Here is a 44,844-nt window from a genome sequence, read left to right on the forward strand (position 1 = left end):
ACACGGAACGCCATCCACCTTGGCGGAAATATCCTCGAGCAACGGCCCCAGGGTCTCCCAGGATTCTTTCGGACCACCCGGCATGATCGACGGACCACGCAGCGCGCCCTCCTCACCGCCGGAAATGCCAGCACCTACAAAGTGGCGGCCTTTCGCAGCAACTTCTTTCTCACGGCGAATCGTGTCGGTAAAAAGCGCGTTACCGCCATCGATAATGATGTCGCCCTCATCCATCGCTTCCACCAGCTGATCAATCACATCGTCAGTGCCAGCGCCGGCAGCCACCATGATGACGGCCTTACGCGGACGCTCCAGCGTAGCCACAAAATCCTCAATAGTCTCTGACGGAATGAAAGAGCCCTCATCGCCGTATTGCTCCATCACAGCATGCGTCTTTTCCGGCGAACGGTTGTAAATAGCCACAGTGTGGCCACGGGAAGCAAAGTTACGGGCAAGGTTAGAACCCATCACAGCCATACCCACGACACCGATCTGCGCAAGACCAGCGGTGGAGGTAGTAGAGGAGGAGGCCTGAGTCGATGCGTCAATGGAAGTCATAGGAAAGAGCATACAAAGGTCTTTGCTTCAGCAGGCCACAAGGAATGTTTTCGTTGCTACAGTTTGGGTGCATGGACTTTAAAAACCTCAGCAACCTCGAAGAATTCCGCACGCGTCAACTGACTGAGAAGGAACTGTCCTTTCTTAACAGCCAGATGACTAAATTCGATGATTTCATTGGGCTCCAGTACACAGACTTCGGTCCGGAGAAAATGGTGGCCACGATCGAGGTCAGTCCGCACCTTCATCAGCCAGCTGGTCTGGTCAATGGAGGCGTGTTCTGCTCCATCGGGGAAAGCATGGGTTCCTTTGCCGGCTACCTGGCAGCAGGCGCACCTGTAGTGGGAATGAACAACAACACAGACCTCATCCGCAGCGTTAAGTCTGGTGTCATCGAAGCAGAGGCAACGCCCGTTCACGTGGGTAGCCGCACTCAGATTTGGAAGATTGAGATGCGCCACGAAGGCAAGCTAGCCGCGGTGACAACACTACGCACCATGGTGATGCGCTAGAGCCAGTGGTTCTTACGGAACCACCAGTACATGGCCGCCATGCTGCCCAGCATGACGAGCAGAACAACGGGGTAAGCGTAGTGCCATCCCAGTTCCGGCATGTATTCAAAGTTCATGCCATAAATACCCGCAATCATCGTAGGCAGTGCCGCCATACCAACCACTGCAGAAATCGTGCGCATGTCAGTGTTCTGCTGCATAGACACCTTGGCCACAGAAGCATCCAAGAGGGAAGACAACCGTTCATCAAAACCTGACACGGTATCGGTGACAATCATCGCGTTGTCCTGAACGTCACGCAGATAAGAGCGCAGTTCCTTGCTCAAGATATCATTGTGCAAGGAGAGCCCTGAACGTAGTGCTGGACCAAACGGGTCGATGGCGTGGCGCATTTCTAAAATCTCACGCTTGTACATATAAATCTTGTCGATGTTAATTTGCCGGCGTGGTGTAAACACCTCATTTTCTAGCTCATCGACATCTTCGCTCAGATAGGTGGTCACCCGAGCGTAATTCTCCACAATGTGGTCAGTGACTTTCCAGGCAACAGCCGCCGGGCCGAGGGAAGAAATCTCCGGGTCCTCAACCAACTCGCGGGTCAGATTGGGCAGCTCCGCATCATGGCGAATGGTGATCACGAAATTGCTACCAATGAGTATCTGCACCTCACCGGTAGAAATGATCTCGCGGAGGTCCGTCACCTCAGAATCATCACGGTATTCCACCGTGCGCACGACAATGAACAGTTGGTCCCCGTAGCGTTCAACTTTGGGGCGCTGGTGAGCCGTCACCGCGTCCTCCACGATCAGTTCGTGGATGCCAAACTGTTCAGCTACCTGCTCCATCTGCTCCACGCTGGGCTCTTTGAGAGAAAGCCACACATAGGCATTATCCGCTCCTTGCACGCGCTGCATAGCAGTGGAAAATTGGTACGTACCCGGTTGGTTCACCCCATCAACGAAGACGCGGCAGAAATCCACAGACCGTTCTACGGGGACAGGTAGGGGCCGCCGGTCACGGTGAGCTGACGCCTTCCTGTTACGCGGCAACGGAATCTTGGGCGGCATAGCGGGACCCCCTTTTCCTCTTGGGTCGTGATGGGTGGTGGGCAAAAACTTTTGGGGCGCAAGCGATACTACGCCCGATAACCGAAAAATCTCCACCCCGCTTCATATGCGAAAGGGGAGTGGAGATCAGCTGGTTGCTAATTCGATGAGGTTTTAATTCTCACCCTTGGTGTCGCGGATCTCTGCGAACTCATCGGCATCATCCCCAACCTGCTTTTCCAACTTCAGCAGGCCGGTACGTGCGTGCATGTGCTGAAGCGTGGACACCAAGTTGTATCGCTTCGGTGACAGGGCGTTGAGTGTCCACGTAAACATGGACACAATGCGGTTGCGCTTGGACACTAGGAAGGATACGTGGACCAGCAGCCACATGATCCAGCCCATGAACCCGGCGATTTCAACCTTGCCCATCTTCACCACAGCATGGAAACGGGACACGATGGCCATGGAACCCTTGTCAAAGTACTCAAATGCCTTTCGCTGGTCTGGCGCTTGGTTCTCCTCCACGCCGGCTTTAATAGCCTTCGCTGCGTACTCGCCGGACTGGATAGCCACCTGTGCTAGACCCGGCAGGCGGTCGAGGTTCATCATGTCGCCGACAACAAAGACGTTGCGGTGCTCCCCGACAGAGAGGTCCTTGTTCACAGGGACCTTGCCAGCACGGTCGACTTCGAGACCAGCCTGCTCTGCAACCATCTTGCCCAGTGGGGAAGCGGCCACACCAGCGGACCAGATCTTGGTGTAAGACTCAATCGTGGTTTCTTCGTCGGTAGTCATGTCCTTGTAGGTCACCGACTTCTCATCAAGGTTGGTCACCAAGGAGTTCAGGTACACGGTGACACCCAGGCGTTCGAGCTCACGCTGAGCCTTCTTGCCCAGACGCTTACCAAACGGCGGAAGGACCTGCGGAGCGCCGTCAAGAAGCACGATCTTGGCACTCGCCGGGCGGAAGTTGGAGTATTCATTGCGGAAGCTGCGGTGAGCTAACTCCGCCACCTGGCCGGCAAGCTCGACACCAGTCGGACCAGCACCAACGATGACGAAGGTGAGTAGGCGCTCGCGCTCGGCTGGGTCCTCAGTGACTTCAGCACGCTCAAAGGCAGAAACCAGGCGGGCACGAATCTCCAGAGCATGGTCAATGGTCTTCAAACCAGGAGCGAACTCAGCAAAATGATCATTACCAAAGTAGGACTGTCCAGCGCCGGCAGCAACAATGAGGGAGTCGTACTCATAGACACGGGTGACATCGCCTTCGGTGAAAGTGACGGTCTTGTCGTCCAGGTTGATGTCAGTAACATCTCCTCGCACAACGTCGGTGTTCTTCTGCTTGCCAAGGATCTGGCGGGTGGAGGTTGCAATCTCACCACTGCCGAGGATGCCGGTGGCTACCTGGTATAGGAGGGGCGGGAAGAGGTGAAAGTTCGTGCGGCTAATCAGCGTCACATCCACATCGGCGCCGTCCAGTTCGCGTGCGGCAAACAGCCCACCGAAACCCGAGCCAATAATGACAACGTGGTGGCGGTTTCCGGCTGGACGGTACGGTTTGTTGGACATGTAAAAACTCCTTTAAGTTTTCTTTTTGAGCGCGTAGCTTTTTTCGAGCCTGTTTTAGCCTGGGTAAAGCCTATAGGCAGATCCGCCATGTGATCATACGCGCGTTTGTTTTGTGGGCACGCCGTGGCTCCGCATTTGGGGCATCCCAAAGGTCTATCCTGAACCACGTGCCCACTCATTCCGCTTATTCTGCTCATCTGGATTCCCTGGACGCCGAACGTTGGCCGTCCCTCGTGTATATCCCTTCAGCTGCAGGAATGCGCCTCCGCGCCCGACTAGCGGAGGCAAGGTTTGCTAAACACTGCACCCACGCAAACCTCGAAGTGTCACTGGGCAGAGACCATGACTTGGTGGTGGATCATGCACAACTTTTTGAACGTATTGCCGTGCGAGGTTGGGTGGGTCTCGCCGAGGGGTATATGGCAGGAGAGTGGCATACGGATACCCCCTCGGACCTAGTGAGGGTAATCCGAGGCCTGCTTGCCTCTGGGTATTCCCCGAAAACACCGCACATTAAGGACAATCCGCAACTTGTCGGAGGAGAGGTCCCACCGGAACTCGTCACACGATATGCGGGGGATGGCATGAGTGCTTTCGCCGGCCATTTCGCTACCGGCGTTCCCACGACGGAGCGCATGAGCCGAAAGTCTTTCGTGCCAGCGGCCGGGCGTGGCAAGGAGCCCACGAACTACTTCGTGGCCACAACACATTTCGCATCGCCACTGGAAACAATGAAGCATGACCTCGGTGATGCCCAGTCGCGGAGCGTGAGCATGCTTCTCGACGAAGCCGGGGTGCGCGCCGGCACTCAAGTCGCCGAAATCCCGTGTTCAGGTGGTGCTGTAACAATCGCTGCAGCTTCGCGCCGCGCAACTGTCGATGCGCTGGTGACCGACCCGGCGGTCGTCCGAACGCTGCGTGAGCGCCTGACGCTCGCTGGGGTAGCGGATTCCGTGCATATTAGCGTGGTGGAAGATCTGTCCCTCGCGTTGATGCATCGTGCGGGACGTTACGACGCAATCGTGTGTGTAGAGAATATAGAAACCTTGCCTAAGCCACACCAACGGGCACGCCTACAACTGATCGACGCATTGCTGGCAAAGAATGGCAGGGCAGTAATCCAAAGCGTGACCGCCACGGAGAAGTTCTCGAAGCCCGCCCGGGATGCCATCGAATCCTTACGCGCCTACATCTGGCCATCGCTGGACTACAGCGATTCTGACGAGCTGAGGAAGGTCGCGGATAAATACACCGGTTTGCGCGTGATTAGTGAGACGCATGCACCGGACCATCTAGCGTTGTCACTCAAGCATCAGCTGACCACGTTCCAAGGCCAACTGCGCGAAGCAGCGGCTGACGGCTTTGACGTGGTTTACCGGCGCCTGTGGGTCTGGCAGCTAGCTCTGCGCCAGGCAATGGCTGAATTAGGGATGCTCGACGTTGTTCAGTACACACTCACACACCGGAACAGGCGGGGAGTGCGCTAATAGCTCGCCTTAAGAATTAAGAAACCTTCCCCAAGCCCTACTTGACATAATGTACATTATCGGACAAAAGGGGAAGGAATGGCGTCTATCCTTGTTTAATCCTTCTTCACCAGGTTGAGGCGAATGTTGATCTCGCCCTCCTCGGCAATCTTGGCCGCGACGAAGTCTGGTGTCTCCACACCGTAATCAAGGCGATCAAACGGAATGTCCGCATGCACGATGACGTGGTCACCGGTGCGTAACACTGTGAAGTCCTGGGTCACTTCATTGGTGGTTCCGCGAATAGTCAGATCACCTGTCAGCGTTACCGTGCCCGTCGTGCCATCCTCCGGCAAGGCGGAAACGTCAGCCGGCTGCGTCAGGACGAAATGCGCTTCTGGATACTTCTCTGTGTGAAGGATCTTCCTGCGCACATTAACGTCACGGCGGTCACGGTCCGTGACGATATTAGTCATATCCACGGTCACCTCGCCAGCAGTCAAAGTGCCCGACTCAATGGTCATTTCACCGCTAACAGCCGTTGTGGAGCCTGATGTGGTGCGCGCATCACCCGGCAGCAATTCATCGAACGTGAAACCGGCCGAGGTGTAGTTCTTACCCTGGCGGCTGAGCACCTCCCACGTGCCGTCCATATCCGTCGTTGCCGGCTTAGCGCCAGCCGTGTCGATGGGCTCGGTCTTAATGCCAGGCGTGGCCATCAATGCCATCACCAAAGGAATGATGGCAAGCAACGCGAGGATGGTTACGGCAATGACGCCGCCAATGATAATCGGCTTGTTGTTGCGTTGTTTCTTTTCGCGTATAGCCTCGCCATCACGCTCAATATCGCTCATGCTCGCACCTTCCTTAACGGATCTGTTCTAGCTTCTTAGCCATGGTAACCAGCTCAGTGCATAACGACTCAATCTCCTCAGCATCCGCACCCTCCTTGGCTGCCGTGGCAATGTCTTCAGCTGCGCACCTCAGCTCAAAGAGACGGTCACGAATACTCTCCGCGCGTTGCGCACCAACCTCGTCGCTCTCAAACGCTTCCAGGGTGTTTCTCGTTCGCGCCGGAATCCCTCGGCGTGCCTCATAGGCACGCTGCTTACAGGAGTCGCCGCAATATTTTCTGCGACGACCACGGCCTAGTGTTTGTTCAAAGGGCCGACCGCACCATTCACAGTCGGAGAGCACTTCCCCACTACCGTTATCCATAGCACTCAATATCGTACCGTGACGAAATAAAGATCTCCGCATTGGCACGGAACAAACCGAGCCGAAACTGCGTTATTCAGATGAATCGTTATACTCGTAGATCGCACGGCCTTGAGTTTAGGCCGAGACTTTGAATGAAGGGATTGGTAAAGCATGGCTGACCGGGTACTCCGTGGTAGTCGCATGGGCGCAGTGAGCTACGAAACGGACCGTGACCACGACTTAGCTCCCCGCAGGATGGCCAAGTACCGCACCCCATCCGGTGAGATTTTCGAGATCCCCTTCGCTGACGATGCAGAGATTCCCGAGGAATGGCCATGCAAGAACGGCCAAACCGGTACCCTCATGGAGGGCGAAGGTGTGGAATCCAAGCCGGTGAAGCCACCGCGCACCCACTGGGACATGCTGTGTGAGCGCCGCACGCTCGACGAGCTCGACGAATTACTCGAGGAGCGTCTAGATCAGCTCCGCAAGCGTCGCCGCGCTGCAGCACGCCTGGCTAAGGAGCAGGCAGAGGGCTAAGTCGATCTGTCGGCAAGCCTGACGCTTCCGTCGATAAGCAAAAAGCAAACTACCCGGCCAGCTCGTTTGAGCCGACCGGGTATTCGCATGTGTCGAGACTTTTAGTGGCGGTTGTTCACCAGACGTCCGACTTCGTATTTGAGCAGCTTCGTGCCTTCCTCCGCCATATCCTTAGTCGTTGTGGCCATGCGGGAAAGCTTGCGCGGGATTTTGTTCGCACCCAGTTCGGATAGCTGGTACTTAGCAAGGCGACCGAATTCATGGGTGAGATTGCGCAGCTGCGTGGAACGGCGCTCAAAGCCCCACTTGGACACCTCAATGAGGGAGTCCTTGGCAAAACTGGCGTCCAACTTGGACTCACCCAGGGTGCGGTCCGTGAAAGTGATGGGCACTTCGCGGACATCAAAGCCTTCCTGGTCCGCCTTATCGGCGATTTGCACCTGGAAGATGTAGCCTTTGCGGGAAAGCTCATCGAAGTTAATGGACTCAAGAACTTCACGACGAAAGGCGCGGTAGCCAGCCGTCATATCCGCAACGTCAGTACCCAATGCGAGCGACACGTACATGTTGCCAGCCTTGGACAGCAAGTAGCGGTTACGAGGCCAGTTCACGGCTTCACCGCCCTCGATGTAGCGGGAACCGATGACAAGGTCCGCACCCGCATCAATAGCGGAAAGAAGGCGAGGGAATTCTTCCGGCGCGTGTGAACCATCCGCATCCATCTGACAGATGACCTGGTAATCGCGCTCCAAACCCCACTCAAAACCAGCAACGTAGGCTCCCAGCAGGCCAGTCTTCTCCTGGCGGTGCAGGACATGAACCTGCTTGTCAGCCGCTGCGATCTCATCGGCCTTGACGCCGGTGCCGTCGGGCGAATTATCGTCAACAACAAGGATCTCCACTTCCGGCGTTGCTTCACGCACACGTCCGATGATGAGCGGAAGGTTTTCCAACTCGTTGTAGGTGGGGATGATCACCAGCGTTGAGTCACTGGGTTTACCAGCCACGGTTTCTCCTTATTGTTGGGTACGGTGCAGCGCAAGCTGCTCATCGGTCAACTTTGAAGCATACCCCCGCCGAACCCGGAACAACGACGCGAGCATGATCACAAGCCCAAATCCTGCCAACAACCACTGAATAATCTGACCGTAACGCACCGCGATAGTGACAGAATCACGCAGAGGCAACTGCTCAATTAGATGCGCCGGCTCAAAAATCTCGGTGTGCTGGGACACCGAACCGTCCGGCTGCACGATCGCGGACACACCCGAGGTGGCAGCCACAACCACTGCTCGGTCCGTCTCAATTGCCCGCAGCCGGCTCATTGCCAATTGCTGATAGGTCATGTCTGTGAACCCGAAGGTGGCGTTGTTGGTCGGTGTGGTGAGGATCTGCGCGCCCGCCATCACAGCATCACGATAAGCCATGTCAAACGCAACTTCGTAGCAGGTGGCCACACCAACCACGTAGCCGCCCATGTTCACGGCACCATTTCCTGTACCGGGCTTAAGATCCCCGGCTTGATCTACGTACGGGGAAAAACGTCGGAAGAAATCCCGCATGGGCATCCACTCACCGAACGGCTGCAGATACTTCTTGTGATGCTTATCCCCTGCCCCATCTACTGGGTCGAATACTACCGCCGTATTACGGTCCCCAACGTTGTCCTTGGTCAGCGTGCCCACGAGCACCGGCGCTTGGACGTCTTCGACGGCCCCCATGATGAGATCCCGCGCTTGATCATCCCGGAATGGGTTCACATCCGAGGCGTTCTCCGGCCAGAACACTAGATCCGCGTGGCGGTTCTGTGAATGTAGTTCTGCAGCGAGCTCATGCGTACGTTGAACATGGTTGTCCAGCACTGCACGCCGCTGCGCGTTGAAATCCAGGCCCAAGCGCGGAACGTTGCCCTGAACTGCCGCAACTGTGACCTCGCCGGTCGTGTGGGAGTCCTTGTTCACATTCAATCCTGCGGCAGCCCCCGCCATCAGCGGGACAATGACCAGTGCACATGCGATCAATGCCTGTGATCGTGACTGCGATCGTCCGTGCTGCCCCTTACGGGGCAGCACGAGGACCCCGGTGGCAAGGGCACTGGCCACGAGAACTTCCGCGCAAGTGATCAGGGCCGGGCCACCGATCCACGACAGGTTAGCCAGTGGTCCATTGATTTGCCCCCACGCCAATCGCACCCATGAAAAGCCGCCAAAGGGGAAGGAAGACAACGCGTATTCCACCGCCACGTACACAAAGGGGAATGCGATGAACCCGTATTTCATGCGCCCAAGCAGTGTGCCGAATATACCGGTGACAATCGAGTACAGCGCGCAAAAAATCGACAATGCCACCCACGGCAACGCACCAACAAACTCGCCCACCCACGGCAAAAGTGGCAGGTACAAGCACAGTGCATAGACAAAGCCGCTCAACGCACCGAGTTTCACACTGGGCCCTGACGCCTTGCCCCAGGGCTGAAGTGCGGCCCACAACAAAGCGATTCCAGCAATACCCGCGAAGGAGTGCCCATGCGGTTCAAAGGAAAAATACGTAAGCCCCCCGGCGAGCCCCGCGAGAACAACACGCAAGCAAGCGATCACCATAGGACGGTCCATTAGCGCGTATCCCCCGCTTCCCCGAAGTCCTCGGGGCGAGCGTCCTGGGACCACTGCTCAATCTCGTCGTGGTCAATGAACGATCCATACGTGGGTGAATACCCGCTCATAGGCGAAGAGCTGTAGAACTTCACCCCGAAATCCTCAATCTTCTTCTGCCAGCTACGAGCGAGCAACGCACGAATCAGCTCACGGGTCGGGCGGAAAACAAGCAAGACACCGCACATTGACGAGATATAGCCTGGCACAACGGATAGCCCCAAACCGGCCGCAACGAGTGCCGTGCCGCCGGCAAATTGGCCCATGCTTGTGCTCCCCATCGACGCACGCTCGACCTCAGAACGCAGAGCCAGACTGGCTGCCACTGCACCGAACGCCATCAGGATGAACAGACCAGCGAGCGCCCAACCCACACCGACGAGCTTGCTCACTCCCCAGAATGCAAGCGCTTCTATCAGGACGTAGATAGCAAAATAGGGCATGCGGTGAACACTACCGCAGACTAACTCTTTTGGAGCTGGCCGATCAACCACGTCACATCATCGTGCATCCAGATGAAAAACGGGATGAGGTGCTTGCCCACGTCGAAACGCAACAGCGGGAACAACCGGCGTGTCAGCAAGTCAATCCCCCATTCGTCGGCAAGCTTTTTCGTGGAGGCATACGGGATGATGTCATCGTGAACACTTGCCCACAGGCGCGTGTGCACACGTGGCCGACGTGAACCCAATCGCATGTTGTCCAACGCTTTACGGGTAGCAGGCAACGAGTCGATCACCTCAGACAATGAGCGCTTATCGACGATCCAGCTCGACGTGTCCTGGCGTGCTGAATGTGGCATGGCCCCCAGTACGCAACGTTTCCGGGCCAGCTCTAGGAGTTCCTGCGCCGTGTCTGTCAGCAGTGGAGCAAGCTCCGCTTCGATCTTTGGGTCCGTGGCCATTAACCCATCGAGTGCGTAGGGCAGAACGAACGAGGCCGTCTCTGACTCAACGTGATCCAGGATCGCGTCAAAGTCAGACGGCGGGGCTCCACACACCGCAGCCTTCGGTTGAATTTCCCCGGCGTACTCCGGCTCCTCCACAGCAGCTGCGACCGTGCCGCCGCCTTGGGAGAAACCGAAGAGTCCCAGGGACTCACTCCCCACGCTGAGATGGTGTGCAGCCCGCACCGCGTCATAAAGCGCATGCGCCCCAGCGACGTGATTGCAGTACAGTTGTCTCCCTGATTCCGGATCACGTGGATAGTCCGTCACCACCACGTGGCACCCCGCAGCCACGAACATGTTGATCGCGGGCTGCTCGTAGGCCGAAATGATATCGAGTGGCAGCTTGATCGACGTGAATACCGACAGCGAGTGTGAGGGGTCACAGTGCGGTGCCGTGCCTTGCGTGCCTGGTGCATGTGCGATGACGGGGCGCGGACCACTGCCCTCCCTGGGATTATTCGAGCGAATCACCAGACCGGTAGCCAGCAGCGGACGGCCCTCCGCATCCGTCGTCGAGTATTCGATGCGCCATGCGGTACCCGAGTTCATAGACGAGTTGAGGCCCATCACGCGAACCTCATCAGCGCGGATGAGCTCGCCGTTGGTCTGACCCGCTAGCCACTGCGGGTTAATGTCGGGTGCTTCCGGGTTCCGCCGGGGAGTTAGAAAGTCCAACATAAGCGGTAAAAGCGTACGGATGTACAACCCGTGCGTCCCTGATTTTCGTGTCTGCCTGCATCCCACGGCAACAACTGCGGCAACAGCCCCCAGAGCGCCCGCGATTACAGTGCGGCGAATAACGCGGTTCTTCTTCGTCGACATCGTTGGCTCCTTTAACCTTGGGTTTAACGTGGCATGTGGCGCCAGATAGGCCGCGGCACACACCGCATGACCCACGCCAAGACCTGCAGTTGTCGCGGAATCCACACCGTACGGCTGCCTTCCTTCCGCACCGCGCCAACCACAGCATCAGCCACTTGATCCGGTGTCACGGACATGGGCGCGGGCTTCATGCCCTCGGTCATCGAGCCGATGACAAAGCCCGGCCGTGCCGTAATCAGCTTCAAGGGCCCACCATGCAACCGATCGGCCAACCCCTGGCAGAAAGCATCGAGCCCAGCTTTCGTCGAGCCGTACACGTAGTTCGCGCGCCGTGCCCGCCAGCCGGCGATGGAAGAGAAAGCGAAAATCTCGCCTGCCGCCATGACATCCGTAAGCACAGTGAGCATACTCACTTGTGCGACGTAATCAATGGTGGCGATCTCCGCCGCGTGCGTTTCATCGTGCTCAGCGCGTTCCTGATCGCCCAAGATTCCAAAGGCCACAATTGCCGTGGTGATGGGTCCGCCTGCGCCGGCTTCTTCCACAACACTGCGATGCGAGGCAAGGTCCGTCGCCTCAAACCTCAGGGACTTTACCTGCGTGGCTCCTGCGCCGAGCAGTCTCTTTTCCACTTCCCCGAAGCGATCCGGGTTTCTCCCCGCCAGCACGACCTTTCGTCCAGCACACATCCGGACGGCAATCTCGCCCCCGATGTCACTGGTGGCGCCGAGGAGGAGAACCGTTCCGTCGTGTGGGCTGGCGTGGTGTGTCATGCCTGCCGATTATATGGATCAGTGACTTTCACCGAGTAGGTTTTTCGGCGCCAGGTTCAATGGGCGGGCGCCATTTGCCTCAAGTACCACGATGTCCTCAATGCGCATGCCCCACTGGCCGTCGACGTAGATGCCCGGCTCGATGGAAAAGACCATTCCTTCTTGCAGGACCGTGTCGCTGCCACTGACAAGGAAAGGCGGCTCGTGGAGGGCCAATCCGATGCCGTGTCCAAGACGGTGCGAGAAATTAACGCCATAGCCCGCCTGGTTAATGCGTCCACGCGCCACTGCATCTAGTTCACCAGCGGTCATGCCGGGACGTGCCGTCGATAATGCTTCCAACTGCGCTGCCCGCAGCTCCTCATAGGCCGCGAGGACAGCACGGTCTGGCATGGACTCCACCGCGTAGGTACGCGTGCAATCGGAATGGTAGCCACTGGCCAGAGAACCACCGATGTCCACCACCACGGGCTCACCCGACTGCAGCACCCGATCAGAGAAGTCATGGTGCGGGTTGGCACCGTTGGGGCCGGAGCCGACGATGACAAAGTCGACAGTGGCGTGTTCCTTCAGAATGAGCTGTGCAATCTCGTCGGCCACGTCACGTTCGGTGCTCCCCGCGACGAGGAGGTCCGGCACGGCAGCATGAACCGCGTCGATAGCATGCGCAGCCTTTTCCAGCTCGGCGATTTCCTCTGGTTCTTTCACCGCGAAGACATCGCTCAGCACATCATTGGCAAGAACCGTCTCCCCTATCTCCCCCGCCATCTGCAAACGCAGTACATGATCAGCAGTGAGCGAAGAACCCAATGCCACCGGGCGATCCGCAAGCACATTAGCGATGCGATCGTATGGTTCGTTGCCATCGCGCCAGGTCTCCACCACGACACCGGGGATGTCACCTACCTCCGCCACAGCGGACGCATCAGTCGCCGGCGCGAAGAGTCGGGCATAGCCCACGGGTGGCACGACCAAAGCAGTAAGCCTCTCGTGGGAGGTGGACCACGAGCCGGTGAGATACGCGAGCTCCGCGCCGGCACCGATGATGGCACCGCTGAGACCTGAATCAGCAATGCGTTTCTGAAGGGTGCCTATCCGGCGGGCGTAGATATCAAGCATCATGCCCGCCATCGTAAAACGCTGACGCGTTGAAGGGCACGTTAGTTGCCAATAGCAACCACGCCACGACGAATCGCGTCGACTGCCTTGCGGGCATTCTGCTTGATCTCCTCGGAGTAGCCGGTGCGCACGATCTGCTCCAATAGATCGATGACTTGGCGGCACCATCGGACAAAATCACCCGGGGTGAGCTCCGCACCCGATTCCGCGGCTGCCGCCAGCGCGTAGCCCAAAGGCGCGCCCGCGCACCACTGGTGGATGGACAAGGCAAAGCTGGGGTCCGGAATATTGGTCAGTGGCAGACGGTGGCGCTGCTCATCACTGGTCAGCTCCCCGTGGATCCGGTTGGTCGCGTTCATGGCATCCGCCATGCGGTCGGTCGCAGCCTCCGGGTACCCACCGGTTGTCTTGCGGTTCTCAAACACGCACATGGAGGCCACGCCAGCGAGTTCCGCCGGGTCGAGCTCATCCCAGATCCCGCGTTTGAGGCACTGCGCGACCAGCAAGTCGGACACGTTGTGGATGCGCGCGAGGCGCTCGCCCTCCTCGGTGACGGTTGGCTCGCCATCGATGATCTCCACATAATCCATCTCAGTGAGCAGCCCAATGATGCGCTCAAAGGTCTTGCCCAAGGTATCGGTCTGCGCGTTCACATTCGTTTGGGTTGCAGCCAAAGCGCATTCTTCGCGCACGATCTCCTCACCAATCCGGGCCAACCGCTCACGTTCCGCTGGGGGCCAGGAGTGGACGGGGTGGCTACGGATTGCGTCTCGAAGCTCAATCATGCGTTTCGACGGCCGCACCCGCGCCTGCGCCTTCAGCTTCTTTGGCGCCTTGAAGCGACCGCGGTTGAGCTCTTGGACAACCTTGCGGGTGTGTTTGCGTGGCTTGTGCGCGATATCGCGTGGCACCTTGATCGAGCCGACGACAACCGGTGCGTTAGCAAAGGCCGCGGCATCAATACGGCCGGACCAGCCCCGTTCCGTGGTGATCCACGGCCGCGGATCGTCTTTCCGTCCAGCAGGCGCAACCACGGCGGCGAGCTCTGGACGGCGCTTCGACGGTAATGCGATGACATCACCAATCTGAAGGCGCCCGAGCACGCGTTGAACCTCCTTGTTGCGCTCTGTCAAGGAGTTCTTCTTGGAACGCTTCTCCTCCTCGGAAAGATCGCGCCGCAAGCGGGTGTACTCGACGAGCTCGGCTGCATAATCATCGCTTTCATCGAAACCGAGCTCTGCGATCTCCGCGTTGAGTGTGGTGCGGAGTGACTCGATCTTGTTCCTCTTCCGTTCGATGTTGCGGACTTCACCGACGACACTGCGGTCAGTCTGGAACTGCGCAAACGATTTCTCAATCAGTCGGATCGAGGCCTCAAAGCCATTCATCTGCAGCATGTTGATGGCCATGTTGTAGCCCGGCGTGAACAGTGAGATCAGCGGGTACGTGCGCGTCGATGCAAGGCCTGCCACCGCGCGCGGGTCCATCGCGGGCGACCACTGCACCACCGCGTTACCAATCGTGTCAATGCCACGACGGCCCGCACGACCGGTGAGCTGCGTGTACTGGCCGGGTGTCAGATCAACGTGTGCATCGCCGTTGAATTTGACCAGCTTCTCCAAGACCACGGTGCGCGCTGGCATGTTGATGCCCAGCGCCAAGGTCTCCGTGGCAAAGACAACACGCACGAGCCCCTGCACGAAAAGCTTTTCGACGATGTGTTTAAACGCCGGCAACAACCCCGCATGGTGCGCGGCGAAACCCCTTGACCACGCTGTGCGCAGCTGGCGGAAGTTGAGAACCTCAAGGTCCTCTTCCGGGATTCCCTCGACTCCTTCATCCGTAATTTGCTTGATCAGTTCTGCTTCCTCCGGAGTGGTCAGTTCCTTACGCGAGCGCAGGCATTGGAAAAGAGCGCCGTCACAACCCGCGCGGGAGAAGATGAACACGATGGCAGGCAGCATGTCCCGGCCTTTGAGGGACTCCACGACCTCCGGCCTCCCAACAGGGCGGACACGATCCTGTGGTCGCTGGTAACCACTGCGGCCACCACCACCGGAACGGGAACGGAAACCGCGCCCCTCACGGAAATCTTCACGGCCTTCATTGGCGGCACCGGATTCAAGGCGCTCAATCGTGCGCTCCAGATCCTTGTTCACCTGCCCGTCGGTGCCTGGTTCAAACAGCGGGAGGATCTTGCGTTGCACCATCATGAACTGATTGAGCGGCACGGGGCGCTTCTCCGAGACGATCACTGCCGTGTCCCCACGGACCTCACCCAACCATTCGCCGAATTCCTCCGAGTTGGACACCGTGGCAGACAAACCAATGATGCGAACGGATTCATCGAGGTTCAGGATGATCTCTTCCCACACCGCTCCCCTATCGCGGTCCGCCAGGTAGTGGATCTCATCCATCACCACGTGCGAAAGACGATCAAGCGCCGGCGATTCGGCATAGATCATGTTGCGCAAGACTTCCGTGGTCATGACCACGATCTCAGCATTGCCGTTGATGCTTGTATCGCCGGTGAGAAGACCCACTGCATCTTCGCCATGCTCATCGACGAGGTCGTGGTACTTCTGGTTGCTCAGCGCCTTAATCGGCGTGGTGTAAAAACACTTTGTCCCTCTTGAGAGGGCCAAAGAAACTGCGAATTCACCGACAACGGTTTTGCCCGAGCCCGTCGGGGCGCACACGAGCACCCCACGATCATCTTCTACTGCTTGGCAGGCCTCCACCTGAAAATCATCGAGGGGGAAGCTCTTGGTGGCACGAAACTCGTCAAGATGCGAAGAAAATGGGCCAGATTCCATGCCCTCCACCCTACGTGGTAGTGGCTAGAGAACGTCGTCGAAGTAGCCGGGGGTGTCCGTTGCGTTATTGATGTCCTGTGGTCGCGCAGGAGGTGGGACCGGTGTAGGTGCCTGCGGTGCCGAGGAAGCGCGAACCGGCCCCGACGGTCCGCCGACCGAGGTTGCTGAACCCACGGGTGTTGGCGCGGTGATAGGACCCGACGCTTCATCGTCCGCCAGATCGCCCCACTCGTTCTTCTTGGAACGACGCTTGTCATGGATGCGGCAGAACTGGAAGGCCATTTCCACCAGGAAGCACAGTGAGAGTGCCAGCACGATCATGGAGAACGGGTCCTGGCCTGGTGTCATGAACGCCGCGAAGATGAAGAGGATAACGATGATGATGCGGCGCTTGTCCTGTACCTGCTCGTACTGCAAAAGCCCAGCAAGGTTGAGCATGATGATGAGCAGGGGCACCTCGAAGCTCACGCCAAATATGACGATGAGCGCAAGAACAAACTTGTAGTACTCGCCACCAGAAAGCGCACCGACTTGGTACTCCCTACCAATGGACATGAGCACGTAGAGCCCCTGGTCAACAATGAAGTACGCAAGCACTGCACCCGCAACGAAAAGAGTCACTGCAAAGGTGACAAAAGACAGGGTCCAACGGCGCTCATTCTTCAACAGGCCCGGGGTGATGAAGCCCCAGATCTGCAGGAGCCACACTGGAGAGGAAACCACGAGTCCCGCGAGGAAGCCAACCTTCAGGCGCAGCATGAACATCTCAAACGGAGACGTGGCAATGAGACGACACGAACCATCCGATGTGAGGTCAGCGCGCAACTCCACCGGCAGCGAACAGTACGGCCGCCGAATGATTTCTCCCAGGGGCAAGATGTTGCCGGGCGCCCACTGGTACCAAATGAACCCGAGCACGGTGCCCACCACAACGGCGAACAAAGAGATCAGCACCCGGCGACGCAGCTCCTGCAAGTGCTCAACGAGGGACATAGATCCCTCGGGGTTATTCCGCCTCCGCCGCCACTTTTTCTGCGGGGACGCGGTGGATGAAGAAGTCACAGATTAATTGGCTGGGTTGTTCCGCTGGTTTTCCGGACGATCCCAGAAGCCTTGCTCTGCAGCAGACTGGGCAGCCGTGCTGCCGGAGTTCCCACTGGTGATCTCACGGGGCTGTGCCGGAGCCTGATTCTGGTTGGTTTGCACCTCGTCGTTCTGCATCTCCTTGACCTCAGACTTGAAGATGCGTGCGGAACGACCAACGGAGCGAGCCAAGTCCGGCAACTTCGCAGAGCCGAACAGGAGGAGAATGACAAAGATGATTAGGAGGATTTCCATGGGGCCGAGATTTGGCATCGGATTTCCTTTCACACAGTGGGGCGAACTATCCCGTCAAGCATAACGCTCAAGGCCAGCTTTTCCACGACCGGCGAGTTTCTCAGCGATATGCGTTGGCTCGGTGACCGCCACACGATCGGCCTGGCTAAGACAAAAGCGCACCAGCCAATCGTCGCTGCCGTACGGCATTGAGGCCACGACCCAACCACGATCACGCTCCTCGTGCAGCTCGATCTGCCAGAAATCTGCCAGCCAGGTTGCTTCCGGGTGGATACGAAGCGTAGCTACTTTCGCGTCACCGAAACCAAAAGGATCGGTGGCGTCGTATATGGGTGAGCCGGGGGTGGAGGAGGCGGGCACGGGATCATCGATAAGCACTGCTTCTTTAATACGATCGACACGGAAGGTTTTCGCAGTGCCCTCTTCGACCGCTGAAAGGTAGGTGTTGCCATCGCGGTGGAAGATTCCCACCGGAGCAACTTCGCGGAAGCGCGTTGTGTCTGATGTGGCCGAATAGTAGTTCAGACGCAACATCCGACGCTGAGCTAATGCTTCGGAGATCGTCCCCAGTGCGCCGGGGGTATCGGGGTGCTGCGCATCCGAGACACCAGCATCACTCATAACATCGCGGATCTTCTGTGCTGCCGAGGTCACCGCCGAGTGATCGATGAGCCCCGGCATTGTCTCCAGCGACTCAAGGGTCAGCAGCAACGCATTCGCCTCCGTGGGAGTCAGGCGTAAAGGTGCATTCATTCCCTGGTCATCGATGACCGTGACGCCAGTCCACTCCGGTGCCAGGTCGATCAGTTCCTCAGGGCGCTTGCCCACACCGGACAGCATGAGACGCTGAAAATCTTCCATCACGTCCGTGTGCGAGTATCCGAGGTCGCGGGCAATCTCCATCGGCGTCGCATTCGGGTGCTTGTGCAGGTACGGCAGGAGGTTGAGTGTACGAACGAGGTGAGTGATTTTCTCTGGACTGTCTTTCTTCATCACTACTCCTCCCCACCTTGGGCTGCTGCTCGCAGCAGCCCAATCACGCTCTCACGAACATCCACTGGCTCCTGCACCACCGCATGTGGGGCGTAACTGGCCACGGTGCGCACGAGCCAATCTCGTTCAACCGCTGTGAACACCAGGGCTCCATCAGCACGCAGATCACCGGCTGCCGCCAATTCGGCGCACGTGCCAGGGTCGATGCTCACCACTGCATCGACCACTGGGCCACGCAGCGATTCTTCAACCACTTGTTGCAGCGGCTTGTCCGCCGCAATGAACTCGTGGGCCTGAACCTTGCGGATGTTGGAGACCCGGACCGCACGGAAACTCCGCGGCGCTTGGCGCTCAACGTCATAGCCCACGACGTATGCGCGGTTGTTCAGTGCAACGATCCCCCATGGATCCATCGTCCGCGCTTGCACATCCGCCGTGGGTGAGGGCTTGTAATCGAAACGCATTCTGGTTTTGGCACGGGCACAGGCAGTGACCGCCGCCACAATGTCTGTATCCAGACGCGAAATATCGTTGTCGAGCGCGGCAATAGGCACCTCATCGAACGTGCGCGTGGCGCCCGCAGCAGCGATCTTCGTCCAACCGGAACGCGCGAAAGCGCCGAGGCTCCCCTGTTTACCAAGGTCGCCTGCCAAGCCCAGAACAAATGCTTCCTCGTCGGTGAAGGAAATAGGTGGGAGCTCGTACGCGTCCTTGTTCACCCACACCAGGCCGTTTTCCGCACGTGCGGGCACTCCAGCGCGCTTCAACGACACAACGTCACGTGCGATGAGGCGCTTGAAGGCCACGTCGGTTCGGTTCTCATACCCTTCAACATTGTTGCGTACCCACTCGTACTCGCGTGGGCGATGAGAACCCAGAAGCGCGAAAGTGAGATTGGTCAGCCGCTGAATGGCGGCATCCGCGTTCGGGTGCATAGTGTTGGAGGGTTTAGCCACGAATTCCCCCTAGTGGCGCGTCGAGTTCATCCGCATGCTCACGCATGTATTCCAGCAAATCATCCACGCGGGCATCCGTCACGGCGAATGGATCCTGCAGGTCCACTGTCTGCGGCACAGGACGATCAACCTTGAGGTGAACCCAGTCCACGGTGTGGTGGGCACCGAGCGCACGCGCCTCCTTGAGGAAGAGCGCGCGCAGATGCGCACGGGTTGTTTCCGGGGCGGTGTGCGCGGCGGCCGCGATCGCTTCATCGGTTGTCCACCGCTTGACCAAGCCTTTGCGCTCCAGCAAGTAGAACAGCCCGCGCTCACGGTTGATGTCGTGGTAGGCCAAATCAATCTGCGCCAGCTTCGGGTGTGACCAATCCCCACCCAAGCGCGTACGGTAGCGCTCCAGAAGGTTGCGCTTGATCACCCAATCAATCTCAGTGCTCACCGGATCAAAGTTTTGCTTTTCGACGGCCTCGAGCACCCGTCCCCACAGCTCAACCACGCGGCGAAGTTCCTCAACCGGAGTTCCTTCATCCGGGCGTTGCTCCAGCCAACGAGTTGCTGCCTCGTACACGCCTCGCTGAACCTCAAGGGCGGTGACTGTGGAACCGTCCTTGAGCACCAACGGTGTCTGGCCAGTGGGGTCGGCAGCGATCTCCTTGATGTGCTTGATTGGCTCAGCAACGTCGAAAGCAGGAATATCCCACTCCGCCTCCAGCATCTCGATGACTAATTGCGTTGAACCGACCTTGAGCGCGAAGGACGGCTCCGCCATGTTGGAGTCCCCCACGATGACGTGCATACGCCGGAACCGGCGGGAATCACCATGCGGCTCATCGCGGGTATTGATGATCGGGCGGGTGCGCGTCGTCGCAGACGACACGCCTTCCCACACCTGATCGGCGCGCTGGGAAAGAACAAACTGACCGTTCTTGATCATTCCCGCGCCGCACAACAGCTGGCGCGTGATCAGAAACGGCAGCAGGCGCTTGCCAAAGTGCTTCAGCGACAACCCACGGCTGATCAGGTAGTTCTCGTGCGTGCCATAAGAGTTGCCGGCGGAATCCACATTGTTTTTGAACATGTAGACATCCCCGCCGATGCCCTCATTGGCCAACGTTTTTTCCGCCTGGACAGCCAACTCGTTGAACAGCAGTTCCCCAGCCTTGTCGTGGTTGAGCAGCTGCGTCAGCGAGTCACATTCAGCGGTGGCGTACTCCGGGTGCGCACCAACGTCGAGGTACAACCGCGCAGCATTATCTGTAAAGACATTCGTGCTCTTGTACCGGGCCACGACAGGTTTGAACAGATAGCGCGCGATTTCCTCGGGCCCGAGGACCGCTGAGGCATCGCGCATAGCGGTGATCCCAAACTCGGTTTCCACCCCCATGATGCGGCGTGGGTAGACAACGGGATGATCAGCCACTACTGTCCGCCTTTTTGCACGTAAGAACGCACAAATTCCTCAGCGTTGTTGTCCAGCAGCGAATCAATCTCATCCAACAGGTCGTCGGTGCCGGCGGTGTTGACAGTGACCTGGCCGGCGTCCTGTGCGTCGCCGTCGTCCTCAGATCCTCCGGAATGCTTCGTTATGTGCTCTTGAGCCATGTCCTCTACCCTACTTCGCCTGTGTGCCAAGGGCGGCGACGATCTCATCCGCCGATCCCGCCGTGTCCAAAATTCCGGCCACGTCGTCCTTGGTGAACTTGTCCACCGCAGCAATGGAAATCGTCCGCGGTCCCTGTGTCGTATCAAATTGAATGGTCTGCCAGCTGGAAGACAGCACGTCCGCGCCGAACTTCGCCGCAACACGTCCGCGGAAGTACGCGCGTGAATCCTCCGGCGGGTTCGCTGCAGCACGCGCGATCTCCTCAGCGCTCACGAGTGTGCGCATCCGCCCCGCCCGCACGAGCGCATGATAAAGCGAGGTCTGCGGATCAATATCCGCATACTGCAAATCCACTGCCTTCAGCTTCGCATCGCCCAGGTCCACACCACGCTGGATGAACCCATTGATCAGCGCGTACTTCGCCGCCCAATCAAGCCGATCCGCGGTGCTCAGCGGGTCGCGCTCCAGATCATCAAGGATCTCGCCCCACAAAGCATGCACCTGCTTATCGACGTCCGTTACCGCCACCACACGATCCCGATACGCCCGTTGGATGGCGATGGCGGTGGCCTTGGAGCCGTCGATAAGCGTCAATTCGTGAGAGAACGTCAAGTCCCGAGAGACAGCCTTGAGTTCTGCGACCGGGTGCTTGAGACGCAGATCGCTGAAGTCAACGCCCTGCTCAATCGCGTCGAGCACGAGTTTCGTGGTGCCGAGCTTGAGCAGGTTCGCGTACTGCGACATATTCGCATCACCAACGATGACGTGGAGGCGCCCAAACTGCGTGGCGTCCGCGTGGGGTTCATCGCGGGTGTTGATGATGCCGCGGTTGAGCGTGGTCTCTAGTGAGACTTCCTGGAAGAAGTAGTCCGCGCGCTGGGAGATCTGGAAACCGTCCTGCTCCCCTGCCTCCCCCAGGCCCATGCGGCCAGCGCCGGTGAAAACCTGGCGTGTGACAAAGAACGGGATGAGGCCCTGCATGATCGCTTCAAACGGCGTGGAACGGGAGTGCTGGTAGTTCTCGTGCGAACCGTAGGACGCGCCTTTGCCGTCGACATTGTTCTTGTACAGCTTCACCGGCGGGCACGGATCATGGCCGTGGAGGACGGAGACGCCTTCCTCATGGAGCTCTTTTACACGCACCGCGGCCTGGCCCAGAACCAGGTCCCCCGCGGCGTCATAGACCATCGCGCTGAACGCATCAGGCACCTCCGGGCTGGAGTACTCCGGGTGCGCGTGATCCACGTAGAAGCGCGCCCCGTTCTCCGTGACCACATTGGCCACGCCCAACGCATCCGGCGCGACAACCGGGACTGTCTGGTAGCGCTTCAGGTCAAACCCACGCGAATCCTTCAACGGGTGCTCATCCTGGTAATCCCAGCGGGCACGCGCGGCGGTGTGCATCGCCGCGTACGCCACCACCAAGTGAGTAGAGCTAACAATCGGACTCAGCCCCGGCTGGGCGGGGGTGGTGATGCCGTACTCGGTCTCCGTACCCATGAAGCGCGTCATGGGTGTTCAGCTTAATGCCCTGAATCACTGCCTAGCGGTTCAGGGACTCAAGTGCAGTTGAACTGCCTCCGGCGACTATCGCTCCATTTCATCAAGCCCGAGCTGCACCAGTGCTTCTGGATCTCTCGTATCTGCCACGATGCCATCGGTAAGATCTGGTGTGTTCTTTCTGTCTACATACGCTGCCCGTAAGTTCCCTACCCACAATCTTGCGGGAAAACGACGATGACGAATGCGACGTAGACAATCCCCGCCAATGATGAGAATGTCGGTGATACCGGTTGCCCGTGAACGATTCGGTCTGTCAGTACGGTCTCTCTATTCCAATCGTTGAACCGCAAACACCGCTAGAAGGGAAACTTAAGGTCTTGCTAAGAGCGCCAAGATCCGATCGCTGATGCCGCCTTCTCAAGTTCGTCACCAAACCTTGCCCACAAAGCCGGTTGTTTCGCTCTGATCTGATCAAAACCCTCACGAACATCCTTGGCATCAACGCCCCAGCGTCGATCTTCAACAGGAATGGACGAAATTGCAGGTTCTAGGTTTTCAACCATTCGAGACGCCCAGTGGTCGTACACATCAGCAAAATTTCCAATTGCAAAAATTAACCATGCGATAGTTGCGGATACACGTTCAGACGAATCAGAATATGACCATCTCTCCACTGACTGTAAACCGCCCCGATGCATAAGGTAAACCAGAGCAAGAGGAATAGATCTAACGAATTCCGTCTTTATATCGTTTCTACTCTTGCTACTCACCCTCAGTGCTTCAAAGTCCCCTTTTTCAACAAGTTTTACTGCCAAAAATACTCCTGTAAGGACATTGAGTTTGAGGCCACCCGCCGTTTGAACATCAATACCCTCGGCTCGATAAATAAGTTCCGCTGCACACGGGGGGTAAATCAGTACGAGATCTGTAAAGAACAAATGCGTCGGTCTTTCTACGGCCGCTGCTTCCCCTGTTACTAGTTCAACGATTAAGGAAGTATCAATATTTAATTTCTCTCTAGACACAAGCCGCAAGAAATCCAAGAGCCCTCGATAAGCGAAAGTCTCTTTACGGACGCCGTACCGCCTACCCAATCCATTGCAGTAGTCGTCAACAGCATCCTGGTCTAACTCGTCCAATAATCCCAGGCCACGGCTGGAACCTGGTAGCGATATTTTTGGATTTGTTCGAATAATCGACTTCAAGAGCTTTTGATCACTCTCGGGAAACTCCCGGATCTCGTCCCATGCGACCCGCAGATACGCTTCATTAGTGGTATCTGCAAGCGCTAACATTAGAGAATCGCGCCGCTGACGCTCCACAATTCGTTCCTGACGAGACAGACTAATGGCTTGTTTATCCAGTAGCTCCATGTTTGTTTTAGATTGACGCGCTCCCATCCTCCATAGAACGAAGGGTATGACGGCCGCGAAAAGCATCGACAGAAAACTGACCAAAAACGATGGATCCGACCATCCCCAATTGTTGACGATATCGTCCTTCCACGAAAAGAAAGTTTTAGCAAACTCAGACATCTTCAATCTCGAGGTTTCGGACATTTTTTACCGTTCATTCCTAGTCTGGGGACTGTCCCCAACAAGGCACGCCATTCGACCCTGGCATATTGAGTAAATTATCCCGGTATAGCCCTAATCTCCCTGCTACCTAAAGGGAACAGAACTTGTGACAGCTCGTACTAATCGAGTTGTTTACCAGCCGCGCTCCGCAAGACGGTGCGGTGCCGGCAGGTCAGCCACGTTGATGCCCACCATGGCCTCACCGAGTCCACGGGAAACCTCCGCAACGGTGGCAATGTCTTGCCAGTTCTGCGTTGCCTTCACCACAGCAGCAGCGCGTGCCTCAGGGTTGCCGGATTTGAAGATGCCGGAGCCAACGAACACACCGTCCGCGCCGAGTTCCATCATCAGCGCTGCGTCAGCCGGGGTGGCCACGCCACCAGCTACAAAGAGCGGAACCGGCAACTTGCCATTCTCAGCCACGTAGGCAACGAGCTCATACGGCGCCTGCAGTTCCTTGGCGGCCACGTACAGCTCATCGCGGTTGGAGTTCCAGATGGACTGCAACTTGGCAATCTCGCCCTTGATGGTGCGCAGGTGCTTAGTTGCCTCGGACACGTCACCGGTACCCGCCTCACCCTTGGAGCGGATCATGGCTGCGCCCTCATTCACGCGACGAAGAGCTTCACCTAGGTTGGTTGCACCGCACACGAACGGCACGGTGAAGCCGCGCTTATCAATGTGGTTGACGTAGTCCGCCGGGCTGAGCACCTCAGACTCATCGACGTAGTGCACGCCAAGGTGCTCCAGGATCTTGGCCTCCACCGAGTGACCGATACGCGCCTTTGCCATGACCGGGATGTCCACGGCAGCCAGGATCCCCTCGATGAGGTCCGGATCGGACATGCGAGCAACGCCACCCTGGGCACGGATGTCAGCCGGGACACGCTCAAGCGCCATGACGGCAACCGCGCCAGCATCGGCGGCGATCTTTGCCTGTTCAGGGGTGACCACGTCCATGATCACGCCACCCTTGAAGGTATCGGTCAGTTCAGCTTTGGAGAGATTGGTAGTGAAAGTCATGGTGCCAGTCTCCCCCGCCGACTGGTAGATTCCTAGTGCCAGTTCTATTTAGATTCTTTGGACCAGTATGCTTATCGACGTCTCCCGCGCCCTCCCCATCCCCCTCCCCGCGCAAGTGGCCACGGCCATCCGGACGGCTATCACTAACGGGACTCTGCAGCCAGGGGACGAGGTGCCCTCGACACGGGAGTTGGCAAAACTGGCGGGGATTTCGCGCGGGAGTGTGGTCACGGCTTACGACCAGCTCATTAGCGAAGGCTATCTGCTCGCATCGCAGGGGTCCCCAACGCACGTGCACCCCGGTCTGCCAGCCGGGATCCCAGGTGCGGCGAAAGAACTGACTTTTCGACCAAAGATTGAACCGGCGCAAAAAACCATTTCGTTGAAGCCGTCATCGGGACATGCCGGTGGGGTCCGGCCCGCCGCATGGCGCCAAGCGTGGCGGGAGGCTGCTGCGGAACCAAACATCGTCATCGACCCCGTCGGACAGCCTGAACTGCGCCGTGCGATCGCCGAACATCTTCGCCTCGCCCGCGGCCTGACCGTGAGTGAGGACCAGATCGTCATCACCGGCGGTTCACGTGAGGGCCTGCTGCTCATCCTGCTCACCCTCGCGCAGCGTCACGGCCAGTTGCGGGTCGGAGTCGAGGACCCTGGCCACCCCGGCCTGCGCCGCGTTATCCCGACTGTGGGACACGAAGCGGTGCCGTGCACAGTCGACGAGTCCGGCGTGAACGTAGACCTTTTGCCCCAAAAATTGGATGCTGTACTGGTCACCCCCGCCTACCAACACCCCCTCGGAGCGTCGATGCCTGCCGGACGCCGCTCCGAACTCCTCGCGTGGGCAGCAGAGACCGGCACTGTCCTTATCGAGGATGACTTCAACGCGGAGCTGCGCTATCGGCTCGCACCACAGCCACCCCTGGCAGCGCTGAGCACGGCGGCAGATGTCTTCATCCTCGGAACCTTCTCCACATTACTCAGCCGTAACCTTTCAGCCGGCTACGTTGTCACTCCCCCGTCCTTCGCCGAAGCTGTGCGCGAAACGCGGAAGGTCCTGGGCATGCCGGTGTCTGCTGTGACTCAATTAGCGGTCGCGCACCTGCTGCAGAACGGACACGTCCGCCGAAACACGAAGGCCGTGCGGAACAGGCTGAGCAAACGGCGAGCGATCATCCAAGCTGACCTGGTTCCGGTACTCGAGGCCCGCGGCGCACATGTGAAGGAAATGGCGGAATCCAACGGGGTCGACCTGGCATTGACGTTCGTCTCCCCTGCCCACCGCGACGCGTTCGTCGCAGACCTCCGGACGGCAGGGATCGAATGCGGGCGCTTGGAGTCCCTGTGGTCTGGGCAGGAACAGCGGCCCGAGGGCATCATCATGAGTTTCGCGCATTTGTCCGACCAGGATTTCGATGCTGCTCTTCAAACACTCTGCATTTCCCCCTCCAGCAGCAGCTAGTCACATCCCACTATTGGGGTACATTGAGCATCATGAGCTCGCCGACACAACAGAAAGAGCTGGGTAGGCTCATCGCGCTCAGGGACGTGGAGATCCTACGAGATAACCCTGAACCAGAAGCCGACCTTATAGTCGACTGGGTGAGACGAAACGTGGTGCTGGAGGACTGACATCCGGTCCCGGGCGGTCCTGAGCTGTCAAAGCACTTCTGCCGCCACAACGCGTTTGCCGGTGCGGCCAGTAATACGCGCCCACTCGTCCGGGTTGGACACGTTGGGCATGTCCTCGCTTTCGTCCTGCTCGGCGCGCACAGCGGCACGGAGGTGCTCGGCCGTCACACCAGATCCCTGCCCGGCAATCTCATCCTTGATGGCCAGCTTCTTCGCGCGGTCCACCACGTTCGCAATCATGGCGCCGGAGACGAAGTCGGAGTAGTGGAGGGTTTCCTGGGAGCCGTCGATAAGCGAGAGCTTCACGAATGGCCGCGGTGCGTAAAGCGTATCGACGGCCACCTGGATGAGCTCGTCCACCTCCCCATCGTGCGGGACCTCCTGAGTGAGGTAGCGCGCGAAGATGTCCTTCGCTTCTGATCGATCAGGCCTATCCACGCGGATCTTGATGTCTAGGCGGCCCGGGCGAAGGATGGCCGGATCGATAAGTTCCTCGCGGTTGGTGGCGCCGATGACGATGACGTTGGCGATGTCCTCCACGCCGTCAATTTCCGTGAGGAGCTGGGGTACAACGGTTGTTTCCATATCCGAGGAAACACCGGAGCCGCGGGTGCGGAAGATGGATTCCATCTCATCGAAAAAGATGATTACCGGGCGACCTTCGGATGCGAGTTCCCTGGCACGTTCGAAGATGAGGCGGATGCGGCGCTCTGTTTCGCCGACGTACTTGTTCAACAGCTCAGGGCCCTTGACGTTGAGAAAGTGCGCCTTGCCACCATCCCCGATGCGGGAGGACAACGAGTTTGCTACCGCCTTGGCAATAAGCGTCTTGCCACACCCCGGCGGGCCATACAGCAGCACGCCTTTCGGCGGCTTGAGGTCATAGGCCTTGTACAGATCCGGGTGCGCAAATGGTAACTCCACGGAATCACGGATCGTCTCAATCTGAGAGTGCAAGCCACCGATGTCGTCGTAAGTAACATCGGGGACTTCCTCGAGCGAGAGCTGGTTGACTTCCGTTTTTGGGATGCGCTCAAATGCGTAGCCGGACTTGTAGTCGAGCAGCACCGTGTCACCGGCGCGGGCAGTTTTCTGCAGCTTTTCCGTCAGGTGCACCACCTGCTCCGCGCCCTGCATGTCGGAGACAATCGCACGGTCAAAGCCGATCTTCTCCGACACAGTAGCCAGCTGCCCCACGCGAGTGAAACCGCAGGCTTCCACCACAACGGAGCCTTCACCCAAGCGGACGAGGCCACCGATGAGCAACGATCCTGGCTCCACGTTCGGGGACACCTTCAAACGCATCCGGCGCCCGGAGGTGAACACCTCTGCTTCCTGGCCACGACGTGCCGGGCCCAAGTAAATCCCGTACGTCGATGCCGGTTCGCCAAGTGCCTCCACCTGTGCTGCTAGATCCTTGAGCTTGTCACGCGATGTCTTAAGCAGCTCAGCCAGCTGCTTATTGCGCGCGCCCAAGGCTTGGTTCTGAATCTTCAGTTCCCGGAGGTCAGCTACAGGATCGGTCATGCTGTTTAGCTTATCGCCTTGGTTTAACGGCGAGCCTTGCGTTGTGGCCGGGGCGGAGTGACACCATCGGCCAAACGGCGGGTCCACACCAAAAAGGCGGTATGCGCATTCATGCGGTGCTCCGGGCGGGTGGCCAGGCCCTCAACCTTCCACTCGCGCAGCAGGGTTTCCCAGGAGCGCGGCTCGGTGAAGCATTGAGCAGCGCGGATACCCTCCACGATGTTCATCAGCTGCGGCACGGTGGCCACGTACGTCATGAACACGCCACCGGGGATGAGCACGTTTTTCACGGTCTCAATGAAGTGCCAGGGCTCCACCATGTCCAGGATCACGCGGTCAACGGGGCCACCAAGATCTTCCTTGGTGACCTCCCCAAAGTCCCCCAAACGCGGGGTCCACCACTCCGGCTTCCCACCGAAGTATTCCTCCACGTTGTCACGCGCAAACTGCAGGTGGTCATCGCGGATCTCGTAGGAAAAAACATGGCCTTGCGGTCCCACGGCACGCAGGAGCGACATGGTCAGCGCACCCGACCCAGCGCCTGCTTCCAGCACGCGAGCGCCCATGAAAATATCGCCCTCAACGAGGATCTGGCCCGCATCCTTCGGATAAATCACCGCGGCACCACGTGGCATGGACAACACGTGATCCACGAGCAGGTGACGGAAGCACAGATAGTCCGACCCCATGGAGGACCGCACGACTGAGCCTTCATCGGCCCCAATGATGTCGTCATGGGCAATCGCACCCTTGTGGGTGTGGTAGTTCGCGCCCGGCACGAGCTCAATGGTGAAGTGACGGCGCTTCGCGTCAGTCAGCTGCACTTTATCGCCGGGGCGGAAGGGGCCGGAGTACATGGTTCTCCTTGTATTCGGGTTTAATCCAGGGGTCTTTATGCGCCAACAAAGTATGCCGTAAGAGCATCAGCGAACCATAGTTGGTCTTGCACACCGGCGAGTTCACGCGCAGAGTGCATGGACAACAGTGGAATGCCCACGTCCACGGTAGGAATGCCCAAGCGTGTGGAAGCAATCGGCCCGATCGTAGATCCGCACGGAACAGAGTTATGCCCCACGAAAGTTTGCACAGGCACGTCCGCAGCACGCGCAGCACGAATCCACGCAGCTTCTGTCACCGCATCGGAGGCATATCGATGGTTCGCGTTGATCTTCAGCACCGGTCCACGGTTCATCAGCGGGCGGTGCGTCGGATCATGTTTGCCCGGATAGTTTGGGTGCATCGCGTGCGCCGCGTCCGCGGAGATCATCGTGGACTGCCGGAAGACGTCAAGAGGCTGGCCCGTACTCTCCGCGAGCGTGGTGAGCACGCGTTCAAGCAGCGGCCCGCCCGCACCTGTGACGGAGGCCGAGCCGACCTCCTCATGATTAAAGGAAGCCAGCACGAGCACATGCTCCGGCTTCTCTTTCACAGCACGCACAAGCGCGCTTATCGACGCCCACAGGCTCGACACATTGTCCAACCTCCCAGCCGCCAGCATGTCCCCAACGACCTCAGGCTTCTGTGCATCAGCACTAATGAGCTCGTGGGCCACGATTTCATCCACCGCTACCCCAGCGGACCCCGCCACGATGTCCATGATCGGTGAATCCACCATCATGATCGGCTGGGTATGCACTTGGCGGTCGATCTCCGGCGCATCACCACGGTAAAGGTGAATGGCCAGGTTCGGTACACGCGCGACCGGGCCAGTATCGGCCAAGCGCGTGGAACCATCCAGCAACGCGACACGGCCAGCGAAGCGCAACTCCCGGTCGAACCAGGAGGACAAGATCGGACCACCATAGACTTCTACCGCCACTTGGCGGGCACCTTCGCGCTCCACGTCCGGCTGGGGTTTGAGCATCAATCCTGGCGAGTCGGTGTGGGAGCCGACGATGCGGAAGCCCGGCTTGGGGTTCTCGGGGATCCACCAGGCGATGACGGCTCCGCCGTCGATAAGCATATGCCCTCCTGGTGAGGTAGCAGTGTCTTCGGTGAAGCCTGCGGCGACAAGCGCATCGCGTGTATTCGCGGCGGCGTGGAAGGCGCTGGGGCTGGCGGTGATGAACTCGGTGAAAGCGCTGATCTGGTGAGCAACTGGCATACCCACCACTCTAGGATGAAGGGCAATATGACTCCACGACCGCTCGCATTATCTCCGTCCCGCGCCAATGACTATCAGCAGTGTCCCCTGAAATATCGCCTCCGCGCCATTGATCGGCTTCCGGAGCCCAAGACGGAGGCGCAGGTCAAGGGCAACCTCGTTCACGCTGTGCTCGAGGAAATGCACGCGTGGCCCCGTGAACAGCGCACGTACCCAGCGGCGGTGAAGCAGATCAAGCCTTCGTGGGCTGCGATGTTGGAGAAGGACTCCACTCAGGCGGAACCGATCGAGGATGAGCACCAGCTTTTCGTGGATGCGCGCACGCTTCTACGCGGCTACTTTGAGATGGAAAACCCGCTCGGATTCGATTCGCATGAGCAGGAAATGTACGTGGACACCGTACTGCCCAACGGCGTGCCGGTACGTGGGTTCATTGACCGCGTGGATATCGCACCGACGGGTGAGGTGCGCGTAGTGGACTACAAAACCGGTAAGAAACCCTCCCCGCGTTTCTCCGCTGAGGCACAGTTCCAAATGCGGTTCTACGCGCTGGTGTATTGGCGCTTGTTTGGCACGATCCCCCACCAACTCCGTCTGATGTACCTCAAGGTGATGGACTCCATGTTCCTGGCACCCTCCCGCGAAGAGCTCGAGTACTTCGAGCGCGATCTAGGTGACCTGTGGGCCAAGATCGAAGCCGACGGCACATCCGGCAACTTCCGCCCGAAGAAATCCAAACTCTGCGACTGGTGTGCCTTCCAGTCACTGTGCCCCGAGTTCGGTGGCACCCCGCCGAGCTACCCAGGCTGGCCGGGTAGCACCGCGGATGCCGTCGCGAATGATCGCGATGAGGTTTAGAACAGCCCGCTGATCTTGCCGTCGCCGTCTACGTCAATGTTGTTAGCGGCGGGCACCTTGGGCAGACCCGGCATGGTCATCACATCGCCGGTGAGCGCCACAACGAAACCGGCACCCGTGCGCGGGATGAGCTTGCGCACATGCAGGGTGTGCCCGGTCGGCGCACCCAGCTGAGCCGGATCATCGGAGAAGCTGTACTGCGTCTTGGAAATGCACACCGGCAAGGTATCCCAACCGTTGTCTTTCAGAGTTTTCAGGTTGCGCTGGGCGTTGACGGAGTACTGCACCGCATCCGCGCGGTAAATCTCTTTCGCGATGGTCTCAATCGCATTCTCAATACCATCTGCTGGGTCGTAGAGCTGCGTCGAGGTGTTTTCGGTGAGGTTGTCAAGCATCACATCAGCAAGATCCAGTGCCCCCTCACCGCCCTTTGCCCACACATCAGCTACCGCCAGAGCCACGCCGAAGTCGGAGGCCCATTCGCGCATCGCTTCCATTTCGGCCTCGGTGTCCGACGTGAAGCGGTTGAGGGCCACGACGGGTGTGACACCGAATTTACGAATATTTTGAACGTGACGTTCCAGGTTAACCACACCGGAGCGCAGTGCATCGAGGTTTTCCTGCTCGAGATCCTGGCGTGCGACACCACCGTTGTACTTCAGGGATCGGATCGTGGCCACGACGACGGCACCAGCCACATCGAGGTCCCCGTAGCGAGCCTTGATGTCAAAGAATTTCTCCGCACCAAGATCCGAACCGAAGCCGGCCTCAGTCAGAACAATGTCGGCGCAACAACGAGCGGTTTGGGTGGACACAAGTGTGCTACAGCCGTGCGCAATGTTGGCAAAAGGTCCACCGTGGATGAATGCTGGTGTGCCGCCGAGAGTCTGAACCAAGTTAGGATTCATCGCATCTTTGAGAAGCGCCGTCATAGCGCCCTCAGCCTTGAGTTCCCCGGCGGTCACCGGCTTAAGGTCATAGGTGAAGCCGATGGTGATGCGCGCCAGACGCTCCTTCAAGTCTTCCAGGTCGGTGGCCAAACCAAGGATGGCCATGATCTCACTGGCAGCGGTAATGGTAAATCCGGTTTCTGCTGGCAGGCCACTGCCTGGGCCACCAAGGCCGGTAATCACGTTTCGTAGCGAGCGGTCATTGACGTCAAGGCAGCGCTGCCAAGTGATCCGGCGTTCATCAATACGCAACTCATTGCCCTGCTGGATGTGGTTATCGATGATCGCGGCCAGCGTGTTGTTCGCGCTGGTAATCGCGTGGAAATCACCAGTGAAGTGAAGGTTGATGTTCTCCATCGGCACCACTTGCGAGTAACCGCCACCGGCGGCACCGCCTTTAATCCCCATGACGGGGCCGAGAGAAGGCTCACGCAAAGCTACAGCGACCTTGTGCCCGCGCGATGCTAAAGCATCGGTCAGTCCGATGAGCACAGTGGACTTGCCCTCCCCTGCTGGGGTTGGGGAAACACCAGTGACAAGCACCAGCTTGCCTTGGGGCTGCCCCTGAATCTGGTGCAGATCCACCTTGGCCATGGAAGCGCCGTAAGGAATCAGAGCATCTTCGGGGACCCCCGCTTTTGCAGCAATATCTGCGATCGGCTCAAGTGTGTGGGCTTGTGCAATTTCAACGTCAGTCATCGGTTGGCTCATATGCCCCAGCCTAGGCGAAAGCTAGAGGACGACCGCACCGATCCCATAACCCAACAGCACTGAGACAAAAATGCAGAACACGCCCGGGACAATAAACGGGTGATCAAACACGTAGTGGCCGATTCGAGTTGAACCGGTATCGTCCATCTCCACCGCCGCGAGCAGGGTGGGATAGGTGGGCAGCACGAATAGTGCAGATGCGGCGGGAAACGCCGCAACGGCGGTGAGAGGGCTTACCCCAATAGCAAGAGCCGCCGGCATGAGAGCCTTAGTGGTAGCCGCCTGCGAATACAGCAAGGACGCTGCGAAGAACAGCACTACGGCAAGCAACCACGGCTGGGACTGTAGGACATTCCCAGAGATACTCTGGATATCGTCAATGTAGTGATTAATGAAGGTCGTGCCCAACCATGCGACACCGAGCACGCACACCGCAGCAGACATACCAGAACGGAACACCTGCGTGCCCAGGATTTCTGTTGCCGAATTTTTGGTGACTATCACAATGATCATGGCCGCAGCCAGCATGATCGCCATGATCGCTTCATTACGTGGCACCGTCGGTTCAGCGATAAGCCCCACTTGATCAGAAATCAGAGTTGCGTAGAACATCACAATCACGATTGCCAACAGGAAGATTGCAACCGACGTCTTCGCTGCGCGCGTGGGAACATACCCGGTTTCTGTAGCCGGTGGCTTGACCAGTCCGTCCTCTAGCCGCTTTTGGTACACGGGATCATCTACGAGTTCTTTGCCTAAACGATTAGCAATCCAGGCGGTTGGGAAAATAGCCAGGAATGTCGCCGGAAGCATCACAGCTAGCAGCTGCAGATACCCGACACCGAGGGGTTCCAATATAGAGGCCATGAATACGACGGCGGCGGAGATGGGTGATGCCACAATAGCCATTTGCGAAGCGATGACCGCTACTGACAGCGGACGTGACGGCCGGACTTTCCCTTCTTTTGCCACCTCAACAATGACCGGAAGCGTAGAAAAAGCGGTGTGGCCCGTGCCAGCCAGTACCGTCATCAGCCAGGTGACTATTGGGGCGTACAAGGTCACCCGTTTCGGATCGCGGCGCAGAAACTTCTCGGCCAGATAAACGAGGTAATCCATACCGCCAGCGCGTTGCATCGCGGAGATCGCGGCAATGACGCACATGATGATGCCAATGACATCGAAGGGAATATCTTCGGCTGTCACCGACATTCCTGTCGCACCGAGCAGCAGCACCCCCAAACCGCCTGCGAAACCAATCGCGATGGATCCATACCGTGCACCAAGAACAATGGCACCGAACAAGATGATGAGCTGAAGTACGAGCAACATGGGGATCACACTTTCCAAGACAGTCCTCTTACCAGTATGGAACGCAAAAATCCGCCTGGCTATAAAACGAGGCGGATTTTTGCCGATTGTGTCCGGCTTAACAAACGCGGAACATTCCGTTAGTTCTTCAGAGCTAGTCGAGATACAGCTTTCCGCGGTATTCCGGGTGCATGAGGTTCTGCTTGCTTAGAACCTCATTGAGAGTCTCCTCATCCAACAAGCCCTTCTCCAACACGATCTCGCGAACACCACGACCGGTTGCGGCAGCTTCCTTGCCCACCACGTCACCGTTGTGGTGACCAATGAATGGGTTGAGGTAGGTGATAATGCCGATGGAGTTGTCCACGTAAGCCTGACACACATCCTCGTTCGCAGTGATTCCCACAACACACTTCTCACGCAGAGTGTGTGCGGCATTGCCCAGTAGATCGATGGACTCGAACAAGGACTGTGCAATGACAGGCTCCATGACGTTGAGCTGCAACTGGCCAGCCTCCGCTGCCATGCTCACAGTGAGGTCATTGCCGAAGACCTTGAAGCACACCTGGTTGACCACTTCCGGGATCACCGGATTGACCTTGGCCGGCATAATGGAAGATCCAGCCTGGCGCTCCGGCAGGTTAATCTCATTGAGGCCAGCGCGTGGGCCGGAGGACAGCAGACGGAGGTCGTTGCAAATCTTGGACAGTTTCATCGCCGCGCGCTTGATCGCGGAATGCGCCATCACGTAGCCGCCGGTATCAGAGGTCGCCTCAATCAGATCCGGTGACGTAGAGATAGGCAAGCCAGTGACCTCACGCATAGCGGCTACGACCTGGTCACGGTAGCCACTCGGCGTGTTCACACCAGTACCAATAGCGGTGGCGCCAAGGTTGATCTCCAACAGGTTCTCCGCAGCGCTCTTCAGGGTGCGCTGCTCCTCCGCCAGGTTAGAGCCAAACGCGGTGAACTCAGCACCTAGCGTCATCGGCACCGCATCCTGGAGCTGGGTGCGGCCCATCTTCAGAATGTCCGCAAACTCGTCGCCCTTCTCACGGAAAGCCTGCTGCAGCTTGTCAAATTCCTCAATAAGCCCCTGCAGTGCGTGGTACAGGCCGAGGCGGAAGCCAGTTGGATACGCATCATTAGTGGACTGGGACATATTCACATCATCATTGGGGTTAATGATGTCGTAGCGCCCCTTTTCGTGGCCCAGTGTCTCCAACGCGAGGTTGGCCACAACCTCGTTGGTGTTCATGTTCACCGATGTACCAGCACCGCCCTGGAAGGCGTCGATGGGAAACTGATCCATGCACCGACCATCATTCAAAATGAGGTCACATGCTGCGATGATCGCGTCAGCCTTATCCTTCGGCAGAGTGTGCAGCCGGCGGTTCGCCGTCGCAGCGGCTTTCTTCACCATGACCATGCCACGCACAAAGTCCGGGAAATCCTGCACCTTTGTGGAGGAAATTTGGAAATTGTCTACGGCGCGCATCGTATGCACGCCGTAGTACTTGTCATTGGGGACTTCAATCGTCCCGAGGAGATCTTCTTCAGTTCTGTAGCCCATAGGACCAAGTATTCCACATTCTAGATACGCGCGATACGCAGTTCAGAGGCAAGAATCGCTTCCGCGCCCGTTGCCGCAAGCCGATCCATGAGCAGGTTCGCTTCTTTCCGCGGAACCATTGCACGTACAGCAACCCAGTTCTCTCGCTGCAGCGGTGACACGGTCGGACCAGTCAATCCAGGGGTGACTGCGACTGCTGATTCGAGGTTCTCGCGCGAAATGTTGTAGTCAAGCATGAGGAAGTTGTGCGCAGTGAGAATGCCCCGGATGCGGGAAAGCACAACATCATCGTTCGCGGTGAGCTCACGGCCTTTCCGCTTGACGACGACAGCCTCACTTTTCACAATCGGCTCCCCAAACGGGACCAACCCCTGCTGACGTAGCGTTGCACCGGTGGACACGACATCCGCAATCGCATCAGCAACTCCAAGTTTGATGGCAATTTCCACCGCGCCATCCAGGCGGATCACCTCTGCTTCAATTCCACGCTCCGCGAGATAGTCAGCTGCCAGGTGAGGATAGGAGGTAGCAAGGCGCTTGCCGTGCAGGTCCTCTACCGTCCATGTTTGGTCAGCGGGCGCCGCGAAACGGAAGGTCGAGCCACCAAACCCGAGGCTGAGTACTTCTTCCACATCCGCGCGGGAGTCCATCGCCAGATCACGGCCGGTGATGCCGAGGTCAAGATGACCGCCAGCAACGTAGATGGCAATGTCTTTCGGACGCAGGAAGAAAAATTCGACGTCATTAGCTTCGTCGACAATATTCAGCGCCTTGGAAATCCCGCGCCCTTTGTAGCCGGCTTCCTTGAGAATCTCAGTGGCGGCTTCTGACAGGGACCCCTTGTTGGGAACAGCAATCTTGATCATGGTGGCGGTATTTTCTTCTAGAGGTACTTATAAATGTCGTCGGGAGTGAGGCCACGAGAGACCATCATCACCTGCGTCCAATACATGAGCTGGCTCATTTCCTCAGCGAGCTCCTCATCAGACTGGTACTCGGAGGCAATCCAAACCTCGCCAGCCTCCTCGATGATCTTCTTTCCAATAGCATGCGGGCCCTTATCCAGAGCCTCTACGGTGCCGGAGCCGGCGGGGCGTTCGACGGCTTTGGTGGATAGTTCCGCGAAGAGTTCATCGAAGTTTTTCACGCAGATCACTCTAATCTATTGCGAGGTTGCAGCGCTGAACCGGCCATACACCCACTTCGCATCAGCACCCACAAATTCTTGTGGATCCATGGGCATGACCCCGTCGGGCACTTTTTCTGCCAGCCCCAGGACCACGCATCCTGCAGCCGCGGCAGCGGTCATCCCCGCCCAGGAATCCTCAAAGACAAGGCAGTCGCTGGGGTCCTGCCCCACCGCTTGAGCCGCTGCTAAATACATGTCAGGGGCCGGTTTCGGGTTGGGCACCTCATCACCAGTCACAGAACCACAGAAAAACTCGCGCCCCACCGCGTCAATACAGCGGTCCGCCAATTCACGTTCGGTGTTGGTGGTGACCATCATAGGGGTGCCGTCGGCAAGCAATGATGCGAGCAGCTCACGCACTCCCGGATTCGGCTGAAGGTCGGCTGACAACAACTCCCCCATGCGCGCATACATCCATGTGCGGTAATGCTCATAGTCGCCTGGCTGCAGCTCCACGCCCGCCCACTTGGCGCACACGCGCAATGTGTTGGCGAAGCTGCCACCAACGGTCCGCTCACGCTGTTCAGCATTAAGCCGGCGCCCTAATTTCTCCGAAAGCTCGTACGTGGCAATGCCCCACAGAGGCTCCGTATCCACCATCGTGCCGTCCATGTCCCAAAAGACGGCGGCAGGCCGCGCGCTAGTCAAGCTCAGGCAGGGAATTCAAGGCGTCCTCAGCAGCGCCCGTTGCCGCCGCCGCACGATAAGCGAAATCCTGCAGGTCGGCCTTTTCTTCTGGTTCGAGCACCGCGTCAGCGTGCTGCGAGTTGAACTCTTGGAGGTTGGCGAAAAACGGCTCCACAACCGCGTTCAGCTTCTCCGCACCTGGGTCAGCGCCAACCAGGTCGAGGGCGTCGAGATACATCTCCAAAACTCGCTTGAGATCAGGCAGTACTGCCGGATCAAACGGCTCATCCCACAACTCCTTGTCGTCCTCATTGAGGTAAGAGCCGGTAGCAAAGGTGGTCAGGTCATCGATGAACTCGTTGACATCGTCCTGAAACTGTTCGCGGATGGTCATACCAGCTATTGTTGCCCAGATTTAGTACAGCTGCACGCCAAGCAAGCCATGGACCGCGTCCGCGATCAATCCCTCGTAGTCACCGGGTGCGCCGTCGATGATCTCAAGGGCTAGCGGCGTGTTCAGATCATCAGCCAAAGCAGCACGCAGCTTATCGACGACCCCCAGAGCCTCCTCTTCACTCACTTCTACCGAGAGCGCCTCCCGCCATGTGGCGAGACGTTGCGCAGCGACATCAAGAGCCTCATAGGAGAAATCACGATCCTGGCGGTAGTGCCCCGCAAACACAGCAAGACGAATCGCACCTGCCTCATGCCCGGCTTCGGTGAGCTTGTGCACGAAAACGAGATTGCCCAGGGACTTGGACATTTTCACCCCATCGAGGGCAATCATGCCGGTGTGCACGTAATGCTCTGCCATGCGGTCCACCCCGTATGCCGATTCCGCATGGGCAGCGGAGAACTCATGGTGTGGGAATGCCAGGTCTGATCCACCGCCCTGGATGGCAAAGCTATGGCCTAAACGGTTCGTTGCAATGGCCGAGCATTCGATGTGCCAGCCAGGGCGCCCTGCACCAAAGGGTGCCTCCCACGATGGTTCACCCGGACGGTGGCCACGCCACAATAAAGCATCCAGCGGGTCTCGCTTGCCTTCACGCTCCGGATCACCACCACGTTCCGCAAAGAACTCCTCCATCGTGTCGCGATCCAGGTTGGATTCGTAGCCGAACTGCTCTGTTGCAGTGATCGGGGCATAGATATCGCCGTGATTGAGCTGGTAGGCCTTGCCATCATCGAGAAGCATCTGCACCATCTCAATGACTTCACCGACGGATTCCATGGCACCGATGTAATCACGTGGCGGGATGACAGACAGAATCTCCATATCGCTGCGAAACAGATCAATCTGACTGGTGCCCAGCTCACGCCAATCCACACCGTCACGCTCCGCGCGCTCGAACAGCGGATCATCCACATCCGTGATGTTTTGCGCATAGATCACCTTGTGGCCATTAGCCAGTAGCTGGCGGTACACCAGGTCAAAGGCTAGGTACGTAGCCGCATGGCCCAGGTGCGTCGAATCATACGGAGTTATGCCGCAGACATACATGCCCACTTCCCCATCGTGCACTTCGACTGCCTTTACCCGCTGGTCAGCAGTATCAAAGAGGGACAAAGGGACCGGACTACCAGCAACGGTAGGCACAACGGGGTAAGGCCAAGAACGCATGGGGGCCAGCCTACAAGCTGAATCGCAGGTGCGTGTCCAGTGGGGGCGTTAGAGTCACCGGCATGAACAACTCGTACGCCATCACTGCGTTGAGCACCGCAATCGCTCTCACCGCATCCTCCATTCCCGCCATAGCAGCAGAGGACACAAAAACCGCTGAATCGTGCCCAGTGGTACACATCGTCATAGCCTCCGGAGCGCACGAATCTACCACGGCAGACTCACCGCAAGACATCCGCGGTTTTGCACATGGTGTTAATTTCGCTGCTGAACTACAAGACGCATACTCGGGAACAGTGAGCGCATGGCAGTTGCCCTACTCATCCTCCGTGACCGTCATGGGATCCGCACTGGACAATCGCGCCCTCACGGAACGTGACAAGGGCTATCTACCCTACGGTGCGTCCCGCGCGGAAGGAGTCCGTCTGACCTCCAAACACATGGCAGAGTTCGTGGCACAATGCCCCGAGGCCCAATTCATTCTCGCCGGGTATTCACAGGGAGCATCTGTCATCGGTGACACTGTCGCAGCCATCGGCCGTGGCACAGTCCAAGGTGTAAGCGTGGATAGCATCCTCGGCACTTACCTCCTTGCGGATCCAGGACGCTCGCGGTTCACTAATGAAGAGGTACTGCTTCAGGACGGCACACGGGGGCTCCGCAGCGCCACCGGTGAAATTCTCGTTCCCGTCGATCAAGGCACGCCACCGGCTACCTACGATGGACTCACTGGTCCTCGCTCGGATGGTGCTTTTAGTCCGTTCGGTGACCGGGTCATGTCCTTTTGCCATCCACTTGATCCGGCATGCGCAACTGCCACGAATCGTCTCCCGCAACGTCTGGGCCAAACGCTCAATCAATGGGAAGACACACCAGACCACACCATCGCAGCCAAGGACGCTTTGCTGACCCCAAAGGTGCTCAGTGCCCTATTCCTGGTCAGTCTTCCACTGCTTATTCTCACTTCGTTGGGGTTCTACTCCCCTATTCCAGGTCTCATCGACTCGGTTTCGGGCATCACTGGTCTCAATGCGACCCAAAGCGCAGCGTTACGTGCACTGGCCAGTGAAGTCACTGTGGTCGGCCGTGAGGCCAAGACCTACGACCGGGAGCAATCCTCGAATACCGGACCAGCTATCACGCCTCCCGTTCCCGAAGTAGACAAACTCTCCACCGACGGAGGGAGCTCCCAGGCTTCCCGTTTAAGCAGTGTCGCCGTCTCGCAAGGACTCAAAGGAAGCTATCATCTGCGCTATTTCACGAAAAACACCGGCAACGCCGACGGTTCCACCAAGGATGGTGCGGGGCCATTCACCGTGGGCGGGAAAATCGTGGATAAGTGGATCCACGATGACATGGAGTTGCGGATCGTCGGCGCATTGGCTGCTAAAGAACAGCCCCTCCTGACGCATCCATGACCCCGGTGGCCAGCAGAATCATCACGATAATGCCCAGCGGGATGCGGTACGCAGCAAACCATGCGAAGGAATGGTGGGATACGAACTTGAGCAGCCACGCGATCGACGCATAGCCAAGCGCAAAGGCGATGATGGAGCCCACGAGGAGCTGACTTCCTGATGCCGCCTGACCGGCTTGAGGTGCGAAGGCATCCGGCAACGAGAACAACCCCGAAGCCAACACCGCTGGGATAGCAAGCAAGAAGCTAAAACGCGTAGCCACCTCACGGTCCAACCCACGGAACAGGCCGCCTGAGATCGTGCCACCCGAACGTGAGACGCCAGGAATGAGCGCAAGACATTGCCACAAGCCCATGACAATGGCATCCTTCATGGTCAGCTCGTCATACCCCCGTGTCTTCTTGCCCACGCGCTCCGCGAAAATAAAAACAAAAGAAAACAGGATGAGCACCGCTGCGGTGATCCACAGATTACGGAAGTTCTCGCGGATCAAGTCCTTGAGCAGCAGACCGGCGACCGCGACAGGAATCGTTCCCACGATGACCATCCAGCCCATCCGGTAATCAAAGCCTCGCTTCTCCGGGTTCAACACGCCAGCGAACCAACCGGTGAGAATCTGCCAAATTTCCTTGGCGAAAAACACCAGAACGGCAAGCTCCGTACCCAACTGGATCACCGCAGTGAAACTCGCGCCCGCATCTTGCCCCCAGAACAATTCGGAGACAATACGCAGGTGGCCGGAGGAGGACACGGGCAGAAACTCCGTGAGCCCCTGCACGATTGACAAAACAACCACCTGGGTCCAAGACATGGCTTCAGGGGCGACTACTACTGGTGCACTGAGATCCATCACGGTGGACACCCTACAACCGCGCATCGCCATCGCTGGCACGGCGCGGCGTGACCAGGTGAGGTTGATAGGCTTAAGCGTGTGAAAGCTCTCCGTCTTGTACCCCTTGCCGCTACATGTCTGCTTCTTGCTGGGTGCTCCCCCGCAGTCCAAAACAAAACCGAAGACGTGCTGTACATGGGTAACGCCGAACCGGCTGAATCTCCTGCCGCATCTGACCCCGATGGGGAAATCATTCCGTCGCCCGCTATCACAGATATTGACACTACAGGGGGCATTTTGGGCGTGCGTCTTGCAGACGCACTGCAGGTCGGTGACCTCGCAGCTTTCCGCGATCAGAACACTCACACAATCGACGTCGATGCGTCTAGCGGTGATGTTTCCGCGAATGCCGGTTTTTTCGCCATCGTCCACCCGAATGACAACGAGGTGGAGCTTATCAGCGCAGCGACGGGCAAATCCGTCGAACACATTCCCGTCGGCGACGACATCACGGTGGCTGCCCCGTTGACGGGGAACAACGTCATCACCGGCTCTGACTCCATCGAACGCGTGTGGGTGTACTCCAAAGACGGTGCAGAGCAAGACACGTTCAAGGTGGCACGCCCCTCCGATTACATCCTTGCCCAATCGCTTGATAGTGAAGACCGGGTCGTGCGCGTGAACCGTTTCGACACGACGATTCAGGATCTGCATATGGATGAGGGAAGCCAGGGAGGCACCCTGCGCGTAGGTTTCGGCGTGGGCAAGGTTGCGTTCGGTGAAGATGGAGTAGTCCTTGCCGCTGATGCCACCGGCGACAGGTTGTTCATATACACCACCGATGAGGTCATACGTCTGCATCAGATGGTTCCCACCGACGGCCGCCCCTGGGCAGTTGCTTGGGATAGCCAGCGGAATCTCGCGTGGGTGACATCCACCGCCAATAACACTGTCGTTGGCTACGACATCTCTCAGGGTGTGCCCCTGGAAAAGATGCGTTTCAAGACCGTGACGGCCCCCCAAAGCCTTGTCGCGCTTGACGGCGGCACTCTGGTCATCGGCTCCGCAACCGGTGATGGCCTCCAAATAATCAACCCTGGTAACGAGGCGAAGGAGTAACCGCCATGCGCCCTTATGACATCCTGCTCAGAGCAATGTTCCTCATCCCCCCAGAGCGCATCCACGGAATTTTGAGCACCGCTTTCAACGGTGTGAGCCGCTCCCGTACGGCCAGTAAGGCACTGAGTCGCGTCCTACCCCACCGCGATCCTGTCCTTGAGCAAGAAGTCTTTGGCGTGCAGTTCCCGGCACCACTGGGTTTAGCAGCAGGCTTTGATAAAAACGCCACGGCCGTCAACGCTTGGTCGGCACTTGGCTTTGGCTACGCCGAAATGGGCACTGTAACTCCGAAGGCTCAGCCAGGAAACCCAGCTCCGCGACTCTTCCGCCTGCCTGCGGACAAAGCGATCCTCAACCGCATGGGTTTCAATAACCAGGGTGCCCTGGCTGTCGCCCGCAACTTGGAGCGACGTCGCCCCGGCAACGTTGTGGGTATCAACATTGGCAAGAACAAGACCGCTACCGATGCTGTGGCGGATTACCGTTCGGGTGCTAGCCTGCTTGGTCCTCTCGCGGACTACGTAGTGGTCAATGTTTCCTCACCGAACACCCCGGGTCTGCGCGACTTGCAGGCAATTGAGCAGCTCCGTCCAATCCTCTCCGCGGTCAAAGAGGCCACAGACACCCCTGTCCTGGTCAAGATCGCCCCCGACTTGAGCGATGAAGATATCGATGCCGTGGCGGACCTGGCCATTGAGCTAGAACTTGACGGCATCGTGGCTACGAACACAACTATCAGCCGTGAAGGCCTGAAAACGAATCCCGTTGAGGTTGAAGCTATGGGCGCTGGTGGTATCTCTGGCGACCCTGTCCAGGCGCGTTCACTGGAAGTGCTCAAACGACTTCACTCGCGTGTGGGCAAACAGATTGTCCTCATCAGCGTGGGAGGTATTTCCACCCCGCAACAGGCATGGGAGCGCATCGCAAATGGTGCCAGCCTCTTGCAGGGCTACACACCATTTATTTACGGCGGCGTTGGGTGGATTAACGGCATTCACCGCGGACTTGCCCAACAGGTACATGCGCACGGTCTGACGAACATCAGCGAAGCCGTAGGCAGCGGCCTGGAGTGGAAATACTAACCACTAACTCCCTATGCCGGGCTATATCCCGGCATAGCTTATTGGGCGATGGAACGACGCAACACGAGAGCGCACAACACCGCGGCACCTGCCCACAAGACCAACCAATACGTCTGAGTGACAAACAGTGCTGTGTCCGGAATGAACAGCGACACGATTATCAGTAACGTCGCTAGCAGCTGCGCCGCAAAGCGAGTGCGGGTGCCTTTACCATCGGGGGAGATAACCACAAACGCGCCGAAGAGGAGCGCGGCGATACAGATCAACACCGTTGCCGGCGTGAATGTGAAAAGGGCATTACCAGCAACGAATGCGATAACAGCCAAAATCACCAAAACCACAGCGAGGGCAATAAATGCCCCGCCAGCGCGCATCTGAATCGGAACCATTGTACAGATACTACCTGGCGGGGCATGGCAGCGCGGGATAGTTCGGGATGGTTAGGGAAGTTAAGGGCACCGATGGCCTAGTTTTCGTCTGTGATGTCTAGGGACTTTTTGGACACGGAGTCCAGGAGGTTTTTGGACGGGATGTCTAGTGGCTTTTTGGACGGTTACGGCGGTGGAATAGCCGGATGGCTATTCCATTGCATAAGCGCAGAAAGATCGCAGAGAGGGTGTCAGGAATTTTGTGTGTGAGGCTCTGACGTAGAAGGAGTTTCACCGATAATGACTACGGTGTCACCGAAGAAAGCCCATGACCCATCGAGGGTCAACGAGATCAGCGCAAAGCTGATGGAAAATCCTGAGCTCGCCAGCTTGATCGGCGAGTTGTCGACCTCGGCCGATGATGCCAGCGAGCTGGTCAAAGGCCTGTTGCAGGCATCGATCAACGCTGGTCTCCAGGCAGAAATGGATGCCCATTTGGGCTATAGCCATTCCGACCGCAAGACCAAAGCCCAGGTTGAACCCGCGCAGGGCGGCAATCACCGCAATGGTTCGTACACCAAGACCGTCAATTCTGGCTACGGCGCGGTGGACGTGACCGTGCCCAGGGATCGTGCCGGCACGTTTACTCCCCGGATGGTGCCCAAAGGTGCACGCCGGCTGACAGAGCTTGATGACATGATCATCTCGCTGTACGCCGGCGGGATGACCGTGCGCGATATTCAGCACCATCTTGGGTCCACCCTGGGGGTGGATATGAGCCCGGATACGATCAGCACGATTACCGATGCGGTCTTAGAAGAGGTCATGATCTGGCAGAACCGCCAGCTTGACGAGTTCTACCCAGTGATCTTCCTTGATGCGCTCCGGGTGAAAATCCG

The 44,844-nt window shown here is 58.1% G+C and carries 44 protein-coding genes (1 of these 44 cut by a window edge); 10 read left to right on the forward strand and 34 right to left on the reverse strand.

Translation table 11 applies throughout. The annotated features are described in order from the left end of the window. Window positions 1-558: the beginning of an NADP-dependent phosphogluconate dehydrogenase gene (gene gndA / locus F4V54_RS02325; protein WP_150386105.1), read on the reverse strand. 942 nt of this gene lie to the left of the window's left edge; the window shows 558 of its 1,500 coding nt (coding positions 1-558); it begins with the start codon at window positions 556-558; the stop codon falls past the left edge of the window. A 71-nt stretch (window positions 559-629) separates the two neighbouring features. On the opposite strand from gndA, the gene F4V54_RS02330 reads away from it, so the two are divergent. Further along, on the forward strand, window positions 630-1,070 hold the full coding sequence (locus F4V54_RS02330; protein ID WP_150386106.1) for a PaaI family thioesterase: 441 nt from the start codon (window positions 630-632) through the stop codon (window positions 1,068-1,070). On the opposite strand, the gene F4V54_RS02335 is transcribed toward F4V54_RS02330, so the two are convergent. Together F4V54_RS02335 and F4V54_RS02340 are read right to left on the reverse strand one after the other, a co-directional pair. Beyond that, a complete protein-coding gene (locus F4V54_RS02335; protein WP_150386107.1) occupies window positions 1,067-2,137 on the reverse strand; it encodes a magnesium and cobalt transport protein CorA in 1,071 nt (356 codons plus the stop codon). The two genes, F4V54_RS02330 and F4V54_RS02335, sit on opposite strands and share 4 nt — an antisense overlap. A gap of 153 nt (window positions 2,138-2,290) precedes the next feature. Further along, window positions 2,291-3,691, reverse strand: a complete 1,401-nt coding sequence (locus F4V54_RS02340) for an NAD(P)/FAD-dependent oxidoreductase (protein WP_150386108.1) — start codon at window positions 3,689-3,691, stop codon at window positions 2,291-2,293. Window positions 3,692-3,858: 167 nt separating this feature from the next. Between F4V54_RS02340 and F4V54_RS02345 the strand changes: the two genes are divergently transcribed. Next, a complete protein-coding gene (locus F4V54_RS02345) occupies window positions 3,859-5,178 on the forward strand; it encodes an SAM-dependent methyltransferase (protein WP_249041204.1) in 1,320 nt (439 codons plus the stop codon). A gap of 95 nt (window positions 5,179-5,273) precedes the next feature. On the opposite strand, the gene F4V54_RS02350 is transcribed toward F4V54_RS02345, so the two are convergent. Then, on the reverse strand, window positions 5,274-6,011 hold the full coding sequence (locus tag F4V54_RS02350; RefSeq protein WP_150386109.1) for a YceI family protein: 738 nt from the start codon (window positions 6,009-6,011) through the stop codon (window positions 5,274-5,276). 13 nt (window positions 6,012-6,024) lie between these two features. Beyond that, window positions 6,025-6,375, reverse strand: a complete 351-nt coding sequence (locus F4V54_RS02355; RefSeq protein ID WP_150386110.1) for a hypothetical protein — start codon at window positions 6,373-6,375, stop codon at window positions 6,025-6,027. A gap of 153 nt (window positions 6,376-6,528) precedes the next feature. Here F4V54_RS02355 and F4V54_RS02360 point away from each other — a divergent pair, with 153 nt between their 5' ends. Continuing rightward, complete coding sequence (locus tag F4V54_RS02360; protein ID WP_034663239.1) at window positions 6,529-6,897, forward strand: RNA polymerase-binding protein RbpA; 369 nt, start codon at window positions 6,529-6,531, stop codon at window positions 6,895-6,897. A 101-nt stretch (window positions 6,898-6,998) separates the two neighbouring features. Here the strand turns inward: F4V54_RS02360 and F4V54_RS02365 are convergent, their stop codons facing one another. From F4V54_RS02365 to pdxS, 16 genes are all read right to left on the reverse strand, one after another. Beyond that, entirely contained in the window at window positions 6,999-7,904 is a 906-nt protein-coding gene (locus F4V54_RS02365; protein ID WP_150386111.1) for a polyprenol monophosphomannose synthase, read from the reverse strand. A 9-nt stretch (window positions 7,905-7,913) separates the two neighbouring features. Beyond that, window positions 7,914-9,509: an apolipoprotein N-acyltransferase gene (lnt, locus tag F4V54_RS02370; RefSeq protein ID WP_249041205.1), complete on the reverse strand. Its 1,596-nt coding sequence runs from the start codon at window positions 9,507-9,509 to the stop codon at window positions 7,914-7,916. Next, the gene (locus F4V54_RS02375; RefSeq protein ID WP_034663266.1) at window positions 9,509-9,991 is read right to left on the reverse strand and encodes an FxsA family protein; all 483 of its coding nucleotides are present in this window, start codon (window positions 9,989-9,991) and stop codon (window positions 9,509-9,511) included. The genes lnt and F4V54_RS02375 overlap by 1 nt, the downstream gene beginning before the upstream one ends. Window positions 9,992-10,011: 20 nt before the next feature. Further along, a complete protein-coding gene (locus F4V54_RS02380; protein ID WP_150386112.1) occupies window positions 10,012-11,319 on the reverse strand; it encodes a lipase family protein in 1,308 nt (435 codons plus the stop codon). A gap of 23 nt (window positions 11,320-11,342) precedes the next feature. Continuing rightward, a complete protein-coding gene (locus tag F4V54_RS02385) occupies window positions 11,343-12,092 on the reverse strand; it encodes an SDR family oxidoreductase (protein WP_150386113.1) in 750 nt (249 codons plus the stop codon). Window positions 12,093-12,110: 18 nt separating this feature from the next. Then, entirely contained in the window at window positions 12,111-13,214 is a 1,104-nt protein-coding gene (locus F4V54_RS02390) for a M24 family metallopeptidase (protein WP_346265110.1), read from the reverse strand. 38 nt (window positions 13,215-13,252) lie between these two features. Continuing rightward, entirely contained in the window at window positions 13,253-16,027 is a 2,775-nt protein-coding gene (locus F4V54_RS02395) for a DEAD/DEAH box helicase (protein ID WP_150386115.1), read from the reverse strand. A 24-nt stretch (window positions 16,028-16,051) separates the two neighbouring features. Beyond that, the gene (tatC, locus tag F4V54_RS02400) at window positions 16,052-17,020 is read right to left on the reverse strand and encodes a twin-arginine translocase subunit TatC (protein ID WP_102723325.1); all 969 of its coding nucleotides are present in this window, start codon (window positions 17,018-17,020) and stop codon (window positions 16,052-16,054) included. 72 nt (window positions 17,021-17,092) lie between these two features. Continuing rightward, window positions 17,093-17,383, reverse strand: a complete 291-nt coding sequence (tatA, locus tag F4V54_RS02405) for a Sec-independent protein translocase subunit TatA (protein ID WP_102723324.1) — start codon at window positions 17,381-17,383, stop codon at window positions 17,093-17,095. Window positions 17,384-17,419: 36 nt separating this feature from the next. Continuing rightward, window positions 17,420-18,358, reverse strand: a complete 939-nt coding sequence (locus F4V54_RS02410) for a helix-turn-helix transcriptional regulator (protein WP_150386116.1) — start codon at window positions 18,356-18,358, stop codon at window positions 17,420-17,422. Window positions 18,359-18,360: 2 nt separating this feature from the next. Beyond that, window positions 18,361-19,314, reverse strand: a complete 954-nt coding sequence (locus F4V54_RS02415; RefSeq protein WP_346265111.1) for a helix-turn-helix transcriptional regulator — start codon at window positions 19,312-19,314, stop codon at window positions 18,361-18,363. Then, window positions 19,307-20,698, reverse strand: coding sequence for a Pup--protein ligase (gene pafA / locus F4V54_RS02420; protein ID WP_150386135.1), 1,392 nt, complete (start codon window positions 20,696-20,698; stop codon window positions 19,307-19,309). Before pafA ends, F4V54_RS02415 begins: the two co-directional genes overlap by 8 nt. Window positions 20,699-20,733: 35 nt before the next feature. After that, on the reverse strand, window positions 20,734-20,916 hold the full coding sequence (locus F4V54_RS02425) for a ubiquitin-like protein Pup (protein ID WP_034663289.1): 183 nt from the start codon (window positions 20,914-20,916) through the stop codon (window positions 20,734-20,736). 10 nt (window positions 20,917-20,926) lie between these two features. Continuing rightward, on the reverse strand, window positions 20,927-22,429 hold the full coding sequence (gene dop / locus F4V54_RS02430) for a depupylase/deamidase Dop (protein ID WP_150386117.1): 1,503 nt from the start codon (window positions 22,427-22,429) through the stop codon (window positions 20,927-20,929). A gap of 371 nt (window positions 22,430-22,800) precedes the next feature. Further along, a complete protein-coding gene (locus F4V54_RS02435) occupies window positions 22,801-23,955 on the reverse strand; it encodes a hypothetical protein (protein WP_150386118.1) in 1,155 nt (384 codons plus the stop codon). 174 nt (window positions 23,956-24,129) lie between these two features. Continuing rightward, a complete protein-coding gene (gene pdxS / locus F4V54_RS02440; RefSeq protein WP_034663433.1) occupies window positions 24,130-25,020 on the reverse strand; it encodes a pyridoxal 5'-phosphate synthase lyase subunit PdxS in 891 nt (296 codons plus the stop codon). Between the two features lie 67 nt (window positions 25,021-25,087). Here pdxS and pdxR point away from each other — a divergent pair, with 67 nt between their 5' ends. Next, window positions 25,088-26,482, forward strand: a complete 1,395-nt coding sequence (gene pdxR, locus F4V54_RS02445) for a MocR-like pyridoxine biosynthesis transcription factor PdxR (RefSeq protein WP_150386119.1) — start codon at window positions 25,088-25,090, stop codon at window positions 26,480-26,482. A 32-nt stretch (window positions 26,483-26,514) separates the two neighbouring features. Then, window positions 26,515-26,652 carry a hypothetical protein gene (locus F4V54_RS11405; protein ID WP_156959231.1) on the forward strand — a complete coding sequence of 46 codons (138 nt, stop codon included), beginning with the start codon at window positions 26,515-26,517 and terminating at the stop codon, window positions 26,650-26,652. Window positions 26,653-26,679: 27 nt separating this feature from the next. Here the strand turns inward: F4V54_RS11405 and arc are convergent, their stop codons facing one another. Genes arc through F4V54_RS02460 form a run of 3 tightly spaced genes read right to left on the reverse strand, consistent with a single transcriptional unit; the run spans window position 26,680 to window position 30,283 of the window. After that, window positions 26,680-28,179, reverse strand: coding sequence for a proteasome ATPase (arc, locus tag F4V54_RS02450; protein WP_150386120.1), 1,500 nt, complete (start codon window positions 28,177-28,179; stop codon window positions 26,680-26,682). A gap of 23 nt (window positions 28,180-28,202) precedes the next feature. Beyond that, window positions 28,203-29,036 carry a tRNA (adenine-N1)-methyltransferase gene (locus F4V54_RS02455; protein ID WP_034663300.1) on the reverse strand — a complete coding sequence of 278 codons (834 nt, stop codon included), beginning with the start codon at window positions 29,034-29,036 and terminating at the stop codon, window positions 28,203-28,205. A 35-nt stretch (window positions 29,037-29,071) separates the two neighbouring features. Further along, the gene (locus F4V54_RS02460) at window positions 29,072-30,283 is read right to left on the reverse strand and encodes a M18 family aminopeptidase (protein ID WP_150386121.1); all 1,212 of its coding nucleotides are present in this window, start codon (window positions 30,281-30,283) and stop codon (window positions 29,072-29,074) included. 15 nt (window positions 30,284-30,298) lie between these two features. Between F4V54_RS02460 and F4V54_RS02465 the strand changes: the two genes are divergently transcribed. Beyond that, complete coding sequence (locus F4V54_RS02465) at window positions 30,299-31,141, forward strand: RecB family exonuclease (RefSeq protein WP_150386122.1); 843 nt, start codon at window positions 30,299-30,301, stop codon at window positions 31,139-31,141. Here F4V54_RS02465 and F4V54_RS02470 read toward each other — a convergent pair. The 8 genes from F4V54_RS02470 to mshC form a co-directional block, all read right to left on the reverse strand. Beyond that, window positions 31,138-32,802: a formate--tetrahydrofolate ligase gene (locus F4V54_RS02470; RefSeq protein ID WP_150386123.1), complete on the reverse strand. Its 1,665-nt coding sequence runs from the start codon at window positions 32,800-32,802 to the stop codon at window positions 31,138-31,140. The genes F4V54_RS02465 and F4V54_RS02470 overlap by 4 nt on opposite strands. 21 nt (window positions 32,803-32,823) lie before the next feature. Beyond that, the gene (locus F4V54_RS02475; RefSeq protein WP_150386124.1) at window positions 32,824-34,134 is read right to left on the reverse strand and encodes an anaerobic C4-dicarboxylate transporter; all 1,311 of its coding nucleotides are present in this window, start codon (window positions 34,132-34,134) and stop codon (window positions 32,824-32,826) included. A 133-nt stretch (window positions 34,135-34,267) separates the two neighbouring features. Beyond that, on the reverse strand, window positions 34,268-35,686 hold the full coding sequence (gene aspA, locus F4V54_RS02480; protein ID WP_102723314.1) for an aspartate ammonia-lyase: 1,419 nt from the start codon (window positions 35,684-35,686) through the stop codon (window positions 34,268-34,270). Window positions 35,687-35,706: 20 nt separating this feature from the next. Beyond that, window positions 35,707-36,552 (reverse strand): ATP phosphoribosyltransferase, encoded by an 846-nt coding sequence (hisG, locus tag F4V54_RS02485; RefSeq protein WP_102723313.1) that lies wholly within the window; start codon window positions 36,550-36,552, stop codon window positions 35,707-35,709. Between the two features lie 17 nt (window positions 36,553-36,569). Beyond that, window positions 36,570-36,833, reverse strand: coding sequence for a phosphoribosyl-ATP diphosphatase (locus tag F4V54_RS02490; RefSeq protein ID WP_150386125.1), 264 nt, complete (start codon window positions 36,831-36,833; stop codon window positions 36,570-36,572). Window positions 36,834-36,848: 15 nt separating this feature from the next. Next, on the reverse strand, window positions 36,849-37,523 hold the full coding sequence (locus F4V54_RS02495; protein WP_282958570.1) for an HAD family hydrolase: 675 nt from the start codon (window positions 37,521-37,523) through the stop codon (window positions 36,849-36,851). Further along, complete coding sequence (locus tag F4V54_RS02500; protein WP_150386126.1) at window positions 37,516-37,896, reverse strand: hypothetical protein; 381 nt, start codon at window positions 37,894-37,896, stop codon at window positions 37,516-37,518. The genes F4V54_RS02495 and F4V54_RS02500 overlap by 8 nt, the downstream gene beginning before the upstream one ends. A 21-nt stretch (window positions 37,897-37,917) precedes the next feature. Further along, complete coding sequence (mshC, locus tag F4V54_RS02505; RefSeq protein WP_150386127.1) at window positions 37,918-39,126, reverse strand: cysteine--1-D-myo-inosityl 2-amino-2-deoxy-alpha-D-glucopyranoside ligase; 1,209 nt, start codon at window positions 39,124-39,126, stop codon at window positions 37,918-37,920. A 62-nt stretch (window positions 39,127-39,188) separates the two neighbouring features. Between mshC and F4V54_RS02510 the strand changes: the two genes are divergently transcribed. After that, window positions 39,189-40,544: a cutinase family protein gene (locus tag F4V54_RS02510; protein ID WP_150386128.1), complete on the forward strand. Its 1,356-nt coding sequence runs from the start codon at window positions 39,189-39,191 to the stop codon at window positions 40,542-40,544. On the opposite strand, the gene F4V54_RS02515 is transcribed toward F4V54_RS02510, so the two are convergent. After that, window positions 40,513-41,355 carry an undecaprenyl-diphosphate phosphatase gene (locus F4V54_RS02515; RefSeq protein ID WP_102723309.1) on the reverse strand — a complete coding sequence of 281 codons (843 nt, stop codon included), beginning with the start codon at window positions 41,353-41,355 and terminating at the stop codon, window positions 40,513-40,515. The genes F4V54_RS02510 and F4V54_RS02515 overlap by 32 nt on opposite strands. 120 nt (window positions 41,356-41,475) lie before the next feature. Here F4V54_RS02515 and F4V54_RS02520 point away from each other — a divergent pair, with 120 nt between their 5' ends. Then, window positions 41,476-42,495 (forward strand): WD40 repeat domain-containing protein, encoded by a 1,020-nt coding sequence (locus F4V54_RS02520; protein WP_150386129.1) that lies wholly within the window; start codon window positions 41,476-41,478, stop codon window positions 42,493-42,495. Between the two features lie 5 nt (window positions 42,496-42,500). After that, entirely contained in the window at window positions 42,501-43,577 is a 1,077-nt protein-coding gene (locus F4V54_RS02525; RefSeq protein ID WP_034663339.1) for a quinone-dependent dihydroorotate dehydrogenase, read from the forward strand. Between the two features lie 38 nt (window positions 43,578-43,615). On the opposite strand, the gene F4V54_RS02530 is transcribed toward F4V54_RS02525, so the two are convergent. Beyond that, window positions 43,616-43,966: a hypothetical protein gene (locus tag F4V54_RS02530; RefSeq protein ID WP_034663342.1), complete on the reverse strand. Its 351-nt coding sequence runs from the start codon at window positions 43,964-43,966 to the stop codon at window positions 43,616-43,618. 279 nt (window positions 43,967-44,245) lie between these two features. Between F4V54_RS02530 and F4V54_RS02535 the strand changes: the two genes are divergently transcribed. After that, window positions 44,246-44,844: transposase (locus tag F4V54_RS02535; RefSeq protein WP_211359447.1), on the forward strand; the 599-nt coding region annotated here is incomplete at its 3' end.

This window comes from Corynebacterium tuscaniense, from assembly GCF_008693065.1.
In the GTDB taxonomy this organism is placed as follows: Bacteria; Actinomycetota; Actinomycetes; order Mycobacteriales; family Mycobacteriaceae; genus Corynebacterium; species Corynebacterium tuscaniense.

Excerpts from the sequence above, each read along its gene's own strand:
- F4V54_RS02330 (WP_150386106.1), top strand. The coding sequence starts at position 630 with ATGGACTTTAAAAACCTCAGCAACCTCGAAGAATTCCGCACGCGTCAA.
- F4V54_RS02335 (WP_150386107.1), bottom strand. The coding sequence starts at position 2,137 with ATGCCGCCCAAGATTCCGTTGCCGCGTAACAGGAAGGCGTCAGCTCAC.
- F4V54_RS02340 (WP_150386108.1), bottom strand. The coding sequence starts at position 3,691 with ATGTCCAACAAACCGTACCGTCCAGCCGGAAACCGCCACCACGTTGTC.
- F4V54_RS02350 (WP_150386109.1), bottom strand. The coding sequence starts at position 6,011 with ATGAGCGATATTGAGCGTGATGGCGAGGCTATACGCGAAAAGAAACAA.
- F4V54_RS02355 (WP_150386110.1), bottom strand. The coding sequence starts at position 6,375 with ATGGATAACGGTAGTGGGGAAGTGCTCTCCGACTGTGAATGGTGCGGT.
- F4V54_RS02360 (WP_034663239.1), top strand. The coding sequence starts at position 6,529 with ATGGCTGACCGGGTACTCCGTGGTAGTCGCATGGGCGCAGTGAGCTAC.
- lnt (WP_249041205.1), bottom strand. The coding sequence starts at position 9,509 with ATGGACCGTCCTATGGTGATCGCTTGCTTGCGTGTTGTTCTCGCGGGG.
- F4V54_RS02375 (WP_034663266.1), bottom strand. The coding sequence starts at position 9,991 with ATGCCCTATTTTGCTATCTACGTCCTGATAGAAGCGCTTGCATTCTGG.
- F4V54_RS02380 (WP_150386112.1), bottom strand. The coding sequence starts at position 11,319 with ATGTCGACGAAGAAGAACCGCGTTATTCGCCGCACTGTAATCGCGGGC.
- F4V54_RS02385 (WP_150386113.1), bottom strand. The coding sequence starts at position 12,092 with ATGACACACCACGCCAGCCCACACGACGGAACGGTTCTCCTCCTCGGC.
- F4V54_RS02390 (WP_346265110.1), bottom strand. The coding sequence starts at position 13,214 with ATGATGCTTGATATCTACGCCCGCCGGATAGGCACCCTTCAGAAACGC.
- F4V54_RS02395 (WP_150386115.1), bottom strand. The coding sequence starts at position 16,027 with ATGGAATCTGGCCCATTTTCTTCGCATCTTGACGAGTTTCGTGCCACC.
- tatC (WP_102723325.1), bottom strand. The coding sequence starts at position 17,020 with ATGTCCCTCGTTGAGCACTTGCAGGAGCTGCGTCGCCGGGTGCTGATC.
- tatA (WP_102723324.1), bottom strand. The coding sequence starts at position 17,383 with ATGCCAAATCTCGGCCCCATGGAAATCCTCCTAATCATCTTTGTCATT.
- F4V54_RS02410 (WP_150386116.1), bottom strand. The coding sequence starts at position 18,358 with ATGAAGAAAGACAGTCCAGAGAAAATCACTCACCTCGTTCGTACACTC.
- pafA (WP_150386135.1), bottom strand. The coding sequence starts at position 20,698 with ATGGGGGTGGAAACCGAGTTTGGGATCACCGCTATGCGCGATGCCTCA.
- F4V54_RS02425 (WP_034663289.1), bottom strand. The coding sequence starts at position 20,916 with ATGGCTCAAGAGCACATAACGAAGCATTCCGGAGGATCTGAGGACGAC.
- dop (WP_150386117.1), bottom strand. The coding sequence starts at position 22,429 with ATGACGCGCTTCATGGGTACGGAGACCGAGTACGGCATCACCACCCCC.
- F4V54_RS02435 (WP_150386118.1), bottom strand. The coding sequence starts at position 23,955 with ATGTCTGAGTTTGCTAAAACTTTCTTTTCGTGGAAGGACGATATCGTC.
- pdxS (WP_034663433.1), bottom strand. The coding sequence starts at position 25,020 with ATGACTTTCACTACCAATCTCTCCAAAGCTGAACTGACCGATACCTTC.
- pdxR (WP_150386119.1), top strand. The coding sequence starts at position 25,088 with ATGCTTATCGACGTCTCCCGCGCCCTCCCCATCCCCCTCCCCGCGCAA.
- F4V54_RS11405 (WP_156959231.1), top strand. The coding sequence starts at position 26,515 with ATGAGCTCGCCGACACAACAGAAAGAGCTGGGTAGGCTCATCGCGCTC.
- arc (WP_150386120.1), bottom strand. The coding sequence starts at position 28,179 with ATGACCGATCCTGTAGCTGACCTCCGGGAACTGAAGATTCAGAACCAA.
- F4V54_RS02455 (WP_034663300.1), bottom strand. The coding sequence starts at position 29,036 with ATGTACTCCGGCCCCTTCCGCCCCGGCGATAAAGTGCAGCTGACTGAC.
- F4V54_RS02460 (WP_150386121.1), bottom strand. The coding sequence starts at position 30,283 with ATGCCAGTTGCTCACCAGATCAGCGCTTTCACCGAGTTCATCACCGCC.
- F4V54_RS02465 (WP_150386122.1), top strand. The coding sequence starts at position 30,299 with ATGAAGGGCAATATGACTCCACGACCGCTCGCATTATCTCCGTCCCGC.
- F4V54_RS02470 (WP_150386123.1), bottom strand. The coding sequence starts at position 32,802 with ATGAGCCAACCGATGACTGACGTTGAAATTGCACAAGCCCACACACTT.
- F4V54_RS02475 (WP_150386124.1), bottom strand. The coding sequence starts at position 34,134 with ATGTTGCTCGTACTTCAGCTCATCATCTTGTTCGGTGCCATTGTTCTT.
- aspA (WP_102723314.1), bottom strand. The coding sequence starts at position 35,686 with ATGGGCTACAGAACTGAAGAAGATCTCCTCGGGACGATTGAAGTCCCC.
- hisG (WP_102723313.1), bottom strand. The coding sequence starts at position 36,552 with ATGATCAAGATTGCTGTTCCCAACAAGGGGTCCCTGTCAGAAGCCGCC.
- F4V54_RS02500 (WP_150386126.1), bottom strand. The coding sequence starts at position 37,896 with ATGACCATCCGCGAACAGTTTCAGGACGATGTCAACGAGTTCATCGAT.
- mshC (WP_150386127.1), bottom strand. The coding sequence starts at position 39,126 with ATGCGTTCTTGGCCTTACCCCGTTGTGCCTACCGTTGCTGGTAGTCCG.
- F4V54_RS02510 (WP_150386128.1), top strand. The coding sequence starts at position 39,189 with ATGAACAACTCGTACGCCATCACTGCGTTGAGCACCGCAATCGCTCTC.
- F4V54_RS02515 (WP_102723309.1), bottom strand. The coding sequence starts at position 41,355 with ATGTCTTGGACCCAGGTGGTTGTTTTGTCAATCGTGCAGGGGCTCACG.
- F4V54_RS02525 (WP_034663339.1), top strand. The coding sequence starts at position 42,501 with ATGCGCCCTTATGACATCCTGCTCAGAGCAATGTTCCTCATCCCCCCA.
- F4V54_RS02530 (WP_034663342.1), bottom strand. The coding sequence starts at position 43,966 with ATGGTTCCGATTCAGATGCGCGCTGGCGGGGCATTTATTGCCCTCGCT.